52 protein-coding genes and 2 tRNA genes (1 of these 54 only partly in view) are annotated in these 57,067 nt (G+C 69.0%); 35 read left to right on the top strand and 19 right to left on the bottom strand.

What is annotated here, in order from left to right; translation table 11 throughout:
- The 3 genes in view from PBV52_RS15530 to PBV52_RS15520 are tightly spaced (at most 12 nt apart) and all read left to right on the top strand, a layout consistent with a single transcriptional unit that may run on beyond the window.
- Window positions 1-1,259 carry the 3' portion of an FGGY-family carbohydrate kinase gene (locus tag PBV52_RS15530; protein WP_274238950.1) on the top strand. 202 nt of this gene lie to the left of the window's left edge, so only the last 1,259 of its 1,461 coding nucleotides appear in the window; its start codon lies off the left edge, out of view; the stop codon is at window positions 1,257-1,259.
- Window positions 1,256-1,894: a histidine phosphatase family protein gene (locus PBV52_RS15525; protein WP_274238949.1), complete on the top strand. Its 639-nt coding sequence runs from the start codon at window positions 1,256-1,258 to the stop codon at window positions 1,892-1,894. The genes PBV52_RS15530 and PBV52_RS15525 overlap by 4 nt, the downstream gene beginning before the upstream one ends.
- Window positions 1,895-1,906: 12 nt before the next feature.
- Window positions 1,907-2,686 (top strand): SAM-dependent methyltransferase, encoded by a 780-nt coding sequence (locus PBV52_RS15520; protein ID WP_274238948.1) that lies wholly within the window; start codon window positions 1,907-1,909, stop codon window positions 2,684-2,686.
- A gap of 104 nt (window positions 2,687-2,790) precedes the next feature.
- Here the strand turns inward: PBV52_RS15520 and iscB are convergent, their stop codons facing one another.
- Window positions 2,791-3,600: an RNA-guided endonuclease IscB gene (gene iscB / locus PBV52_RS15515; protein WP_274249400.1), complete on the bottom strand. Its 810-nt coding sequence runs from the start codon at window positions 3,598-3,600 to the stop codon at window positions 2,791-2,793.
- Between the two features lie 8 nt (window positions 3,601-3,608).
- Here iscB and PBV52_RS15510 point away from each other — a divergent pair, with 8 nt between their 5' ends.
- The gene (locus PBV52_RS15510) at window positions 3,609-4,091 is read left to right on the top strand and encodes a MarR family winged helix-turn-helix transcriptional regulator (RefSeq protein ID WP_274238947.1); all 483 of its coding nucleotides are present in this window, start codon (window positions 3,609-3,611) and stop codon (window positions 4,089-4,091) included.
- 141 nt (window positions 4,092-4,232) lie between these two features.
- Here PBV52_RS15510 and PBV52_RS15505 read toward each other — a convergent pair whose 3' ends face one another.
- The 8 genes from PBV52_RS15505 to PBV52_RS15470 form a co-directional block, all read right to left on the bottom strand.
- A complete protein-coding gene (locus PBV52_RS15505; RefSeq protein ID WP_274238946.1) occupies window positions 4,233-4,874 on the bottom strand; it encodes a superoxide dismutase in 642 nt (213 codons plus the stop codon).
- Between the two features lie 108 nt (window positions 4,875-4,982).
- On the bottom strand, window positions 4,983-6,377 hold the full coding sequence (locus PBV52_RS15500) for an amino acid permease (RefSeq protein ID WP_274238945.1): 1,395 nt from the start codon (window positions 6,375-6,377) through the stop codon (window positions 4,983-4,985).
- 120 nt (window positions 6,378-6,497) lie between these two features.
- Window positions 6,498-7,409, bottom strand: coding sequence for a TauD/TfdA family dioxygenase (locus PBV52_RS15495; RefSeq protein WP_274238944.1), 912 nt, complete (start codon window positions 7,407-7,409; stop codon window positions 6,498-6,500).
- An 11-nt stretch (window positions 7,410-7,420) separates the two neighbouring features.
- Window positions 7,421-8,764 (bottom strand): LLM class flavin-dependent oxidoreductase, encoded by a 1,344-nt coding sequence (locus PBV52_RS15490; RefSeq protein WP_274238943.1) that lies wholly within the window; start codon window positions 8,762-8,764, stop codon window positions 7,421-7,423.
- Between the two features lie 166 nt (window positions 8,765-8,930).
- The gene (locus PBV52_RS15485; protein ID WP_274238942.1) at window positions 8,931-9,665 is read right to left on the bottom strand and encodes an ABC transporter ATP-binding protein; all 735 of its coding nucleotides are present in this window, start codon (window positions 9,663-9,665) and stop codon (window positions 8,931-8,933) included.
- A complete protein-coding gene (locus PBV52_RS15480) occupies window positions 9,641-10,492 on the bottom strand; it encodes an ABC transporter permease (RefSeq protein ID WP_373921871.1) in 852 nt (283 codons plus the stop codon). The genes PBV52_RS15485 and PBV52_RS15480 overlap by 25 nt, the downstream gene beginning before the upstream one ends.
- Window positions 10,493-10,497: 5 nt before the next feature.
- Window positions 10,498-11,565, bottom strand: coding sequence for an ABC transporter substrate-binding protein (locus tag PBV52_RS15475; RefSeq protein WP_274238940.1), 1,068 nt, complete (start codon window positions 11,563-11,565; stop codon window positions 10,498-10,500).
- Between the two features lie 238 nt (window positions 11,566-11,803).
- On the bottom strand, window positions 11,804-13,078 hold the full coding sequence (locus PBV52_RS15470) for an ROK family transcriptional regulator (protein WP_274238939.1): 1,275 nt from the start codon (window positions 13,076-13,078) through the stop codon (window positions 11,804-11,806).
- A gap of 437 nt (window positions 13,079-13,515) precedes the next feature.
- On the opposite strand from PBV52_RS15470, the gene PBV52_RS15465 reads away from it, so the two are divergent.
- On the top strand, window positions 13,516-14,094 hold the full coding sequence (locus PBV52_RS15465; protein ID WP_274238938.1) for a biotin transporter BioY: 579 nt from the start codon (window positions 13,516-13,518) through the stop codon (window positions 14,092-14,094).
- 160 nt (window positions 14,095-14,254) lie between these two features.
- Here PBV52_RS15465 and PBV52_RS15460 read toward each other — a convergent pair whose 3' ends face one another.
- Window positions 14,255-14,980, bottom strand: a complete 726-nt coding sequence (locus PBV52_RS15460) for a hypothetical protein (RefSeq protein ID WP_274238937.1) — start codon at window positions 14,978-14,980, stop codon at window positions 14,255-14,257.
- 294 nt (window positions 14,981-15,274) lie between these two features.
- Between PBV52_RS15460 and PBV52_RS15455 the strand changes: the two genes are divergently transcribed.
- Window positions 15,275-17,386 carry a serine/threonine-protein kinase gene (locus tag PBV52_RS15455; RefSeq protein ID WP_274238936.1) on the top strand — a complete coding sequence of 704 codons (2,112 nt, stop codon included), beginning with the start codon at window positions 15,275-15,277 and terminating at the stop codon, window positions 17,384-17,386.
- 170 nt (window positions 17,387-17,556) lie between these two features.
- Here the strand turns inward: PBV52_RS15455 and PBV52_RS15450 are convergent, their stop codons facing one another.
- Entirely contained in the window at window positions 17,557-19,023 is a 1,467-nt protein-coding gene (locus PBV52_RS15450) for an amino acid permease (protein WP_274238935.1), read from the bottom strand.
- Window positions 19,024-19,240: 217 nt separating this feature from the next.
- Between PBV52_RS15450 and PBV52_RS15445 the strand changes: the two genes are divergently transcribed.
- Together PBV52_RS15445 and PBV52_RS15440 are read left to right on the top strand one after the other, a co-directional pair.
- The gene (locus PBV52_RS15445; protein ID WP_274238934.1) at window positions 19,241-19,726 is read left to right on the top strand and encodes a ribose-5-phosphate isomerase; all 486 of its coding nucleotides are present in this window, start codon (window positions 19,241-19,243) and stop codon (window positions 19,724-19,726) included.
- 276 nt (window positions 19,727-20,002) lie between these two features.
- The gene (locus PBV52_RS15440; protein WP_274238933.1) at window positions 20,003-20,812 is read left to right on the top strand and encodes an Fpg/Nei family DNA glycosylase; all 810 of its coding nucleotides are present in this window, start codon (window positions 20,003-20,005) and stop codon (window positions 20,810-20,812) included.
- 111 nt (window positions 20,813-20,923) lie between these two features.
- On the opposite strand, the gene PBV52_RS15435 is transcribed toward PBV52_RS15440, so the two are convergent.
- Window positions 20,924-22,189: a GNAT family N-acetyltransferase gene (locus tag PBV52_RS15435; protein WP_274238932.1), complete on the bottom strand. Its 1,266-nt coding sequence runs from the start codon at window positions 22,187-22,189 to the stop codon at window positions 20,924-20,926.
- A 162-nt stretch (window positions 22,190-22,351) separates the two neighbouring features.
- Between PBV52_RS15435 and PBV52_RS15430 the strand changes: the two genes are divergently transcribed.
- Both PBV52_RS15430 and PBV52_RS15425 read left to right on the top strand, forming a co-directional pair.
- Window positions 22,352-23,533, top strand: coding sequence for a PP2C family protein-serine/threonine phosphatase (locus PBV52_RS15430; protein WP_274238931.1), 1,182 nt, complete (start codon window positions 22,352-22,354; stop codon window positions 23,531-23,533).
- A 268-nt stretch (window positions 23,534-23,801) separates the two neighbouring features.
- Window positions 23,802-24,266: an HD domain-containing protein gene (locus PBV52_RS15425; protein WP_274238930.1), complete on the top strand. Its 465-nt coding sequence runs from the start codon at window positions 23,802-23,804 to the stop codon at window positions 24,264-24,266.
- A 43-nt stretch (window positions 24,267-24,309) separates the two neighbouring features.
- On the opposite strand, the gene PBV52_RS15420 is transcribed toward PBV52_RS15425, so the two are convergent.
- Window positions 24,310-25,512, bottom strand: a complete 1,203-nt coding sequence (locus PBV52_RS15420) for an acyltransferase family protein (RefSeq protein ID WP_274249398.1) — start codon at window positions 25,510-25,512, stop codon at window positions 24,310-24,312.
- A gap of 539 nt (window positions 25,513-26,051) precedes the next feature.
- On the opposite strand from PBV52_RS15420, the gene PBV52_RS15415 reads away from it, so the two are divergent.
- Window positions 26,052-26,246: a hypothetical protein gene (locus tag PBV52_RS15415; RefSeq protein ID WP_030044846.1), complete on the top strand. Its 195-nt coding sequence runs from the start codon at window positions 26,052-26,054 to the stop codon at window positions 26,244-26,246.
- Window positions 26,247-26,325: 79 nt separating this feature from the next.
- A complete protein-coding gene (locus PBV52_RS15410) occupies window positions 26,326-28,470 on the top strand; it encodes a PQQ-binding-like beta-propeller repeat protein (RefSeq protein WP_274238929.1) in 2,145 nt (714 codons plus the stop codon).
- A 119-nt stretch (window positions 28,471-28,589) separates the two neighbouring features.
- Here the strand turns inward: PBV52_RS15410 and PBV52_RS15405 are convergent, their stop codons facing one another.
- Window positions 28,590-28,910, bottom strand: a complete 321-nt coding sequence (locus PBV52_RS15405) for a DUF6083 domain-containing protein (RefSeq protein WP_274249396.1) — start codon at window positions 28,908-28,910, stop codon at window positions 28,590-28,592.
- Window positions 28,911-29,216: 306 nt separating this feature from the next.
- Here PBV52_RS15405 and PBV52_RS15400 point away from each other — a divergent pair, with 306 nt between their 5' ends.
- A complete protein-coding gene (locus PBV52_RS15400; protein WP_274238928.1) occupies window positions 29,217-29,624 on the top strand; it encodes an SseB family protein in 408 nt (135 codons plus the stop codon).
- Between the two features lie 126 nt (window positions 29,625-29,750).
- On the opposite strand, the gene PBV52_RS15395 is transcribed toward PBV52_RS15400, so the two are convergent.
- The gene (locus PBV52_RS15395) at window positions 29,751-30,047 is read right to left on the bottom strand and encodes a hypothetical protein (protein ID WP_274238927.1); all 297 of its coding nucleotides are present in this window, start codon (window positions 30,045-30,047) and stop codon (window positions 29,751-29,753) included.
- Window positions 30,048-30,419: 372 nt separating this feature from the next.
- On the opposite strand from PBV52_RS15395, the gene PBV52_RS15390 reads away from it, so the two are divergent.
- Window positions 30,420-30,848 carry a tyrosine-type recombinase/integrase gene (locus PBV52_RS15390; protein ID WP_274238926.1) on the top strand — a complete coding sequence of 143 codons (429 nt, stop codon included), beginning with the start codon at window positions 30,420-30,422 and terminating at the stop codon, window positions 30,846-30,848.
- 9 nt (window positions 30,849-30,857) lie between these two features.
- Here PBV52_RS15390 and PBV52_RS15385 read toward each other — a convergent pair.
- Window positions 30,858-30,928: transfer RNA gene (locus PBV52_RS15385), tRNA-Gly, on the bottom strand.
- A 165-nt stretch (window positions 30,929-31,093) separates the two neighbouring features.
- Here PBV52_RS15385 and PBV52_RS15380 point away from each other — a divergent pair.
- The 5 genes from PBV52_RS15380 (at window position 31,094) to clpX (ending at window position 35,870) form a co-directional block, all read left to right on the top strand.
- A tRNA-Pro gene (locus PBV52_RS15380) sits at window positions 31,094-31,170 on the top strand.
- Window positions 31,171-31,379: 209 nt separating this feature from the next.
- Window positions 31,380-32,774, top strand: coding sequence for a trigger factor (gene tig, locus PBV52_RS15375; protein WP_274238925.1), 1,395 nt, complete (start codon window positions 31,380-31,382; stop codon window positions 32,772-32,774).
- A gap of 293 nt (window positions 32,775-33,067) precedes the next feature.
- Window positions 33,068-33,673, top strand: a complete 606-nt coding sequence (locus PBV52_RS15370; RefSeq protein ID WP_128428974.1) for an ATP-dependent Clp protease proteolytic subunit — start codon at window positions 33,068-33,070, stop codon at window positions 33,671-33,673.
- A gap of 50 nt (window positions 33,674-33,723) precedes the next feature.
- Window positions 33,724-34,404, top strand: a complete 681-nt coding sequence (locus PBV52_RS15365; RefSeq protein WP_274238924.1) for an ATP-dependent Clp protease proteolytic subunit — start codon at window positions 33,724-33,726, stop codon at window positions 34,402-34,404.
- A 179-nt stretch (window positions 34,405-34,583) separates the two neighbouring features.
- Window positions 34,584-35,870: an ATP-dependent Clp protease ATP-binding subunit ClpX gene (gene clpX, locus PBV52_RS15360; protein ID WP_274238923.1), complete on the top strand. Its 1,287-nt coding sequence runs from the start codon at window positions 34,584-34,586 to the stop codon at window positions 35,868-35,870.
- Between the two features lie 90 nt (window positions 35,871-35,960).
- Here the strand turns inward: clpX and PBV52_RS15355 are convergent, their stop codons facing one another.
- On the bottom strand, window positions 35,961-36,944 hold the full coding sequence (locus PBV52_RS15355; protein ID WP_274238922.1) for a hypothetical protein: 984 nt from the start codon (window positions 36,942-36,944) through the stop codon (window positions 35,961-35,963).
- Between the two features lie 136 nt (window positions 36,945-37,080).
- Here PBV52_RS15355 and PBV52_RS15350 point away from each other — a divergent pair, with 136 nt between their 5' ends.
- The 16 genes from PBV52_RS15350 (at window position 37,081) to PBV52_RS15275 (ending at window position 54,917) form a co-directional block, all read left to right on the top strand.
- The gene (locus tag PBV52_RS15350; RefSeq protein WP_274238921.1) at window positions 37,081-39,705 is read left to right on the top strand and encodes a valine--tRNA ligase; all 2,625 of its coding nucleotides are present in this window, start codon (window positions 37,081-37,083) and stop codon (window positions 39,703-39,705) included.
- A gap of 202 nt (window positions 39,706-39,907) precedes the next feature.
- On the top strand, window positions 39,908-41,392 hold the full coding sequence (locus PBV52_RS15345; protein ID WP_274238920.1) for a folylpolyglutamate synthase/dihydrofolate synthase family protein: 1,485 nt from the start codon (window positions 39,908-39,910) through the stop codon (window positions 41,390-41,392).
- A gap of 9 nt (window positions 41,393-41,401) precedes the next feature.
- The gene (locus tag PBV52_RS15340) at window positions 41,402-41,758 is read left to right on the top strand and encodes a DUF4233 domain-containing protein (RefSeq protein WP_274238919.1); all 357 of its coding nucleotides are present in this window, start codon (window positions 41,402-41,404) and stop codon (window positions 41,756-41,758) included.
- A 66-nt stretch (window positions 41,759-41,824) separates the two neighbouring features.
- The gene (gene ndk, locus PBV52_RS15335; protein ID WP_004001296.1) at window positions 41,825-42,238 is read left to right on the top strand and encodes a nucleoside-diphosphate kinase; all 414 of its coding nucleotides are present in this window, start codon (window positions 41,825-41,827) and stop codon (window positions 42,236-42,238) included.
- 270 nt (window positions 42,239-42,508) lie between these two features.
- Window positions 42,509-43,528 (top strand): rod shape-determining protein, encoded by a 1,020-nt coding sequence (locus PBV52_RS15330; protein WP_004931372.1) that lies wholly within the window; start codon window positions 42,509-42,511, stop codon window positions 43,526-43,528.
- 217 nt (window positions 43,529-43,745) lie between these two features.
- Window positions 43,746-44,699, top strand: coding sequence for a rod shape-determining protein MreC (gene mreC, locus PBV52_RS15325; protein WP_274238918.1), 954 nt, complete (start codon window positions 43,746-43,748; stop codon window positions 44,697-44,699).
- A gap of 13 nt (window positions 44,700-44,712) precedes the next feature.
- Complete coding sequence (gene mreD / locus PBV52_RS15320; RefSeq protein WP_274238917.1) at window positions 44,713-45,405, top strand: rod shape-determining protein MreD; 693 nt, start codon at window positions 44,713-44,715, stop codon at window positions 45,403-45,405.
- A 140-nt stretch (window positions 45,406-45,545) separates the two neighbouring features.
- Window positions 45,546-47,807: a penicillin-binding protein 2 gene (gene mrdA / locus PBV52_RS15315; RefSeq protein ID WP_274238916.1), complete on the top strand. Its 2,262-nt coding sequence runs from the start codon at window positions 45,546-45,548 to the stop codon at window positions 47,805-47,807.
- A complete protein-coding gene (rodA, locus tag PBV52_RS15310; protein WP_274238915.1) occupies window positions 47,804-49,003 on the top strand; it encodes a rod shape-determining protein RodA in 1,200 nt (399 codons plus the stop codon). Before mrdA ends, rodA begins: the two co-directional genes overlap by 4 nt.
- A gap of 189 nt (window positions 49,004-49,192) precedes the next feature.
- A complete protein-coding gene (locus PBV52_RS15305) occupies window positions 49,193-50,698 on the top strand; it encodes a CYTH and CHAD domain-containing protein (protein ID WP_274238914.1) in 1,506 nt (501 codons plus the stop codon).
- 87 nt (window positions 50,699-50,785) lie between these two features.
- A complete protein-coding gene (locus tag PBV52_RS15300) occupies window positions 50,786-52,720 on the top strand; it encodes a TIGR03960 family B12-binding radical SAM protein (protein WP_274238913.1) in 1,935 nt (644 codons plus the stop codon).
- Between the two features lie 29 nt (window positions 52,721-52,749).
- Window positions 52,750-52,911: a hypothetical protein gene (locus PBV52_RS15295; protein WP_274238912.1), complete on the top strand. Its 162-nt coding sequence runs from the start codon at window positions 52,750-52,752 to the stop codon at window positions 52,909-52,911.
- Window positions 52,912-53,080: 169 nt separating this feature from the next.
- Window positions 53,081-53,287 (top strand): hypothetical protein, encoded by a 207-nt coding sequence (locus tag PBV52_RS15290; RefSeq protein ID WP_274238911.1) that lies wholly within the window; start codon window positions 53,081-53,083, stop codon window positions 53,285-53,287.
- Window positions 53,271-53,795, top strand: a complete 525-nt coding sequence (locus PBV52_RS15285; RefSeq protein ID WP_274238910.1) for a DUF6879 family protein — start codon at window positions 53,271-53,273, stop codon at window positions 53,793-53,795. Before PBV52_RS15290 ends, PBV52_RS15285 begins: the two co-directional genes overlap by 17 nt.
- Window positions 53,792-54,625 carry a helix-turn-helix transcriptional regulator gene (locus PBV52_RS15280; RefSeq protein WP_274238909.1) on the top strand — a complete coding sequence of 278 codons (834 nt, stop codon included), beginning with the start codon at window positions 53,792-53,794 and terminating at the stop codon, window positions 54,623-54,625. The genes PBV52_RS15285 and PBV52_RS15280 overlap by 4 nt, the downstream gene beginning before the upstream one ends.
- An 88-nt stretch (window positions 54,626-54,713) precedes the next feature.
- Complete coding sequence (locus tag PBV52_RS15275) at window positions 54,714-54,917, top strand: hypothetical protein (protein ID WP_274238908.1); 204 nt, start codon at window positions 54,714-54,716, stop codon at window positions 54,915-54,917.
- A gap of 296 nt (window positions 54,918-55,213) precedes the next feature.
- Here the strand turns inward: PBV52_RS15275 and PBV52_RS15270 are convergent, their stop codons facing one another.
- Together PBV52_RS15270 and PBV52_RS15265 are read right to left on the bottom strand one after the other, a co-directional pair.
- Window positions 55,214-55,798, bottom strand: a complete 585-nt coding sequence (locus tag PBV52_RS15270; RefSeq protein ID WP_274238907.1) for a recombinase family protein — start codon at window positions 55,796-55,798, stop codon at window positions 55,214-55,216.
- A 277-nt stretch (window positions 55,799-56,075) separates the two neighbouring features.
- Window positions 56,076-56,510 carry a hypothetical protein gene (locus tag PBV52_RS15265; protein WP_274238906.1) on the bottom strand — a complete coding sequence of 145 codons (435 nt, stop codon included), beginning with the start codon at window positions 56,508-56,510 and terminating at the stop codon, window positions 56,076-56,078.
- Between the last annotated feature and the right edge of the window lie 557 nt (window positions 56,511-57,067).

Here is a 57,067-nt window from a genome sequence, read left to right as displayed (position 1 = left end):
ACTCCCGGGTACGGGTCGGTGCGCTCGCGGTGTGCGGGACGTCCGGGACCGTACTGCTGACGGACGGGGCGGGGCGGCCGATGAGCCCCGCGCTGATGTACGACGACCGGCGCGCGGCGCAGGAGGCGGCGCGGGCGCGGGCGACGGGGCTCGCGGTGCAGGACACCTGGGCGCTGCCGAAGGCGCTGTGGCTGACCGAGGCCTACGGCCAGGGCCGGATCACCCACCAGCCGGACCTGATCGTCGCCCTCCTCACCGGCGAACTCCCCCCGGCCGACTCCAGCCACGCCCTCAAGACCGGCTACGACCTGGAGCGCGACGCCTGGCCGACCGCACTGCCCCGACTCAGCCTCCCCGACCGGGCGTTCCCCGACGTCGTCCGCCCCGGCAGCCCCCTCGGCGAGGTCTCCCCGACCGCCGCCGAGGCCACCGGCATCCCCGCCGGCACCCCCGTGATCGCCGGGATGACCGACGGCTGCGCGGCCCAGATCGCCTCCGCCGCCCTGCGCCCCGGCTCCTGGAACTCGGTGCTCGGCACCACGCTGGTCCTCAAGGGCGCGTCCGCGACGCCGGTCCGGGACGCGACCGGCGTGGTCTACAACCACCGTGCGCCGGACGGGAGTTGGCTGCCCGGCGGTGCCTCAAGCGTGGGCGCGGGCGTGCTCACGGCGGCGTTCCCCGGCGCCGACCCGGCGGCAATGGACAAGCTGGCCGCCGCATACGAGCCGTCCGGCGCGATCACCTACCCCCTGGTCTCCCCCGGCGAGCGCTTCCCCTTCCTCGCCCCGGACGCCTGCGCGCTCGTCCTGGGCGAACCGGAGTCCGACGCCGACCTGTGGGCCTCGCTCCTCCAAGGCGTCGCCTTCACGGAACGCCTGTGCCTGGACTACCTGCACCACCTGGGCGCCCCCGTCGACGGCCCCCTCACCTTCACGGGCGGCGCCGCCCGCAGCCCGTACTGGAACCAACTGCGCGCCGACATCCTGGGCCGCCCGGCCCGGGTCCCGCAGCAGACGGAACCGGCCCTGGGCATGGCGGCGCTGGCGGCGTACGGCGCGGGCGCGACACCCCACCTCCAGGAGGCCGCGGAAGGCATGGTCCGCATCGGCACGACCGTCGAACCCCGCCCCGACCGCACCACCCGCTACGCCGAACCGTACGCCCGCCTGGTCGACGCCCTGACGGCCCGAGGCTGGCTCCCACCCCCGGTCGCGGCGCACGCACACGCCCGCCTGGACATGGATACTTCGGCTTCATGACCACGAGTACGCCGAGTGCGACGCTGCTGCTGGCCCGGCACGGACAGACCATCTGGCACGCCGAGAACCGCTACGCCGGCGTGAGCGACGTGCCCCTCACCGACACGGGCCGTGCCCAGGCCGAGGCCCTCGGCCGCTGGGCCGCCGCCCACCCGGTCGACGCGATCTGGACGTCCCCGCTCTCCCGCGCCGTGGCCACCGCCGACCCCGCCTGCCGGGCCCTCGGTCTCACTCCGCACCGCGAACCAGGCCTGCGCGAATGCGACTTCGGTGTGCTGGAGGGCCGTACGCTCGCGGAGTTCGCGGCCGAGGACCCGGCGGCCGCGGAGGCCTTCCGCACCGACCCGGTGGCCCACCCGTTCCCGGCGGCGGAGAACCCCGTCGCCGCCGCCGACCGCGGAACCGCCGCCCTGCGCCGCATCGCCGCAGCCCACCCCGGCGAACGCGTCCTCGTCGTCGCCCACAACACCCTGTTCCGCCTGGTGCTGTGCACCCTGCTGTCGATCCCGGCCGGGGAGTACCGCAGGGTGTTCCCGCGGTTGCGCAACACGGCGATCAGTGAACTCCTCGTAAAAACCGACGGATCCGCCGCACTTCTCTCCCTCAATGTGCCCTGCGAGCCGGACGTCCCGTAGCACCATGTGCCCATGACGGAGATCGACACCTCGGTACCGCACTCGGCCCGCATCTGGAACTACTGGCTGGGCGGCAAGGACAACTACCCCGTGGACGAGGCGGCCGGCGACGCCTACACCGCCGTCTTCCCCGGCATCGTCACCATCGCCCGCAGCAGCCGCGCGTTCCTGGGCCGCAGCATCCGGTATCTGGTCACGGAGGCGGGCGTACGCCAGTTCCTCGACGTCGGCACCGGGCTCCCCACCGTCGACAACACCCACGAGGTCGCCCAGCGCCTCGCCCCCGAGTCGAAGATCGTCTACGTCGACAACGACCCGTTGGTGCTGGCCCACGCCCGCGCCCTGCTCACCTCGACGCCCGAGGGGGTGACGGCGTACGAGGACCTGAGCCTCTACGAGCCGGACAAGATCCTCCAGGCGGCCTCCCGGACCCTCGACCTCACCCGCCCCACGGCCCTGATCCTCAGCGGCATCCTCGGCCACGTCGCCGACCACGACCAGGCCCGCGACCTCGTCCGCGACCTCCTGGCCGGCCTCCCCTCCGGCAGCTACCTCTCCCTCAACGAGGGCTCCCGGGGCACCGACCCGGCCTACGAGTACGCCCAGGACGCCTACAACGAGACCGGCGCCGTCCCGTACTTCCTCCGCCCGGTCGACCAGATCGCGGCCTTCTTCGAGGGCCTGGACCTGGTCGACCCCGGCATCGTCTCCGTCCCGCTGTGGCACCCGGAGCCGGGCGACCAGGACGCCCAGCCGATCGGCCAGCACGGCGGACTGGGCCGCAAGCCCTGACAGTGAGTCCTGCCCGACGGCCGTAGGGCTCAAATCACGACCACCTACGGCCGCTGCAACAATCCCGTTGCTCCAGGCGCACCATCGCCGCATCGCCAGTTCGATCAGCGGCAGGGCTTCGAGTTCCAGGTCATATCCGGACTCGCCGTAGCGTCATCGCTCGTTCTCCCCGTCTGCTGCTCGGGTCGGCGCCCATAGCCGTAGCCGTCGGCGCGCTGCAGTAGGCGGACATGGCGGTGATGGACTCCTTGGACGAGACCGTGGTCGGTGCGGATGTTGAATCTGCCGGTGGAGCGCACGGCGACCCGTCCCTTGTGCGTTCCGGAGTTCTTTCCCGTGGGGAGCCGTGGCGGCTGCGGTTGTATTTCGTGCGCCCGCCAGACCAACTGTGTACCGAGTTCCTGAAGTCTTCGCCACAGGGACCATCGTGTGGAGTTCATCGCCGCAGCATCCCGCAGCGGTGCCTTGGCATGGGCGAGGATCCTCGCGACAAGCCGAGGCTTGTCCTTCAGGAACTTCTCCACCGAGAGGCTGCCCTTGGCGTGGTTGCACGGGCGGCAAGCCAGCGTCAGGTTGGACACCCGGTCCGATCCACCGCGTGAGCGAGGTCTGATGTGCTCCACCTGAAGGGGCACCCCGGACGCGCCGCAGTATGCGCATGCGCGCCCCCAGTGCTCAAGGAGGTACTGGCGCACTTCATAGCCCGCGAGCGTGCCTTGCTGATACTCGATCCCCTGCAAGGACACTCCCACGCTCATAGCGTGCACATCGAAGGCGGTTCGCTCGATGTGGACCTCTGTCACTGGCGCCCAATTCTGCAAGCGCCGGACCCAAGAGCAAGTGGTATCCACTCGGTGCTTCAAGGACGGAGGCAGCCAGCCTTCCGGGCGGCGACGGTTGTAAATTAGATACATCAAGTTCGATGGATCTGATCCGAAGTACGTTGGTGGGCGTGAACGGAGTCGAGCTGTTCCTGCTGGGGCGTGCACTCATGAAGATCGGTGAAGAGGCGTTGCCGGAGCCTCCCGGCGGTGTCGGCCGATATGCGGGCAGTACTCGCCTGGTGCTGGTCGTGGCCAGCGACATCGCAGGGCATCCGGACAGTGCCGTCGGCGAGATCGCTGCCCGCACCGGTCTGCCGCAGAGTCAGGTGTCCGCGGCCGTCGCCCGGCTGAAGGAGGCCGGATCGGTGCACACTGTGCCGGACCCCACTGATCGGCGGCGCGTGCTTGTGCGTCCGGCGGGCGAGGTGTCCGAGCGAGTGGCGCAGGTTCGCGCCACTGGCATTGAGAAGGCACTCGCCGCGGCGCTCGGTTCTGATGACCGGCAGCGGCTGAGGGAAGTCACGGAAGCGCTGAACGTACTCGCCCGTAACCTCGCACCGACGATAGGTGCCCACCCTTGAAGTTGCGTCATGTCGTCTCTGGGTGTGCATGACGCACAAGGAAGGCCCTCGCGAGTCACGTCCTCGCGAGGGCCTTCCCCCTATCTGCCTGCCACGTGAAAGGTGAGAAGACGATCACGAGCAGGACACTTCAGGCGTGCCTCACGGCGCCAGCAGCAATACGTCGGCGCGGGACTTCGCGGCCTCGTAACGCCGCGCAACGTCCTGCCAGTTGACGACCCGCCACATCGCCTCGATGAAGTCCACCTTCTGGTTCTTGTACTGCAGGTAGAAGGCGTGCTCCCAGGCATCGAAGACGAGGATCGGCACCGAGCCCTGACCCACGTTGCCCTGGTGGTCATAGACCTGCTCGATGACGAGGCGGCCGCTCAGGGGCTCGTATGCGAGCACGCCCCACCCGGACCCCTGGGTGGTTGCGGATGCCTTGGTCAGCTGGGCCTTGAACCCGGCGAAGGAGCCGAATGATTCGGTGATGGCGTCCGCGAGGTCACCCACGCCGTCCGCAGCGAGGGGCTCACCGCCCCCGTCTCCGCTCATGTTCGTCCAATAGATGCTGTGCAGGATGTGCCCGGACAGGTGGAACGCCAGGTTCTTCTCCAGCCCGTTGACCGAGCCCCACGACTCCTTGTCGCGCGCCTCCGCAAGCTGCTCCAGGGTGTCGTTCGCACCTTTCACATAGGCCGCGTGGTGCTTGTCGTGGTGCAGCTCGATGATCTCGGGGCTGATCACGGGCGCGAGCGCGGCGTAGTCGTAGGGCAGTTCCGGGAGTGTGTAGACGGGCATGAAGGGTCCCCTCAGATGCTCTTGTTGCAAGTAGCTTGCAATAACAAGCTAACAGCAAAAAGCCCCCGTGTGGATCACACGGGGGCTTCGGCGCCGTAGAAGGGGGTGTCAGCTCTTCGCGCGGGCCCGCTGCCACGCGTACCCGACCACCGCAAGGAACACCGTCATCCCCCCGGTCGAGTACAGCTGCACCCGCGTATCCGGCTCCCTGGCCATCAGCACGAAGATCGCCGTCATCCCCGCCAGCGCGACCCACGTCAGCACCGGGAACGCCCACATCCGCACGACCAGCTTCTCCGGTGTCTCGCGCTCCAGCCGGCCGCGCAGCCGCAGCTGGGAGACGGCGATGAAGATCCAGACGACGAGGATGACCGCGCCGATCATGTTCAGCAGCCAGGGGAAGACGTCGTCCGGCCGCCAGTAGCTCAGCGCCACGCACACGAAGCCGAACACGGAGGAGGCGAGGACGGCGATCCGCGGGACGCCGCCCGAAACGCGGCCCAGCGCCGCAGGCCCCTGCCCGCGCTGGACGAGGGAGTAGGCGATGCGCGAGGAGCCGTAGATGTTGGCGTTCATGGCGCTCAGCAGCGCGACCAGGACCACGACGTTCATCACCTGGCCGGCGCCGGGGATGCCGAGGTGGTCGAGGGCGGCGACGTAGGGGCCCTTGGCGACGATCTCCTTGGAGTCCCAGGGGACGAGGGTGACGACGACCGCCATCGAGCCGATGTAGAAGAGGGCGATGCGCCACATGGCCGTCCGGACGGCGCTGGCCACGCCGCTGACCGGGTTCTCCGACTCGGCGGCGGCGATGGTGACCGTCTCCATGCCGCCGTAGGCGAAGACGGAGGCGAGCAGGCCGATGATCAGGCCCTCGCTGCCGTTCGGGAAGAAGCCGCCCTCACCGGTGAGGTGCGCGGTCCCCGGCGCGTCCGTGCCCGGCAGGACGCCGGCGATCGCCAGCCCGCCCAGCACCAGGAACAGCGTGATCGCGCCGACCTTCAGTGCCGCGAACCAGAACTCGAACTCGCCGAAGTTCTTCACGGCGGCCAGGTTCGCGCCGCAGAAGACGACCATGAACAGGGCCACCCACGCCCACTCGGGCGTATGCGGCAGCCAGGTCGTGACGATCTTCGCGGCGCCGATGCCCTCCAGGCCGACGGCCGTGCAGAGCAGGACCCAGAAGGACCAGCCGGCCGTGAAACCGGCCCACGGGCCGATCGCCCGCTCGGCGTGCGCGGAGAAGGAGCCGGAGGAGGGGTATGCGGCCGACATCTCGCCGAGCATCCGCATCACCAGCATCACGAGGAGGCCGGAGAGGACGTAGGCGATGACGATCGACGGGCCGGCGGCGGCGATACCGGCGCCGGAGCCGACGAACAGGCCCGCCCCGATGACACCGCCGAGGGCGATCATCGACAGGTGGCGCTGCTTGAGGCCGTGGTTGAGTCCGGGGGAGACGCCGTCCGCCTTCGGGGGCGTCTCCGTGGAGGTGCTGGGCATGGGCGCGGCTCGTCCAATGCGTGAGAGGGCAAAAACGCCCACAGTCTGGGCAGCCTCTCCGGCCAGAAGGAGAGGCTGCCCACTATGCGGACACTCGCCGCACTGTGCGTGAAGTGACGGCTACGCCGCGACGGGTGGGGCGGCCGGCGTGTAGTGCGACGCGTCCCCCTCGATCGAGTGGCTCTCCTTGCCCTCGATGCCGACCGGCACGTCACCGGCGACGGTCACCCGGTGCAGACGGCGCGGCAGGCCGTCGTAGTTGTCGATGGCGTAGTGCTGGGTGATGCGGTTGTCGAAGACGACCAGCTGGTTCTCGGACCAGCGGTGGCGAAGGATGTTCTCCGGCCGGGTGACGTACGCCTGGAGCAGGTCCAGGATCTTGCGGGACTCGCCCGGGGAGAGGCCCACGATCCGCTGGGCGAACCCGCCGATGAACAGGCCGCGCTCACCGGTCAGCGGATGGACGCGGACGACCGGGTGGACCGTGCGGTACTTGATCGACGTGAACTCGGCGCGCTGGGCGGCCTGCTGGTCGTCGACCTCCTCGTCCGGTACGGCGTAGTCGTAGTCGTTGGTGTGCTCCGCCCATAGCGTGTCGGCCAGCCTCCGCAGTGGCTCGGGCAGCTGGCGGTAGGCGGCCGCCGAGCTGGCGATCAGGGTCTCGCCGCCGTAGGGCGGGATCGTGATGCTGCGCAGGGTGGTGGCCTGCGGCGGGTTGAGGACGAAGGTGACGTCGGTGTGCCAGTGGTTGGCCCGGCCTCGCTCGCTGTCCACGGGCAGCACGTTCGCGGCGCCGTCGACGGCGGACACCGTCGGGTGGGCGGTGGTGATGTCGCCGAAGTGGCGGGCGAAGGCCTGGTGACCGGCGTCGTCCAGGTTCACGTCGTCGAAGACGAGGGCCTTGTGGACGTTGAGGGCCTCGCGCAGAGCGGCGACCTGCTCCTCGGCGAGGGGCTTGGAGATGTCGACGCCAAAGACGCGGGCGCCGATGTTGGCGGTGACCTTCTGGATGTCGAGGGAGTCGAGAGACATGTGCGGTCCTTTCAGACGAGGGCGGGTGCGGACGGGCTGACGTACTGGTTGGCGGGGCGCGGGAGGCCGTAGCGCTCGCGCAGGGTCCGGCGCGGGCCGTACTCGCCGCGGAGCAGGCCACGGGCGCGGAGGATCGGGACGACGTGGTCGACGAAGGCGTCGAGACCGGAGGGCAGGACCGGCGGCATGATGTTGAAGCCGTCGGCGGCGCCCTGCGTGAACCAGGTCTCGATGGCGTCGGCGACCTGCTCGGGCGTACCGGCGAAGGTGAGGTGGCCGCGCCCGCCGCCGAGCCGGCCGATGAGCTGCCGCACGGTGAGCCGCTCGCGCCGGGCCAGCTCCACCACGAGCGTGTAGCGGCTCTTGGCGCCCTCGATGGCGTCCTCGGAGGGCAGTGAAGCGGGCAGCTCGGCGTCCAACTCCAAGGATCCGGACGCCAGTTGCAGCAGGCTCTCCAGCCGGCCCACCCCGTGCGCGTACACGATGTGGTCCTCCAGCTCCTGCTCGGCCGCCCGCGCCTCGGCCTCCGTCGAGCCGATCACCGGGACGATCCCGGGCAGCACCTTGATGTGGTCCGGGTCGCGGCCCACTTGCGAGGTACGTGCCTTGAGGTCGGCGTAGAAGGCCCGCGCGTCCTCGATCGTCTGCTGCGCGGTGAACACCGCCTCCGCGTACCGGGCGGCGAAGGCCTTTCCGTCCTCGCTCGACCCCGCCTGCACGAGCAGCGGGTAACCCTGCGGTGAGCGGGGGACGTTGAGGGCGCCCTCGACGCTGAAGTACGTTCCGCTGTGCCGAGGCGGATGGATCTTGGCGTCGTCGCCCCACACGCCGGCCGCCTTGTCGGCGACGATCGCGTCGTCCTCCCAGCTGTCCCAGAGCTTCAGGGCGACGTCCAGGAACTCGGCGGCACGGGCGTACCGCTCGGCGTGCGCGGGCTCGGCGTCCAGGCCGAAGTTCCGGGCGGCCTCGGCACCGGCGGTCGTGACGATGTTCCAGCCCGCCCGGCCGCCGCTGATGATGTCGAGGGAGGCGAACTTGCGGGCCAGGTTGTAGGGGGAGTTGTAGGAGGTGGAGGCGGTGGCGATGAGGCCGATGTGCTCGGTGGCCGTCGCCAGCGCGGTGAGCAGGGTGAGCGGCTCCAGGGCACCGGCCGGGCGCTGGGCGAGGTTGTTCCACAGCTGGGGGCCGTCGGCGAGGAAGAGGGAGTCGAAGGTGCCGCGTTCGGCGATGCGGGCGAGATTCACGTAGTGGGCCAGGTCCACGTGCGCGTACGGGTCGCTCTCGGGCAGGCGCCAGGAGGCCTCGTGGTGGCCGGTGTTCATCAGGAAGGCGTTGAGGTGGAGCTGTCTGGTCATGGGGTCCTTAGGTTTGGGCAGGTGGCTGCATCCAGCCCGTCTGGGGGTGCCCCCTCTGGGGGAGTTTGAGGACGAGGCCCGTTCAGGGCCGAAGCGGGGGTCTGGGGGGCGCAGCCCCCAGGGATGGGACGGGTAGGGGCGGCGGGGGCGAAACCCCACCCGGCGGTCACCCGACGTCCTCGGTCACACCCAGCGCGCCGAGCAGCCGCTCTCGGTACTCCCCGAGCAGCGGATCCCGGTACGAGCGCGGGTGCGGCCGGTCGATGGGCAGGTCGAGCCCGATACGGCCCTCCTCCAGCACGAGCACCCGGTCGGCGAGCACGATCGCCTCGTCGACGTCGTGGGTGACCAGCAGCACCGAGGGCCGATGCCGCTCCCACAGCTCCCGCAGCAGGGCATGCATCTTGATCCGGGTGAGGGCGTCCAGCGCCCCGAACGGCTCGTCGGCGAGGAGCAGTTCGGGCTCCCGAACCAGCGACCGGGCCAGTGCCGCACGCTGCGCCTCGCCCCCGGACAGCTCGCTGGGCCAGGCGCGCTCGCGGCCCTTCAGCCCCACCTCTTCGAGGGCCTCCCGCCCCTTCCTGTCGGCGTCCTTGCCGTCCAGACCGAGCAGTACGTTGTCCAGCACCCGGCGCCAGGGCAGCAGCCGCGAGTCCTGGAAGACCACGGACACCCGGCCCGGCGCGGTGAGCTGCCCGCTCCCGGCCACCTCGTGGTCGAGGCCCGCGACGGCCCGCAGCAGGGTGCTCTTGCCGGAGCCGCTGTGCCCGAGCAGCGCGGTGAACTGGCCGGCGGGAATGTCCAGGTCGATGCCGTCGAGGACGGTACGTCCGGCGAAGGAGCGGGTCAGTCCCCGGAGCTGGACGGCGGGGCGGGTCAGCTGCTCAGTGTGCGGCGCCACGACAGCACCCTCCGTTCGACGATGCGGACCGCGCTGTCGGAGACGAGGCCGAAGATGCCGTAGACGACGAGGCCGACGAGGATGACGTCCGTCTGGCCGTAGTTCTGCGCCTGGAACATCAGGTAGCCGAGTCCGCTGGTGGCGTTGATCTGCTCCAGCACCACCAGGCCCAGCCAGGACCCGGTCACCCCGAGCCGCAGCCCGACGAAGAAGCCGGGCAGTGCGCCGGGGATGACGATCTGCCGGATGAACCGCAGCCGGTTCAGCCCCTGCACCTCGGCGAGTTCGACGAAACGGCTGTCGATGCCGGACAGCGCGGCGTGCGTGTTGAGGTAGATCGGGATGTAGACGACGATCGCGATGATGGCGACCTTGAAGGTCTCGCCGATGCCCAGCCAGAGGATGAACAGCGGGATCAGACCGAGGGTCGGGATCGCCCGGTTGAGGTTCACCGTCCCGTCGATCAGTGCTTCCCCGGTCCGGCTGAGCCCGGAGGCCAGCGCGAGGGCGACCCCGGCGGCGAGACCGAGGGCGAACCCGGTCCCGGCGCGTTGCAGCGAGGTCAGGATGTCGTCGGGCAGGGTCCCGGCGGTCCACAGGTGGGCGCCGGTCTCGACGACGGTCCAGGGCGCCGGGATCGCGCCGGGATCCAGTGCCCCGGCGGCGGAGGCCGCGGCCCACAGGACGACGAGGAGGGCGGGGCCGGCGAGTCGGGCGGCGGGGACGCGTTTGCCGGGGGCCAGGGAGCGGCGCCGGCGGACGCGGTGGTCCGGCGCCGGCTCCGGCTTCGCCGGTGGCGCCGCGGTACTCACACTCGTCGTGGTCATGGCCGTCACCTCCGGTACTGCGCGGGTACGGACTTCGCGGCGATGCCCTCGAAGCGGTGGTCGAAGAGGCCGCCGACGTCGAACTTCTTCACGAAGCCGCCCTCGGCGAGCAGATCCGCGGTCTGCTGCTCCCACTTGATGGCCTCGTCCCAACTCGGCGGGAACAGCGGCTTGTTGGCGAGTTCCGAGATGGACCGCGCCTGCGCGAGGCTCAGGTTCTGGGTCTTGACGTAGAACTCCTCGTTCCAGATGTCGGGGTTCTCGTACGTCCACACCTGGCCCTTGGCCCAGTACGGGATGTAGGCGGCGACCGCGGCCGCCTTCGCGGGGTCGTTCAGCACGGAGACCGGCGCCCACAGCAGGTTGAGCAGGTCGACGACGTCGGTGGTGATGGCGCGGGCGCCCTTGGCTTCGTACTGCTTCAGGTACGCCGGTGCCTGCTGGTTGGCGAGCGGCGCGATGTCGACCTGGCCGGACTGCAGGGCGGTGAGGAACTGGTTGCTGGTCAGCGGGACCAGCTCCACCTCGTCGTACTCCAGACCGGCCTTCTTCAGCGCCCGCAGCAGCACCACGCCCTGCGCCTGGCCCTGCGAGAAGGCGAGCCGCTTGCCCCTGAAGTCCTCGACCGTCCGGATGTCGCTGCCGGGCTTGGTGGCGAAGAGGTAGTTGGGCTTGCGGGTGATGTTGATCGCGACGATCTTCGCGTCGAAGCCCTGGTAGTACGCCTGGATCGGCGGGATGCCCGCGTTGTTGGCGAGGTCCAGGGACCCGGCGCGGAAGGCGTTGATGACATCGGGCCCGGCGCCGATGTTCACCCAGCTGCCGACCTTGAAGGGCGGATCACCCAACTCGGCAAGTCTGAACTGGAGTTGCTGGGTGTTCTGGTACGAGGCGATCTTCAGGCTGGTTCCGGCGGGGACCTTGGCGGCGAGCGGGGCGGTGGAGGCACCCTCGGCCGCGTCGGCGGCGCTGCTCTCGGCGCAGCCGGTGAGGCCGGCGGCAGCGGCGGTGACGCCGAGCAGCGAGGTCAGGAAGAGACGGCGGTCGACGCCCGGGGCAGGCAGAGACGGCATGGCAGGACTCCGTAAGCCAAAGTGATGGGAATGCCAAAGTGATGGAGATGCGTGCGGAATTCCGGGCAGGGAAAAGCCAGGGTGGGGAAAATTCACGCAGGACGAAATGAGCGCTTCACACGCGGCAACGTGTCAGCAACACGCGTCAGCAACAAAGGGTGCGACAGCTCACGAACAGGCTCATGACCAGCATGTTCCTGGCCATCGATGGCCCCTGTCAATATTCCGAGTTTCTGAATTAAATAGCCTCAGGTGACGCGGCCAGCGGATCCCGGTAGAGCACGTCGAGCGCCACCGAACCACCGGCCACGGCGAGCACGGAATGCGGGAAACCCGTCGGCACGACGGCCGCCGCGCGTTCGTCCCCGACTCCCGCGCGCAACGCGGCGAGGCAGTCCTCCCGGTGCACGACCCCCATCTCGGTCACCACCACCGTCTCCGGATTGAGCACGTCGAGCAGCAGCCGCGCCGCCCGCCCGACCGCACCCGCCCGCTCCACCAGCAGCCGTACGGCCGCCCGGTCGCCCGCGGCCGCCGCCGCGACCACGTGCATGGGGTTGACCCCCTCGATGACGCCCGCGTCCCGCGCCCGCCGGCACAACGTCCGCTCGCTCAGCTCGGCCTGGAGGCAGCCGACCCGCCCGCAGTCGCAGGTCTCCGTACCGCCCGGCACCGGTAGATGGGCGATGGTTCCGGCCTGGGAGCGGGGGCCGTGGTGCACCTCGTCGTTGGTCGCGAACGCCGCGTCGACGACGTTGCCGACGAACAGATGCAGCACGCTCGCGCTGCCGCGCGCCCGCCCGAACAGCCGCTCCGCGTTCACCAACGCCCGCGCGTGCCCGTCCACATGGACCGGCAGCCCGGTGTGTGCGCCGAGCACCTCCCGCACCGGCACCTCGCGCCAGCCCAGCAGCGGATGCTCGACGACGGTCCCGGAGTCCCGGTCCACCCAGCCGCCCGCCGCGAACCCGACGCCGAGCGGCCGGCTGCCCGGCACCTCGTCCAGCAGCGCGCCCAGCCCGTCGGCGGCCCGGGCCAGGACACCGTACGACCCATACGGATCCGTGGCCCCCGAGTGCTTCAACTCCCGCTCGGCGACGACCCGTCCGCGCAGATCGAGCAGTGCCACCGTGGTGTAGGGCACCGCCACATGGACCCCGCCCACAACGAACCGCGAGTTGTCCAGGTCGACGGGCACATGTGGCCGCCCCACACCACCGGACGGCCGGGGCGTGGCGGCCTCGCGGATGAGCCCGCGTTCGGTGAAGCGGGCGCAGTAGTCGGTCACCGAGGCCGGTGACAGCCCGGTCAGCCGGGCGATGGTGCTGCGCGCGACCGGCCCGTGCTCGAGGACGGATCGAAGGACGGCGCTGGCGCTGGTCCGGCGCCGGTCGCGGTCGGCGATACGGGGAACCGGCGATGAAGGGGATGAAGGAGCTGAAGGGGTTGAAGGAGCTGAAGGGGGTGATGGGGTCGAAGAGGACGAAAGGGTGGGTGCCGCGGTACGGGGCATGGGGAACTTCCTCGGGAGCCGGTCCGACACTGCGCCGTCTGAAGCGGGCGAGTCGCGACCGGAACCACCGGAGGCCGACTCACCCCGGATGGCGACAGGCGGCCGCGCCCACGCGCCGCAGGTCGACATGGCGACGCGACGAGAAGTTCCGGGACTGGGCGACCATGGCTCGAAGGGTAGGGCAGAGAAGGTGAATCCGACCAGACCACTAGGATTCGTTTGGTGAGATCCCACAGTCCGGTCGGCAGCCCGTGAAGTGAGCGAAACGTCCCTGCCTCAGTGACCGGTATCACGCCGTACCCGGTGTAACCGGCACCCTTTGTTCAGAGCCCACCAAGCCTTCGCTCCACGCTTTGTCGAGCGCCGACGAGATCGGCGTGAGTCCCCCGGGTTAGCGTCACGGTGTCCCGATCTGCCCACTCACCCGCGGAGTCCCCATGAGCACCGCTGCCGCCACCGCCCGTCCCGGCGAGGTCCTCGCCGACCTGCTCCCCGCCTCCCGCGTCCGGGACGCGGCCCTCGTCCTCGGCGGCGCCGCGCTCACCGGCCTCGCGGCCCAGATCTCCGTTCCCGTGCCCGGCTCCCCGGTGCCGGTGACCGGCCAGACCCTCGCGGTGCTGCTGGTCGGCACGGCCCTCGGCGCCGGCCGCGGCTTCCTCTCCCTCGCGCTGTACGCGCTGGCGGGCATCGCGGGCGTGCCGTGGTTCGCGGACGGCACCTCGGGCGCCGCGGCCCCGTCCTTCGGCTACATCCTCGGCATGATCCTCGCCTCCACCGTCGTCGGCGCCCTGGCCCGCCGCGGCGCCGACCGCACCGCGCTGCGCACGGCGGGCGCGATGCTGCTGGGCGAGGCGATCATCTACGCCGTCGGCGTCCCCTACCTGGCCCTCGCCACCGGCATGTCGGCGTCCGCCGCGATCGCGGCCGGCCTCACCCCGTTCCTGATCGGCGACGCCCTCAAGGCGGCCCTGGCGATGGGCGCGCTGCCCACCACCTGGAAGCTGCTCAACCGCTGACGCCGTAGTTCCTGTGACGCCGTAGTTCCTGTGACGCCGTAGTTCCTGTGACGCTGCAGTTCCTGTGACGCTGCAGTTCCTGCACAAGAGGCTCGCCGGGTCGCGCTGCGACTTCAACCCGGCGAGGCTCTTTGGCGTTTCGCGGTCCGGATACGGCGGCTCAGTTCACCTCTCGCCTCGGCCGCCGCAGCTGCGACCACCACAGCCCGGCCGCCCCCGCCGCGATCAGCGTCGCGCCGACCGCGCCCAGCGGAAGGACGTCACGGCCGAGTCCGGTCTTGGGTAGCTCGTCGGCGCCCGGTGCGACCGGCTTGTTGTCCGTGCCGAGGAGCAGCGGGGTGGCCGGGGCGTCGGGCGACGGGTTCGTCGTACCGAACGGCACCGGACCCTGCTGCCAGTACGTCTTCTTGCCGTCACCGGTCTGGACGGGAAGGCAGATCTTCCCGGCCTTGCTCAGGTCGTACGTCGCGTCGACGGCGTACGACTTCGACTCACCGGCCGGGAGATTGTCGATGGCGCAGCTGAAACCGCTGTTCGAGCCTTCCGGAAGACCGCTCTTCTCGATCGCGGAACAGCCCTCGACATTCTTGACCGTCAGGCCGTCGAAACCGACGACCAAAAGCCTGATCTTTCCGCTGTCCTCGGTCCCTTCGTTCTTCACCGTGGCGGTGATGTCGGTCTCTTGCGAACTGTTGTCCACCGAGATTTTTTCGGGCAGCAGAGTGGTCAACTCGACCCCTGCCGGCGCCTCGTCGATGACCTTTCCCCCCTTGTTGCTTCCGGGTCCCTGGTCGTCCGCGCTGGCAGTGAAGGAAAGGATCATCACTGCCGAGAAAGATGTCGCGACCAGCGATCCCGCGATGGCCGTCGTGCGACGAGAACTCATGTTCGTCCCCCTTGCCTGCGCCTGAATTCGCAGTACTTGAAGAGCTACCACAAGATTTCTCCGCACTATGCTGGTACGGCATGAAGTGTGACCATTGTGTTTCAGTCGGGGATGTCTGAGGCGCGGCAGAGGGGGTGCAGCGGATTGCCGGGTAATGCGGGCAACGCGGGTGACGCGGGTGACGCGGGATATGCGGGAAACACGGGAAGCGCGGGAAATACGAGGAGCGGTGGGCTTCCCGGTTTACTGGTGACGGGGCGCTATCGCCTGGTCGAGAGTATCGGCCAGGGGGGAATGGGGCGCGTGTGGCGAGCGGTCGACGAAATACTCGATCGCCTGGTCGCCGTGAAGGAGATGCGCATCGACGGCCTCGACCCGGAGGACACGCGCACGCGCCGTGAACGCACCCTGCGCGAGGCGAGGGCGACGGCGAGGATCGACCACCCCAACGTCGTACGGGTCTACGACGTGGTCGACGAGGGCGAACGCCTGTGGATCGTCATGGAGTTGGTGGCCGGCCGCTCCCTGGAACGCATCATGGCGGAGGAGGGCCCCCTCGGCCCGTCCGAGGCGGCCCGGATCGGCCTGGGCCTGGTGGCGGCCCTGCGCCAGGTCCACGCCCGAGGCGTACTCCACCGGGACATCAAGCCGGGCAACGTCCTGGTGGAGTCGGAAGTGGCGCGCGGGCGGGGCCGGGTGGTCCTGACCGACTTCGGCATCGCGGCGATCCAGGACGCGAAGGCCCTCACCATGGTCGGCATGCTGGTCGGCTCCCCCGACTACATGGCCCCCGAACGCATATCCGGCCGCCCCCAGGGCCCCCCGTCCGACATCTGGTCCCTGGGCGCCACCCTGAGCGCGGCCCTCGCCGGCCGCTCCCCCTTCTCCCGCGACACGACCCTGGCAACCCTGCACGCGGTCCTGTACGAGGAGCCCGAACTCCCCCCGACCGCAGGCCCGTTGCGGGACATCCTCGCCGCGCTCCTGGAGAAGGACCCGTCGATCCGCCCCGGCCTGGACGACCTGGAGACGGCCCTGCAGCCGGTGGCGTTCCCGGCGCCGACGCCGACGCCGACGATGCCGGTGGTCGGGGGAGGGGTGCCCCGGGAGGGCACAGAAGAACAGGCCGGTGGGGGAGGCGAGCCCGCGCCGGTTACGGGGGAGCAGTGGAGGGCGGCGGCGGAGGCTGGGCCGGTGAGTGGTCTGGTGGGTGGGCTAGTGGGTGCCCAAGGGGCCGAAGCGGTGCCTGAGCCCGAGCCTGCGCCCGAGTCCGAGCCCGAGTCCGAAGCCGTACGTCGGCCCGAACCCGTACACCGCCCCGACCCCGAAGCCGCACACGGACCCGAACCCGGCCGCCCCGAGCCTGCGCCCGCCCCCCGGCAGCCGGAAGCCGTGCACGACGCGATACCGCCACACCCCTCGACGCCGACCGAGGACATACGAACTGAGCGCGTACAAACGGAGCGCGCACAAACCGAGCGAACCCGAAACGCCACCACCGACCCCCGGCGGGACGCCCCCTCCCCGACCCCGGAGATCCCGGAGACCCCAAGACTCCCCAACGCCTCCACCGAACTCGCCTCCGAGGCCCGTTCCGAGGTGCGCTCACCCACCCCGACAAGCAATTCCACGGGCCCCGCACCCCGCCGCACCGGCATCTCCCTGGCCCGCGCCGAAGCGGTGACCGAGCGACGGCCGGCCCCGGAACCGGAACTCGTGCCCGGCGCCGCCCGGTCGTACCACGCCATGCCGCCCGGCGAGCTCCCCGGCCCCGCAGTCCCGGCCCACCCCCGACCCCGCCGCGGGCGTCGTCGTACCGGCCTCATAGCCGCCGTCGGAATCGTCGCGGCGGGCGTCGTCGTGGCGGTCGTCCTGGCGACCGACTCCGGTTCACCCAAGGACAATCAGGCAGGGCCCGCGTCATCGCCGTCCTCCCCGGGCGGCACCCCGTCCGCCACGGTCGAGGGCACATCGAGGCCGCAGAGCTTGCCGCCCGGAGCGCGCCGGGAGGCGGGCGGGTTCGCGTGGGCGCCGCCCGAGGGCTGGCGGCGGGACGTCAAGACGGGTTCGGAGGTGCACTACACCTCACCGGACGCGAAACAGGAACTCGCCGCCAAGTCGTCCTTGGCCCGCGACGACCTGATGGACTCCTGGACGAAGTCGGAGGAGAACGCCCAGCAGGGTCAGTACCGCAAGATCCGCCTGGAACGGACGACGTTCCGCGGGTACCCGGCGGTCGTCTGGGAGTACACCTTCACCCTCCAGGGCGACCCCTGGCACGCCCAGCTGCTGGGCTTCACCGTGGACGGCACGTCGTACCAGATCAACACGTGGTACCAGCCGGACATCGAGGCACAGGCCCTCAATACCTACGAGAAGGTGAGGGACAGCTTCACGGTGCTGTGACAGCACAGGGGTCGGGACATCAGATCGGACATGGGCCGGGAATGGGCCGGGAATGGGTAGGGCCCTGAGGCGCGCGCGTACACACGCCACGCACCTCAGGGCCCACCAGGCCAGAACAGCGGCCCAGAGCAGAACGACTACGGCGATCAGGCCATGAAACTCTCAGGCACTCAGCCGGTCTTGACCTCGTCGCGCGCCGCGTCCGAGGCAGCCGCCCCGGCAACCGCCGCGCGCTCGTGGCCGACCTTCTGCTTCACGAAGGCGACGACCAGTACGACGGCGGCCACCAGCAGCGACAGCAGCACGGTCTTCCGGCCGTCGTGCTCGGTGTCGGTCAGCATGTAGCCGAGCACGAACACGATCAGGGCGGCCGTCGCCCAGGTCAGATACGGGTACAGCCACATCTTCACGACCAGCTTCTCCGGCGCCTCGGCCTGGATGATCTTCCGCATGCGCAGCTGCGAGAAGCAGATCACCAGCCAGACGAACAGCGCGACCGCACCGGAGGAGTTGACCAGGAAGAGGAAGACGGAGTCCGGGAACTTGTAGTTGAAGAAGACCGCCACGAAGCCGAACACGACGGACACGAGGATCGCCGTCCGCGGCACGCCGTTGCCGGTCGTGCGGGAGAAGGCCTTCGGCGCGTCCCCGCGCTGGCCGAGCGAGAAGGCCATGCGGGAGGCGGTGTAGAGGCCGGAGTTGAGACAGGACAGCACCGAGGTCAGCACGATGAAGTTCATGATCTGACCGGCATGCGGGATGCCGAGCGAGTCCAGCGCGGCGACGTAACTGCCCTTGTCGGCGATGGCCTTGCTGTCCCAGGGCAGCAGGGCCACCACGACGAAGATCGAGCCGAGGTAGAAGACGGCGACCCGCCAGATGATGCTGTTGGTGGCCTTGGTGACGGCACGCTGCGGGTTCTCGGACTCACCGGCGGCGAGGGTGGCGATCTCGCTGCCCATGAAGGAGAAGACGACGAGCAGCACACCGGTGAGGATGGCGCCGGCGCCGTTGGGCAGGAAGCCCCCGTGGTCGGTCAGATTCGCCAGCCCGGCCTGGTCGCTGTCGACGCCCGGCAGCAGCCCGAACACGGCCAGTCCGCCGACGACGATGAACGCGGCGATCGCGACGACCTTGATGCCCGCGAACCAGAACTCGAACTCGCCGTACGACCCGACGGAGACGAGGTTGGTGGCCGTCAGCACCACCATCACTATCAGGGCCCAGCCCCACTGCGGGACGGACGGGATCCAGCCCTCCAGGATCTCCGCACCTGCGGTCGCCTCGACGGCCAGCACGACCACCCAGAAGAACCAGTACAGCCAGCCGATGGAGAAACCGGCCCAGGGCCCGAGCGCCCGGTCCGCGTGGGCGGAGAACGACCCGGACGTCGGGTTGGCGGCGGACATCTCACCGAGCATCCGCATCACCAGCACCACGAGCGTGCCGACGAGGGCGTAGGACAGGAGGATGCCGGGGCCGGCGGTGGCGATACCGGAGCTGGACCCGACGAAGAGTCCGGCGCCGATGACACCACCGATGGCGATCATGGACAGATGGCGGTTCTTGAGTCCGGCCTGTAGGCCGTGGCCGCCGGCGGCCGGTCCGGCCGTCTTCTGAGTCGGCTGCGAAGTCATGGAACGGATTTCCTTTGAGCCGTGGGGAGCGGTTCTCGTACGAGCGGTAGTGGAGCGGCGTACGAGTCGGACCAGTGAATCGGAGGAGAACGGATTCGGGAACCTTTGATTCGGGATTGTTACTTGAGGTTTCCTTGAGCTTCCATGGCCTACGTCACTATTAACCCGGTCGACACCCGGCGCTGCTGCCCCGAAACAGCCGTGTCACACTCGTTCCATGCGCGTGTATCTCGGCTCCGACCATGCGGGCTTCGAACTCAAGAACCACCTCGTCGAGTGGCTCAGGGCGGCGGGCCACGACCCGGTCGACTGCGGCCCCCACATCTACGACGCCCAGGACGACTACCCGCCCTTCTGCCTCCGTGCGGCGGAGAAGACGGCCGCGGACCCCGACTCCCTCGGCATCGTGATCGGCGGCTCGGGCAACGGCGAGCAGATCGCCGCGAACAAGGTGAAGGGCGTGCGCGCGGCGCTGGCCTGGAGCGAGGAGACGGCGTCGCTGGGCCGCCAGCACAACAACGCGAACGTCGTCGCGGTGGGTGCGCGCATGCACACGCCGGACGAGGCGACGAAGTTCGTGGAGACGTTCCTCAGCACCCCCTACTCGGGTGACGAGCGCCACACCCGCCGCATCAACATGCTCGCGGACTACGAAACGACGGGCGACCTCCCCCCGATCCCCCCGCACCACCCCCAGCAGTAGCCTCCAGAGAAACCCCGCCCCGAGCCCCCACCCACCCCTGGGGGCTTCGCTTCACGGCACTGCCATTCGCTTCCCAGCACCGGTCCGTGTATCTCAGCCCGTCCGGCGTTTGAGGACGAGGCCCGTTCAGGGCCGAAGCGGGGGTCTGGGGGCCGCAGGCCCCCAGGGACCGGGGTCGAAGGGGCGGAGCCCCTTCAGGATGGGACGGGTAGGGGCGGCGGGGGCGAAAAACCTGCCGCGCAGCCCCACCCACCCGCAGACGAAGAAGGAGCCACCGTGCCCGAGGGCCACACCATCCACCGGCTGGCCCAGGACTACGCCGCCGCATTCCTCGGCACGACCCCCCACGTCACCAGCCCCCAGGGCAAGTTCTCGGACGCCGCACAACTCCTCACCGGCTCAGAACTCACCCACACCGAGGCCCACGGCAAACACCTCTTCCTCGGCTTCCGAGCCGCCGACTGGATCCACATCCACCTCGGCCTCTTCGGCAAGGTCAACTTCGGCGACACCCCCGCACCCCCACCCACGGACACCGTCCGCCTCCGCCTCGCGAACAGCACCGCATACGTAGATCTCCGCGGCCCCACCACCTGCGCCCTGATCACGCACCCCGAGAAGCAGGCGATACACGACCGCCTCGGCCCCGACCCCCTCCGCGCCGGCGCCGACCCGCACCAGGCATACCGACGCATCTCCCGCAGCCGTACGACGATCGCCGCCCTGCTCATGGACCAGAAGGTCATCGCGGGCGTCGGCAACGTCTACCGCGCCGAGGTCCTCTTCCGGCACCGCATCGACCCGTACCGCGCCGGCAAGGACATCACCCCCGCGCAGTGGGACGCCATCTGGACGGACCTCGTCGACCTCATGCGCGAGGGCGTCCGCAACAACCGCATCGACACCGTCCGCCCGGAGCACACCCCGGAGGCGATGGGCCGCCCACCGCGCGTCGACGACCACGGCGGCGAGGTCTACGTCTACCGCCGGGCCAACCGGCCCTGCCACATCTGCAGCGGCGAGATCCGCACCGCCGACCTCGCCGCCCGCAACCTCTTCTGGTGCCCGAACTGCCAGACACCGTAGGCAGGCCGCCCCCTCAGACCGGCCCCCCTCAGACCGGCCCCCCTAGACCGGCCACCCCACAGCCCCCCCCGACCTCTGAGGCACCTCACCCCCCAGCCGTTCACCCCCGCCTCAGAACCCGTGCGGCAACCACGGCGCCACAGTCGACGCGAACCCGACCGACGCCTCCGCCAGCGCCCCCTGCCGCAGCTCCCGCACCCGCCCGGCAGAGCCCAGCGCGCCCAGGCTCACGCCGCCGAGGTAGGCCGAGCCCAACTCCCGTACGGACAAAGAGAGATCGGCCGAGTCCGTCGTACGCTCGCACGACGCACCCTTGCCGTCCCCGGACAGCCGCCAACGCCCCGAGTTCCAGGGACAGAAGGCGTCCTCGACCTCGAACACCACGTCCACCGGCGCCTGATACGTCCGCGCCTGAAGCGCCGCCCCGACATCCACCAGCCGTACGTGCAACGAGTCCCGCACACGCAGCGCACACCGCCGGATGTCCGACACCTGGTGCAGCCACGCCTCGTCCATCGGCCGCCCGTACGCCTTCACCGTGGACGTCAGGTCGATGCCGAACAGGAACCGCCACAGCGCCGCCTCCGCCGCCGGGTCGAGGGCCTGGGTGTCCCGCAGCTGGACAGCGCCCTTGGGCCCGCCGGCATCCCACTCCGGCCTGACGTGGAAGCGCGCGTACCCGACGACCTCACCGTCCCGTTCCGCGAGCACGCACTGCAGCGGCGACCCGCCGCTCCGCTCGCTCTCCGGGTCGAGCAGCCCGAGCCGCTCCCAGCCGGGCAGTCGCGCGAGCATCCCCGGCCGGGCGGACACCTTGCGCGCGTACACCGCCTCGCACGCATCGAGGACGTCGGCCGGTACGGCGTAGCGCAGACGTACGTCATCGGTGCCGGGCGGCACGGACAGCCGGACGCGGGTCGTGTCGATCTCGACGTTGACCTGCAAGGTGCCGACGCCGTACCCGAACCGGCCGTAGATCTCCGGCTCGGAGGCGGTCAGTACGGCGAGCGGCCAGCCCCACGCACGCACATCCTCCAGCTGTCGGCGCATCATCGACGTCAGGAGACCGCGCCGGCGGTGCGTGGCGGCGACGCCGACCATGGTGACGCCGGCCGCGGGCACCGACGCGCCACCCGGCACGGTCAGCCGGAAGCTGAAGGCCCCCGCCGTGCCCACGCACGCGTCCCCGTCCCAGGCGCCGATGAAACGGTCGGGCTCGGTGAGCGAGTTCCACAACTCCCGCTCCTCGGACGACTCCGGGACCCCGCCGAAGGCGCGGATCAGGGTGTCGTACCAGATGTCCCACTCGTCCTGCCGCAGCACCCGCAGCTCGGGACGGCCGGAGTGCCCGGCGTGGCTCGCACTGTCTTTCGCCATGAACCATGACTACCAGGGCATTGCGGGACGAGCGAGGGAATTTCTCGTTGGTGGCCGCGAGGTGGCTTTCCGTGAAGTTCACTGTGAAGTTGAACCTCGGACGGGGGACAAGTGGGACCTCCCGTGCCAAGCAGCTGGTCCGATGGATAGGGTCCCGAACTAATGGCAGCAGGACGAGAGCGGCGCACGGCGGCCGAGACGTTCACGGCCCGGTTGAAGATGCAGTGGCACCGGGCCCGCGTCGGCGTGCGCAGAAGCGCGGTGGACTACTTCCGCGGCGACGGCTCGGACTGGATCGCACTGGCCGGCCTGCTCCTCACGGTTCCCCTGATCTGTGCCGTGACGATGGCCAACCCGGTGTGGTTCTCCCCGGCCGCGCTGGTCCTCCCCATCGTCGCGGGCGGCCTGCTGCTGCGCCCGGCGAGCCTGCTGGGCCTGTACGCGGCGGCGGCGACGGCGCTGATCGTGGAGTCGGTGCAGCTCGGGCCGTACACGGAGGGCCCGTCCCGCGTCACCCCGGGCGTGGTCCTGGTCGTGGCGGCGTGCGGTTTCTTCGGTCTCCTCATCGCGCAGTTCCGCAGCCGGGTGGGCGTGCCCTGGCGGCGCGGCGGCACGATGCTCTTCGACCTGCGCGAACGCATCCGCGTCCAGAGCAAGCTGCCGAGCCTGCCGCACGGCTGGCATCGCGAGATGGCGCTGCGCCCGGCGGGCGGTCAGTCCTTCTCGGGCGACTTCGTGGTGGCGGCCCGCACCAACGGCGGCCGCACGCTGGAGGTCGTCCTGACGGACGTGTCCGGCAAGGGTATGGACGCCGGCTCACGCGCCCTCCTCCTCTCCGGAGCCTTCGGTGGCCTCCTGGGCAGCCTGCCCCCGCACGCGTTCCTGCCGGCGGCCAACGGCTACCTGCTCCGCCAGGACTGGGACGAGGGCTTCGCCACGTCGATCCACCTGGTCCTGGACCTGGACTCGGGCGACTACGAGCTCTACTCGGCGGGCCATCCACCGGGCCTGCAACTGAGCGCGGGCAGCGGCCGCTGGGAGGAGAAGGCAGCCGAGGGCCCCCTCCTCGGCGTGTACGACGGCGCCCAGTTCGACCCCGTGAAGGGCACGCTCCGTCCCGGCGACGTGCTGATGCTCTTCACGGACGGCCTGGTCGAAACGTCCGACCGCGACATCGTCGAGGGCATCGACCGCCTCACCGGCGAGGCCGACCGCTATGTCGCCGGCGGCTTCCACGGAGCGGCCTGGCACCTCATCGAAGCGGTCGCGAGGGACGTCAACGACGACAGGGCGCTCCTACTGATCTGCCGCGAGGGCCCAACGACAACGACAACAACACGCTGACCCCTCAACCCCGCCCACCCGCTGGGGCTGCGCCTCGCGGCACTGGCGCTCGGCGCTTCGCCTCGCGGCGTCGGCGCTCGCTTCCCGGCGCCGGTCGGCATCATTCAGCCCGCCTGGGGGTGCCCCCTCTGGGGGAGTTTGAGGACGAGGCCCGTTCAGGGCCGAAGCGGGGGTCTGGGGGCCGCAGGCCCCCAGGGACCGGGGTGGAAGGGGCAGCGCCCCTGGGGGATGGGACGGGTAGGGGCGGCGGGGGCGAGACACTGGACGGGTGACCGAGACTGACCGACCCCTGCTGTCCCTCACCGACGTGGAGGCCATCGCCCGCGCCGCCCACGCGACCCAGACCGACAAGGCCGGACGGCCCTACGCCGAGCACCTGAGGGCCGTCGCCGAAGGCGTACGCGCGCGCGGCGGCGACGAAGAGCAGATCGCGGCGGCCTGGCTGCACGACGCCGTGGAGGACGACGCGCTGACCGAACGCCGACTGGAAGAAGCCGCACTGAGCCGTCGCACGAAGGACATCGTGCTGGCGGTCACCAAACGGCCCGGAGAGCCGCCCGAGGCCTACGCCGCACGCATCCTCGCCACCGAGGGCGCACTGCTGGTGAAGGAAGCGGACCTGGCGCACAACGCGAACCCGGCCCGCCTCGCGGTCCTCGACGAGGCCACCCGCAAACGACTGACCGAGAAGTACGCACGGATGCGCGCACTTCTCGGTCTGGTAGGCGAGTGACGTCCCACGAGGGGAACGGGAACGCTCCAAGTCGGCTCAGGCGTCAGGCGTTGACCTTCTCGCGCATGGCCGCACCCTCGCGCTTCTCACGCTCACGGGCCAGCTCCGCCGCGTCCCGCTTGAACGCCCAGTCCATCTTGGGCTCCATCGCGAACCGGAACACCCGCTGCACGGGCTTGGTGCACAGCAGCGTGACACCGACGGCCGCGCAGACGGTGACGAAGATCTCGCCGAGCGGGCGCTGCAGCCAGGCGTGGTCGAACCAGCCCTGGTAGTCCCCGGCCTTCACGACGAAGCCGTGCAGCAGATAGCCGTACAGCGTCCCCGCACCGAGCGCCGTGAACCACATGTGGCGGCGCGGCACCCAGGCGAAGAAGCAGGCCGTCAGCAGCAGCGAGCAGCCGAACATCGCCAGCACCATGACCGGCCCGCTCCACCACGGGGCGTGCAGCTCCTGCGCGGCGTCACGGTGGTAGAACCACGCGGTGTTCATGCGCGGCACCGCCCACCAGCCGAAGGCCAGCGCCACCGCGCCCACCGGCACGGACAGGATCCGCACCGTGCGCGTGCGCACCATGTGGAAGTGCTCGGGCTTCATGATCAGGCCCAGCACGAAGTACGGCAGGAACTGCAGCACCCGCTGCAGGTCCAGGTCGTCGCCGATCTCCGGCGCGACCGTCGCCGCCATGGCGAGGCCGAGCGCGAGCGGCAGCGGCCAGCGCACCATCTTCCAGATGGGGGTGGTCATCCGCCAGATGAACAGCGCGCACAGGAACCACGTCAGGTACCACGGGTCCAGGAGACTGATGTCCTGGCTCGGGTCCTCGTCGATCCAGCGCTTGAAGAGCGGATAGGCCGTCTCGAAGACGATGTACGGCACCGCGACGCCGGTGATCAGGCGCTTCAGCCGGTTCGGGCTGGCGTCGAAACTGCGCGAGAAGAAGCCGGAGATGATGATGAACGCCGGCATGTGGAAGGTGTACACGACGGTGTACACGGCCTCCAGGATCCGGCTGTCGCCCTTGATCGGCTCCCAGGCGTGGCCTATGGCGACGAGCACGATCGCCAGGTACTTGGCGTTGTCGAAGAACGCGTCGCGCTGCTTGGCACCGCTGGACGCTGGTCTGTTGTGCGCCTGAGTCTTCTGGCTCTGCGGTGAGCGCGGACTCGGCACTCCGTCCGCCGGCGACTGTGCCGGGGGGAGTGGCGCTCTGGTGTGGCCGTGCGGTCGCAGCGAGTCCGTCACAGACCCTCCCGCCGGAAGCCGGGGGAGTCGGTCCAGGACCTTGCTGCGCATGCGGGGGACGAGGCAGCGTGGAACATCTGAGGCACCCTAGCGTTGTCTGTGTGATTTCGTAAAACCCGCCAGGTCATTCCTGGTTATTGCGCTCGACCGCACGTGTACGACGAACATGCACCTGCAGGACACCTGTTGGACACCCGTCTTGTCCGGATTCATCCGGACTAAGAGGTGCATATATGCAGGAGCTGACTCCGGTGGAATGATCAGGGTGCGCAGAATTCGAAATACCCGCGAACACGTTGTGTGCCAATGGAAACGATCCCGCCGAATTCCCTGCGCGGGTGTCTCCTCGAAATGCTGTACGGGCACGACGTGAGAGGTCGGTGGGGGCGGAGGGTCCGCACAGATCCGGCACAGGTGTGGCGAACGAAACGTCACGTGCCGCATAGCGGGGCCCGGTTGGTGGCACGATGGTTCTGGCGGGGGTGCGAGGGGTGCATCCCCGGGCCGGGAGAGCGGACCGACCGAGGGTGTGATCTGTTGTGGCCATTTCGCTGTCAGTGGTGTTGCTGTTGGCGATCATTTTGGTGGTGTTGATCCGTGGCGGATCCCTGAAGGCCGGCCCCGCCGTCGTCGCCGTGCTGTTCGGCTTCTTCCTCGCCTCGACCGGCATGGCCGACGACATCCAGCGGTTCCTCAACTCGATAGCCGAGACGATCAACTCGATCCAGTTCTAGGGTCCGCGGGGCGGCTCGGAAGGTTACGGATACCCTCGTTCGTGATCGTCGAACGGTACGGAACGGGGGAACGTACGGAATGGCGCTGCGCGAGACCGACCCGTCGGAGGTGGGCGGCTACCGGATCGAGGACCGCCTCGGCTCCGGTGGCATGGGCGTGGTCTACCTGGCGCGCTCCGCCTCCGGGCGTCGCCTCGCCCTCAAGGTCGTGCACGCCCAGTACGCCGACGACGACGAGTTCCGCACCCGTTTCCGTCGCGAGGTGGCCGCCGCCCGCCAGGTCAGCGGCGCCTTCACGGCCCCCGTCGTGGACGCGGACGCCGACGCGCCGCGCCCCTGGATGGCCACGCTCTACATCCCGGGCGAGGACCTCGGCAGCCACGTCCGCCGCCACGGCCCCCTGCCGCTGCCGAGGTTGCGTGAACTCGCCGCCGGCCTCGCCGAGGCCCTGCGGGACATCCACCGCGCCGGCATGGTCCACCGTGACCTGAAACCGGCCAATGTGATGCTCGCCGAGGACGGCCCCCGCGTCATCGACTTCGGCATCTCCCGCGCCGCCGAGTTCGCGGCCCAGGACGTTCTCACCCAGACCGGCCGCGTGATGGGCACCCCGCCCTACATGTCCCCGGAACAGTTCTCCTCCCCTCAGGACGTGGGCCCGGCCGCCGACGTCTTCTCCCTCGGCTCGGTCGTCGCGTACGCCGCCACCGGCCACGGCCCGTTCGACAGCCCGAGCCCCTACGAGACGGCCGTACGCGTCGTCGACGGCACCCCGGAACTCGACGACGTCCCGCCCGATTTCCTCCCCTTCGTCCGCCTCTGCCTGGAAAAGCACCCCAAGTCCCGCCCGACGCCGGACGAGTTGCTGGGGCTGCTGCGCGACGGCCATGTCCCCGAGCCGAGGCCGGAGCCGGCGCCCGCGGAGACCCCTCCCGCACAACGGCCGAAGCGTCGCAGGCGCCTGTGGCTGGCCACCGCGCTGGGCGCCGCCCTCCTCACCGCCGTCACCGCGACCACGTTCGCCGTCACAGGCGGTGACGACACCGCCCCGGGCGACCTGCCGACCGGCTGGCAGAACTGGCGCAAGAAGTCGAAGGACCCCAGCGTCGACAAGGAGCCGGTGGGCGCCAGCAACCCGTTCAACCGCTGCGCCGCCACCGGCAGGTCCCTGGTGTGTGCCGGCGACGACGTCATGGCGACCCGCTTCGCCCTCGCCGACGGCCGCAACACCTGGGCCCGGCCCATCGACGAGACGGCGGACGACCTCGGCGGCAGCTCCGGGGGCACGATCATCACCGCCCGCAGCGGCCGGGTGTACGTCTACGGCGCCGACGACCGGCCCGTCGGCGATGAAGGGCTGTCCCGGACCCGCTACACGGTCCAGGCCCTCGACGCCGAATCCGGCAAGGTGATCTGGAAGACCGTCACCGGCGACGGCGACGCGGCCACGGAACCGAACAGCGAACGGGGCGCCTCCACCGCCGTACCCGCCGGCATCATCACCACCTACGGCAACGAGTCGAAGCTCTACGCCCTGCTCGACGCCGAGGACGGCAAGGTCCGCTGGAAGCGCCCGCTGCCCAACCCGGGGGAGCAGCCCTGCCTGCTGCGCAGCGCTGCCCGGCACCCGTACCTGGTCTGCGCGCACTTCACCGGCACCGAAATCACCTCGACGAGCATCGCGCAACTCGACCCGACCACCGGACGGCCCAACTGGACCGTGAAGGCAAAGGGCGATCAGGATCTCGCCGGACAGGTGGACGGACGCCTCGTGCTGGTGAGCGCGCTCGGCATCCACCGCACCGTGACCCTGGTCAACGCCAAGTCACACGTCCTGACGACCGTACGGCTCTCTCCAGCCCAGCCCGAGCAATCGGCCGTCTACCTCGTGGGCGGCACCCTGTACTTCACCCTCCCCGGCGGCAGCGTCCGCGCGGTCGACCCGGGCACGGGGCGCCAGCTCTGGAAGACCGACTCCACGGTGGAGAAGTCGGGCGCCCCGGCCGCGTCCGCCACCCGCCTGTACCTGGCGTCCCCCAGCGGCCGCCTCGCCGCCATCGACCGGCGCACCGGCAGCGTCGTCGCGACCAGCCCGGGCCGCGACGACAGCGGCCTCCTCGACTTCGTGGGCGCCACCAGCGCCCCCCTCGTCCTCGTCGGCGACGCCCTCTACATCCCGTACGGCATCCGCTCCGTCTACACCGTGGACGTACGCACCCTGTGAAACGACGGGAATCGAACCCGCGTAGCTGGTCTGGAAGATCGCGTATGTGGATGCCGGCTCACCTGGAGGAACATTGACCTGGGCATTCCTGATGCGCTCCGGGGCCGCTTGGGCTCGCTTCAGTCGGGCACGCACATCATGCTGTGTGCCGGCACGACGGGTTCACTCGGTAGTGGATCGACTCCACGGACCCGTACAGCCACGATATCGGTGGTGATGGAGGATCGGCCCGGGAGCTTCGTCAAACGCCAGCGGAAGGGCTCTGGGACGTCTTTGGCGGGCAACTCCACCATGGCGAGGCTCACCCACCGGTCGTAATTGGTTGGGTAGACACGAACCGGGGCGCTGCACTTGGGGCAGGTTGGCGGCTCGATCCATGACACGTCGTCGGGATCAGGTTCGGGCCTTGGTGCGGCTGCGGCTCCATCGAGTTCGGCCATCTCGTTCGCGAGGGTGTTCCAGCACGACTCGCAGAGTCTCGCCATGAGGTCGATTCGGCCTCGATCGCACACAGTTGGGCGTGCCTCACCGCAGTGATGGCATAACCACTCTTGATCCCTCAATGCCCCCATGTGTTCGAGTGTGCGTGAATCTGGCCGGATCGCAGTAGGTGGCGATTCGGCCTCGTTCGGTGATCACGTAGGTTGCTCGTGCGTGGACTCACCGCATGATCGGACCGATCGCGGGTAGTCGGACCTTGACAATCCGTCGTTGGGGACTGGCTCTGTGTAAAAGGGTGCGGCGCTATGACTGAGATCCCGGCAGAGGTCTTCGAATCGGTGGCGCGGAAGGCTCTGCAAGACCTGTCCACCGCGGTGGACCTGCCGGCGCTGGAAGCGCTGGCCGGCTGTGACGTGCTGATCCCTGCGATCGGCGGGATCCGATACACGCGTGACCACAGTGAACTTGTCCGGCTTGTGCTGCCGGTGATCGAAAGTGCCCATGACGCCGCCGCGGTCATGGTCTTCACCTCGGAGGAACGGCTACGCAGAGCCTTTCCTCAGGTGCCTTGCTACAGGCCTGTCACCCTGCGGGACCTGGCCTCTCGCTGGCCGAGTGATGAGGTGCTGCTGGTGATCGACGCCGGGGACGAGGACGAGCTGACCCTGCCCGCGCATAGGGCGCGGTGGCTGCTCGGTCGCTGCCTCGTGTGATCGCCAAGTCCGTACGGCTGCTTCGAACTCCGCGAGCCAGGCTCCAGCACTCCCATTCAGGAACCGGGCGGATTGGGTGAACGGCTGGCTTCACGGCGCGGTCGGTGGAGTCCCATCAGAAACGCCCTAAGTGATGACGAGCAGGACGATCCACATCACTGCGGCCAGCGCAGGCAGGCTGTAGACGATGAACGGCAACGTGGTGGGCCCTGGCCTGCGACAGACCGCCTCAGTGGCCTCGACATCGGGGAGCCTCGCCCGGATACGTTGATAGATCGCTTGGCAGAATTTGAGGTGCCGGTCACCAACGAAGAGCCACACCATGGTCAACCCGATGCCGAACGCGGCCATGACTCGTGCCGGCCCGCGCCCTTCACCGCCTGCTGCAATGGTGCTGTACGCGACAGTGGGGAAGGTCGTCATGAGGGAGGGCTCTGCCCGCGGGCACGGGGGAACAGTCAGCTCCGGCCCGCTCCCGAGACCTTCCGCACCAAGACGGACGCGGACAACTGGCTTGCCGACAAGCAGACAGAGCTGCGGCGCGGAGACTGGCACGACCCTGACGCCGGGAAGCTGCCGTTCGGCCCATACGCCGCCGCCTGGATCACAGAGCGCGAACTGACCCCCTCACGTCCGGCACCGGCCCGACGACCGTCGCCAAGGCCTACGCCTTGCTGCGCGCGATCATGGGCACGGCCGTCGCCGACCGGATGATCAGGTGCAACCCGTGCACGATCAAGGGCGCGAGCACCGTGCACACACCCGAGCGGCCTACTGCAACCGTGCAGGAGGTGTATGACCTCGCCGACGCGATACAGCCCCGTCGGCGCCAAGGGTGCGACTCCGCGCCGGAATCACTTCAACCGGCCGTGGCGCAAGCCCTGCGAGGACGCCGGGATCAAGGGCTTGCACTTCCATGATCTTCGGCATACAGGCAACACCCTCGCCGCGTCGACGGGGGCCAGTACGCGAGAGCTGATGTCGCGGATGGGCCATAGCACCGCTCGGGCCGGGCTGATTTACCAGCACGCCGGCGCCGACCGCGATCGGCTGATCGCCAAGGCGTTGAGCAACCTGGTCGACAAGGGACGCAAGAAGAAGCGCAAGCCCAAGAAGAAGCAAGATCGAAAGCCGAAGGGGCACGCAGGGGACACGGCGGAGCGATCGGAGCCCCCGAAAACGATCAGGGCCAGGTCGAGGAATCACCCTCTGACCTGGCCCTGAGCTGTACAGAGCGGGCGACGGGAATCGAACCCGCGTAGCTAGTTTGGAAGACTAGGGCTCTACCATTGAGCTACGCCCGCACAGGACGCGCCGCAGGTCAGGTGACCGCGGCACTGCAGGCATCGTAGCGGGTCACGCCCCCTCGACGCACACCCCATTGCCACCCGCCCGGGACCGCGACCGGTGCCGGCGAAATGCGGCGGCCCCACTGCCTGCGGGCATGTACCCTACGTGTCGCACCAACACGGGGTGTGGCGCAGCTTGGTAGCGCGTCCGCTTTGGGAGCGGAAGGCCGTGGGTTCAAATCCCGCCACCCCGACCACGACCGGTCCACACCGGCCACACGCGCGACGACCTCGGGTGATCGCGTCCCTTGATCGCCTTTGGGGCGTGTCCCCGCTGCCGTTACTATGCAAGCTGCACGCCCGTGTGTCTCTCCGTACGAAGTCACGAGGTCCTCCGGGCGGCGAATCCGCCGGACCAGTCTGGCTCCGGCAGAACCCAAGAAGTCAGCCACAAGGAGACCGAACCGTGAAGAGCGCCGTGGAGACCCTGAACCCGACCCGGGTTCGGCTCACTGTCGAGGTGCCCTTCGAGGAGCTCAAGGACAGCCTCGACGCGGCGTACAAGAAGATCAACCAGCAGGTCACGGTGAAGGGCTTCCGCAAGGGCAAGATCCCGGCCCGCGTCATCGACCAGCGGTTCGGCCGCGGTGCGGTCCTGGAGGAGGCGGTCAACGACGCGCTTCCGAAGTTCTACACCGAGGCGGTCAACGAGGCCGAGCTCAACGTCCTGGGCCAGCCCGAGGTCGACATCACCGAGCTGAAGGACGGCGAGACGCTGAACTTCACCGCCGAGGTCGACGTCCGCCCGACCATCGAGATCCCGGACTACTCCGGCATCGAGGTCGAGGTCGACGCCGTCGAGGTCACCGACGAGGACATCGAGAAGTCGGTCGAGCAGCTGCGCGAGCGCTTCGCGTCGACCTCCCCGGTCGAGCGCGCCGCCGAGGACGGCGACGTCGTCACCCTCGACCTGCAGGCCAAGGTCGAGGGCGAGGTTCTGGAGGACGGCGTCGCCGAGGGCATCTCCTACACCATCGGCTCCGGCGAGCTGCTGGACGGCATCGACGACGCCGTGAAGGGCCTGGAGGCCGGGGCCGAGGCCACGTTCACCTCCGAGCTCAAGGGCGGCTCGGCGGCCGGCAAGGAGGCCGAGGTCACCGTCAAGGTCACCCAGGTCGCCGCGCGCGAACTGCCCGAGCTGGACGACGAGTTCGCGCAGCTCGCCTCCGAGTTCGACACCCTCGACGAGCTCAAGGCCGACAGCCGCAAGCGCCTCGAGAACATGAAGCAGTACGACCAGGCCACGCAGGCCCAGGAGCGCGTCCTGGAGAAGCTGCTGGAGCTGGTCGAGGTGCCCGTCCCCGAGAAGCTGCTCGAGGACGAGATCAACACCCGTAAGCACAACCTCGAGCACCACCAGCTCGGCCAGATGGGCCTCGACCTCGAGAAGTACCTCGAGATCCAGGGCAAGACGGTCGAGGAGTTCGACGCCGAGACCAAGGAAGCCGCGGTCAAGGGCATCAAGACGCAGTTCGTCCTCGACGAGCTCGTCAAGCAGGAGAAGCTGAACGTCAACCAGGAGGAGCTCACCGAGCACCTCATGCGCCGCGCCGCTTCCTCCGGCATGTCCCCCGACCAGTTCGCCCAGGCGGTCGTCGAGGGCGGCCAGGTTCCGCTCCTGGTCGGCGAGGTCGCCCGCGGCAAGGCCCTGGCCGTCGTGGTCGAGAAGGCCACGGTCAAGGACACCAACGGCGAGGTCATCGACCTGGACGACGAGGACGAGGTCGAGCAGGCCACGGAGACGGTGGAGGCCGCCGAGGGCACCGCCGACGAGGCCGCCGAGGAGAAGACCGAGGGCTGAGCCCACGGCGCCTTGTAGCTCGTAGGAAGGGCCCTGGGATGCACAATCCCGGGGCCCTTCTGTCGTACGGCTGTGCATCGCCGCTGAAGGGGCGCGGGGCCGTATCGATATGCGGCGGCCGCCCGCCGGAGGCTCTACGCCCCCGGCGAACACTCACGGAACCGGGATGGCACTGCCCGGCCTGCGCGTTAGGGTCCATGAATATGAGGGCAGGGGAGCCCCCGTTGCCCGCAGAAGACGTAAGACGGCCCGGCGCCGTCGTAAGACGAGCAGGTGGATACGTGACGAATCTGATGCCCTCCGCCGCCGGCGAGCCTTCCATCGGTGGTGGCCTCGGCGACCAGGTCTACAACCGGCTGCTCAACGAGCGGATCATCTTCCTCGGCCAGCCGGTCGACGACGACATCGCGAACAAGATCACCGCGCAGCTGCTGCTCCTTGCCGCTGACCCGGAAAAGGACATCTACCTCTACATCAACAGCCCCGGCGGCTCGATCACGGCCGGCATGGCGATCTACGACACCATGCAGTACATCAAGAACGACGTGGTGACCATCGCCATGGGCCTCGCCGCCTCGATGGGCCAGTTCCTGCTCAGCGCGGGCACCCCCGGCAAGCGCTTCGCGCTGCCGAACGCCGAGATCCTGATCCACCAGCCCTCCGCGGGCCTGGCCGGCTCGGCCTCCGACATCAAGATCCACGCCGAGCGGCTGCTGCACACCAAGAAGCGCATGGCCGAGCTCACAGCGCAGCACACCGGTCAGACGATCGAGCAGATCACCCGGGACTCGGACCGCGACCGCTGGTTCGACGCCCACGAGGCCAAGGAGTACGGCCTCATCGACGACGTGATGGAAACGGCCGCCGGTATGCCGGGTGGCGGCGGCACCGGGGCCTGAGGCCCCAGGACAGCCCCCAGCCGACCGCCTCAGCCCCTAGGAGACAGACAGTGAACGACTTCCCCGGCAACGGCCTGTACGACCGCACGCGCGCCGAGTACGCGGGCCCCGTGGCCGAGTCCCGGTACGTCATCCCGCGCTTCGTCGAGCGCACCTCGCAGGGCATTCGCGAGTACGACCCGTACGCGAAGCTCTTCGAGGAGCGCGTGATCTTCCTCGGCGTGCAGATCGACGACGCCTCCGCCAACGACGTCATGGCGCAGCTGCTGTGCCTGGAGTCGATGGACCCCGACCGTGACATCTCGGTCTACATCAACAGCCCGGGCGGCTCCTTCACCGCGCTCACGGCCATCTACGACACGATGCAGTTCGTGAAGCCGGACATCCAGACGGTCTGCATGGGCCAGGCGGCGTCCGCCGCGGCCATCCTGCTGGCCGCCGGCACGCCCGGCAAGCGCATGGCGCTGCCCAACGCGCGTGTGCTGATCCACCAGCCGTACAGTGAGACCGGCCGCGGTCAGGTCTCCGACCTGGAGATCGCCGCCAACGAGATCCTCCGGATGCGCGCGCAGCTGGAGGAGATGCTGGCCAAGCACTCCACCACGCCGATCGAGAAGATCCGCGAGGACATCGAGCGCGACAAGATCCTCACGGCCGAGGACGCGCTGTCGTACGGGCTGATCGACCAGATCATCTCCACCCGGAAGATGAACAACGCCGACGTTCGCTGACGCGGACGGGTAATGTCTGCTGCCCCTTGGCACGGTTTGGGACGGTGCACGTCAAAGTGAACCGCGCCAAGGGGGGCCCGAACGGGGGGCCAGGCAAGGTACCGTCGACATAAGGCAGCACCAGGAGCCGCTGGATTCGAAAACGTCCAGGCGTCTCCCAGGCGAAGGGGAAGCACACCGTGGCACGCATCGGTGACGGCGGCGATCTGCTCAAGTGCTCGTTCTGCGGCAAGAGCCAGAAGCAGGTCAAGAAGCTCATCGCAGGCCCTGGTGTGTACATCTGCGACGAGTGCATCGATCTCTGCAACGAGATCATCGAGGAAGAGCTCGCGGAGACCAGTGAGGTCCGCTGGGAGGAACTGCCCAAGCCGCGCGAGATCTACGAGTTCCTCGAGGGCTACGTGGTCGGCCAGGAGGCGGCGAAGAAGGCCCTCTCCGTCGCCGTCTACAACCACTACAAGCGCGTTCAGGCCGGCGAGAACGGCGGCGGTCAAAGCCGCGAGGACGCCATCGAGTTGGCGAAGTCCAACATCCTGCTGCTGGGCCCCACGGGCTCCGGCAAGACGCTGCTCGCGCAGACCCTGGCGCGCATGCTGAACGTCCCGTTCGCCATCGCCGACGCGACGGCGCTGACAGAGGCGGGCTACGTCGGCGAGGACGTCGAGAACATCCTGCTGAAGCTGATCCAGGCGGCCGACTACGACGTCAAGAAGGCCGAGACCGGGATCATCTACATCGACGAGATCGACAAGGTCGCGCGGAAGAGTGAAAATCCGTCGATCACGCGGGACGTCAGCGGTGAGGGCGTCCAGCAGGCCCTGCTGAAGATCCTGGAAGGCACGACGGCCTCGGTCCCGCCCCAGGGCGGCCGCAAGCACCCGCACCAGGAGTTCATCCAGATCGACACGACGAACGTCCTGTTCATCGTGGGCGGTGCCTTCGCGGGCCTGGAGAAGCTCATCGAGTCCCGGGCAGGCGCCAAGGGCATCGGCTTCGGCGCGACGATCCGCTCCAAGCGCGAGCTGGAGGCCAAGGACCAGTTCGAGGACGTCATGCCCGAGGACCTGGTCAAGTTCGGCATGATCCCCGAGTTCATCGGCCGCCTCCCCGTCATCACCTCGGTCCACAACCTCGACCGCGAGGCCCTGCTCCAGATCCTCGTCGAGCCGCGCAACGCGCTGGTGAAGCAGTACCAGCGCCTCTTCGAACTGGACGGCGTGGAGCTCGACTTCGAGCGCGAGGCCCTGGAGGCCATCGCCGACCAGGCCATCCTCCGCCAGACCGGCGCGCGCGGCCTGCGCGCCATCATGGAGGAGGTCCTGATGTCGGTGATGTACGAGGTACCGTCCCGCAAGGACGTCGCCCGGGTCGTCATCACGGCGGACGTCGTTCACTCGAACGTGAACCCGACGCTGATCCCGCGGGATGCGCGGGGGCGCGGGCCTGGCGAGCAGAAGACGGCGTAGCCGCGCGGCTGACGTATCGCGACAGACGCACGAAGGGGCCCCGGTCGACCGACCGGGGCCCCTTCGCATTCGCAGTTGACGAGCCGGGCGTCAGGCCTTGACGCGGACCTCCGCGCGCACCTTCGTGGTGATGTCGATGGCTACGTCCTTGGTGATGCCCGTCGTGGCGTCAGTCGGCGACACCAGGGCGATGGTGCTGTAGTCGGCCCAGGCGCAGAACCAGTTGGTCTGCTCCTGCTTGGTCATCAGGTTCTGGCCCTTGGTCGACTGGCACTTCATGACCGCGCCGTCGAGGTCGGCGGACTCGGGCTCGCCGACCAGTTCGGTCTTCGGGGCGCTGCTGCTGCCGGAGGAGGAGTCCTCCTCGGCGGACTTCTTGAAGGACGCGAAGAACGCGTCCAGAGCCTTCTCCGGGTCGGCGATCTCGCCGTAGGCGCCCGCGAAATAGATGTTCTTGGCCTTCGCCAACTCGCCCAGATCGGGCGTGGTGCTGTTCGGGTCGCTGGGGTCGTAACTCGAGAGGTCCGCGGTCGAATAGGCACCGGTCACGTCGGTGCCGTTCTTGACGCCGCTCTTCTCCAGCTCCGACGCCGAGTCGCCGCTGGACGACTGCCCCTCGTTGCCGATTCGCGTGTAGTCGCTGAGCAGCTTCTGAGGCGTCGCCAGCTTGTGCGCGCCGTCGTCCTCAAGGCTGCCCGCGCCGCCGCCCCCACCGATCACGAAGTATGCCCCGACGCCGATCGCCGCCACGACGGCCACCGCGCCGATGATCAGGCCGGTCTTCTTGTTGCCGCCACCCGGCGCCGGCGGCTGCGGCATCCCGTACGGGGCCTGGCCGTAGGGCGGCTGCTGACCGTACGGGGGCTGCTGGCCGTAGGGCTGCTGGGGCGGGACGCCCTGTGGCGGCTGCTGCGGGTAGCCGTATCCGGGCTGGGGCTGGGCCGGAGGGGCCTGCTGGGGGTAGCCGTAGCCGGGCTGGGGCGCCTGCGGCTGCTGGCCGTACGGACCTGGCTGGCCGTACGGACCGGGCTGCTGGGGCTGCCCGCCGTACGGGCCCGGCTGGTTGTAGCTCATTTCTGGGTTCCCCTCCAGATGCTTATGCGTTCACGACATCCTGGCGCAAACACAGGGGACGCACGGCACCGGGGTGCCCACCGTTACAGAACAAACGCGTTTCGGGACACGCCCGGGACACCCCTAAACTGAGCGGGTGACCGAGAACGCTCAGCAGCAGCCACCAGCGCCCGACACCGAACTGCCGACCCAGTACGCGCCGGCCGATGTAGAGGGGCCGCTGTACGAGCGCTGGGTAGAGCGGGGTTACTTCGAGGCGGACGAGAAGAGCGACAAGCCGCCGTACACCATCGTCATCCCGCCGCCGAACGTCACGGGCAGCCTGCACCTCGGGCACGCCTTCGAGCACACCCTCATCGACGCCCTCACGCGCCGTAAGCGCATGCAGGGTTATGAGACGCTGTGGCAGCCCGGCATGGACCACGCCGGTATCGCCACGCAGAACGTCGTCGAGCGCGAGCTCGGCAAGGAGGGCAAGTCCCGGCACGACCTGGGCCGTGAGGCCTTCGTCGAGCGGGTCTGGCAGTGGAAGGCCGAGTCCGGCGGGCAGATCAGCGGGCAGATGCGCCGCCTCGGTGACGGCGTCGCGTGGTCGCGTGAGCGCTTCACCATGGACGAGGGGCTGTCCCAGGCAGTCCAGACCATCTTCAAGCGGCTCTACGACGACGAGCTGATCTATCGCGCCGAGCGCATCATCAACTGGTGCCCGCGCTGCCTGACCGCCATCTCGGACATCGAGGTGGAGTACCAGGACGACGACGGCGAGCTCGTCTCCATCCGCTACGGCGAGGGCGACGACTCCATCGTCGTGGCGACGACCCGCGCGGAGACGATGCTCGGCGACACCGCCATCGCCGTCCACCCGGAGGACGAGCGGTACCTCCACCTCGTCGGCCGTGACATCGAGCTGCCGCTCACCGGCCGCCGTATCCCCGTCGTCGCCGACGAGCACGTCGACCCCGAGTTCGGCACCGGCGCCGTCAAGGTCACCCCGGCGCACGACCCGAACGACTTCGAGATCGGCCAGCGGCACAGCCTGCCGTCCCTCACCGTCATGGACGAGCACGCCGTCATCACCGCGCACGGGCCCTTCCAGGGCCTGGACCGTCTCGAGGCCCGCTCGGCCATCGTCGCCGCGCTGCGCGCCGAGGGCCGGATCGTCGCGGAGAAGCGGCCGTACGTCCACTCGGTCGGCCACTGCTCGCGCTGCAAGACCACCATCGAGCCGCGCCTGTCGATGCAGTGGTGGGTCAAGGTCGGCCCGCTCGCGAAGGCCGCCGGTGACGCGGTCCGCGACGGCAAGGTCAAGATCCATCCGCAGGAGATGGAGAAGCGGTACTTCGACTGGGTCGACAACCTCCACGACTGGTGTATTTCGCGGCAGTTGTGGTGGGGTCACCGCATTCCGGTCTGGTATGGCCCGGAGGGTGAGGTCGTCTGCGTCGGCCCCGACGAACAGCCGCCGAGCGGTGAGGGCTGGCGTCAGGACACAGACGTCCTCGACACCTGGTTCTCCTCCGGCCTCTGGCCGTTCTCCACGCTCGGTTGGCCCGAACAGACCGAGTCGCTCGCGAAGTTCTACCCGAACTCCGTCCTGGTCACCGGCTACGACATCCTCTTCTTCTGGGTCGCCCGGATGATGATGTTCGGCCTGTACGCGATGGACGGGACCCCGCCGTTCCACACCATCGCCCTGCACGGCATGGTCCGCGACCAGTTCGGCAAGAAGATGTCGAAGTCCTTCGGCAACGCGGTCAACCCGCTGGACTGGATGGACAAGTACGGCAGCGATGCGCTGAGGTTCACCCTCGCCCGTGGTGCGAACCCCGGCGTCGACGTCCCGATCGGCGAGGACTGGGTCCAGGGCTCGCGGAACTTCGCCAACAAGATCTGGAACGCGACGCGCTTCGCGCTGATGAACGGCGCGACGGTCGAGGGCCCGCTGCCGGAGCCGGCGGCGATGTCGTCGACGGACCGCTGGATTCTGTCGAGGCTGAACTCGGTCGTCGCCGAAGTCGACGCGTTCTACGACGACTTCCAGTTCGCCAAGCTGTCCGACGCGCTCTTCCACTTCGCATGGGACGAGGTCTTCGACTGGTACGTCGAGCTGTCCAAGACGACGTTCCAGGCGGGCGGCGAGGCGGCCGAGGTCAGCAAGCGCGTCCTGGGCGAGGTCCTCGACGTCACCCTGAAGCTGCTGCACCCGGTGGTCCCGTTCGTCACGGAGACCCTGTGGACCACCCTCACGGGCGGCGAGTCGGTCGTGATCGCCGAGTGGCCGAAGGACAGTGGCTTCCGGGACGCGGCGGCCGAGCAGGAGATCGCCGTTCTGCAACAGGTCATCACCGAGGTCCGCCGCTTCCGCGCCGACCAGGGCCTGCAGCCGGGCCAGCGCGTCCCGGCCCGCCTGACCCTGGACAGCACGGCGCTCGCCCCGCACGAGCCGGCCATCCGCCAGCTGCTGCGCCTCCAGCCGGAGGGCGACGCCTTCACGGCCACGGCGACGCTGCCGGTGGCGGGAGCCGAGGTCGCGCTCGACCTGTCCGGCGCGATCGACGTCGCGGCCGAGCGCAAGCGCCTCGCGAAGGACCTGGCGGCGGCCGAGAAGGAGAAGGCCCAGGCCACGGCCAAGCTCGGCAACGAGGCGTTCCTCGCGAAGGCCCCCGACAATGTCGTGGAGAAGATCCGCGGCCGCCTGGCAAAGGCGGACGAGGACATCGCACGGATTGCCGCACAGCTGGACCGCCTGCCGCAGGCGTAGGTGTTCGTACGTCGATGAAGGCCCCCGGAGCTTCTTGGTTCCGGGGGCCTTCGCCGACCCGCTTGGGGGCGCGGGGCCGTGTCGACAGGCGGCGGCTCCGCCGCGTGGGCGCGACCAGCCACGACGCAGCCGCAGACGCCGGACGACACCACGCACCCCACGCCGTGGGCGCACTGTCGGTCGGCCTCCGTAGACTGACCCCGTGAGTGAGAGCGACCCCTTCGACGAGATCATCGCGGAAGAAACCGACCGTGACCCCGATCTCGCGGTCATCGAGGCCGGCAGCCGCACCCTGCGCACCCAGGGCGGCCTGCCGCAGGCAGACGTGCCCGCGCGTCCCGAGGACCCCGAGGTCGACAAGGCCCTGCGCGAGGTCGAGGCGGAGCTCGCGACGCGCTGGGGCGAGACCAAGCTGGAGCCGTCCGTCAGCCGCATCGCCGCGCTCATGGACGTCCTGGGTGAGCCGCAGCGGTCGTACCCCTCGATCCACATCACCGGTACCAACGGCAAGACGTCGACCGCCCGCATGATCGAGGCCCTCCTCGGCGCCTTCGAGCTGCGCACCGGCCGCTACACCTCGCCGCACGTCCAGTCGATCACCGAGCGGATCAGCCTGGACGGCGCCGCGATCTCCGCCGAGCGCTTCATCGAGACGTACCACGACATCAAGCCGTACATCGAGATGGTCGACGCCTCGCAGGAGTACCGACTGTCCTTCTTCGAGGTGCTCACGGGCATGGCGTACGCCGCCTTCGCCGACGCGCCCGTCGATGTCGCCGTCGTGGAAGTGGGGATGGGCGGCTCCTGGGACGCCACGAACGTCATCGACGGTGATGTCGCCGTCGTGACGCCCATAGACCTCGACCACACCGACCGCCTCGGCACCACTGCGGGCGAGATCGCCGGTGAGAAGGCCGGCATCATCAAGCAGGACGCCACCGTGATCATGGCCCAGCAGCCGGTGGACGCGGCTCAGGTGCTGCTGAAGAAGGCCGTCGAGGTCGACGCGACCGTGGCCCGTGAGGGGCTGGAGTTCGGGGTCGTGTCGCGGCAGGTCGCCGTCGGCGGGCAGCTGGCGACCCTGCGCGGGCTGGGCGGTGAGTACACCGAGGTGTATCTGCCGTTGCACGGCGCGCACCAGGCGCACAACGCCGCCGTCGCCCTCGCCGCCGTGGAGGCGTTCTTCGGCGTCGGCGCCGCGCGGGCCGAGCCGCTCGACGTCGACACCGTCCGCAAGGCCTTCGCCGCCGTCGCCTCGCCGGGGCGGATGGAGGTCGTACGGCGGTCGCCGACCGTCGTGCTGGACGCGGCCCACAACCCGGCCGGTGCGCGGGTCACCGCCGAGGCGATCGGGGAGGCCTTCGACTTCAGCCGGCTGATCGGGGTCGTGGGCGCGAGCGGCGACAAGAACGTGCGCGGACTGCTGGAGGCCTTCGAGCCGATCTTCGCCGAGGTCGTCGTCACGCAGAACTCCTCGCACCGCGCCATGGACGCCGACGAACTCGCCGCCATCGCCGTCGAGATCTTCGGTGACGAACGCGTGCAGGTCGAGCCGCGGTTGCCGGACGCCCTGGAGGCCGCGATCACGCTGGCCGAGGAGGAGGGCGAGTTCGCGGGCGGCGGCGTGCTGGTCACCGGGTCCGTCATCACGGTCGGCGAAGCCCGGCTGCTGCTCGGGAAGGGCTGAGTCCGGAAGATGCGTACGCTCTGTTCCTCGACCCTGATCGGCGAGTTCTTCGTCATCGGCTTCGCCGGTCTGGTCGCCATGAAGGATCCCGACCTGTCCATGTCGACGGTGTGGACGGTCAGCGGCATCGCGATGTTCCTGTGCGTGCTGCTGTGCGGCCTGGTGACCCGGCCCGGCGGCGTGGCCCTCGGCTGGGCCCTGCAGATCGCGCTGATCGCCTCCGGCTTCATCGTGCCGACGATGTTCTTCCTGGGCGTGGTCTTCGCGGCGCTGTGGTGGGCGTCGGTCCACTTCGGCAGGAAGGTCGACGAGGCGAAGGCGAGATTCGCCGCCCAGGGCGACTCCTCTACCCCTGACGCTGCGTAACAAGGGCCCGGACACGCCCTGTAACCTCATCCCACCGCACCACCGGCAGTAAGAAGGAGCCCTTCCGTGACCCAGCGCACCCTCGTCCTCCTCAAGCCCGACGCCGTCCGTCGAGGCCTGACAGGCGAGATCATCAGCCGTATCGAGCGCAAGGCCGGCTGGCAGATCACCGCGCTGGAACTGCGCACGCTGGACCAGGAGACGCTGGAGCAGCACTACGGCGAGCACAAGGGCAAGCCCTTCTACGAGCCGCTGGTGGAGTTCATGGCCTCGGGCCCGGTCGTCGCGCTGATCGTCGAGGGCGAGCGGGTCATCGAGGGGCTGCGTCAGCTCGCCGGCCCGACCGATCCGATCGCCGCCGCGCCGGGCTCCATCCGCGGTGACTACGGTGTGATCGTCCGCGAGAACCTCATCCACGCCTCCGACTCCGAGGAGTCCGCCGAGCGCGAGGTGAAGATCTTCTTTCCGGGTCGCGCGTAGCGCCTGCGGCGGTTGACCAAAAAGGGTGTGGGGACTGAAGTCTCCACACCCGAGTGCATATGCGCGGCGATCGAGGGAACGAGTGCCCCCGATGGCCCGTCTCCACAAGCGGGGCGACTCGCCATCTGATGACAATGGCGAAGACCCTCCCGCAGTGTTCGCGAAGGCGCGTCTACGATGGAAGCCTTCACGTCACAGCACCCACTTCGCCGACCTGAAAAGCCATCAAAAGCTCCCAGGAAGGCCAGACGAATCCTGATGGGGAACTCAATGTCGTTCATCGGCCGTGACATGGCTGTCGACCTCGGGACCGCCAACACGCTGGTGTACGTCAGGGGTCGCGGGATCGTACTCAACGAGCCGTCCGTCGTCGCGATCAACACCAACACCGGTGGCATCCTCGCGGTCGGTGCCGAAGCGAAGAAGATGATCGGGCGCACGCCCGGCAACATCGTTGCCGTACGTCCGTTGAAGGACGGCGTGATCGCCGACTTCGAGATCACCGAGCGGATGCTCCGCTACTTCATCCTGAAGATCCACAAGCGGCGGTATCTGGCTCGCCCGCGGGTCGTCGTCTGTGTGCCCTCGGGCATCACCGGCGTCGAGCGCCGCGCCGTCATCGAGGCGTCGTCCCAGGCCGGCGCCCGCCAGGTGCACATCATCGAGGAGCCGATGGCCGCGGCCATCGGCTCCGGCCTGCCGGTCCACGAGGCCACGGGCAACATGGTGGTCGACATCGGCGGCGGCACCACGGAGGTCGCGGTCATCTCCCTCGGCGGCATCGTCACCGCCCAGTCCATCCGCGTCGCGGGCGACGAACTGGACAACGCGATCATCCAGCACATCAAGAAGGAGTACTCCCTTCTGCTGGGTGAGCGCACGGCCGAGCAGATCAAGATCACGATCGGTTCGGCGTACGACCTCGACGCTGACGAGCACACCGAAATCCGCGGCCGGGACCTCGTCTCCGGGCTGCCGAAGACCGTCGTCATCTCCGCGGCCGAAGTGCGCAAGGCCATCGAGGAACCGGTCAACGCGATCGTGGACGCGGTGAAGACGACCCTCGACAAGTGCCCGCCGGAGCTGTCCGGCGACATCATGGACCGAGGAATCGTTCTGACCGGCGGCGGCGCCCTGCTGCGCGGCCTCGACGAGCGCCTGCGCCGCGAGACCGGCATGCCGATCCACATCGCCGAGGACCCGCTGGACAGCGTGGCGCTCGGCTCCGGCAAGTGCGTCGAGGAGTTCGAGGCGTTGCAGCAGGTGCTGGACGCCCAGCCGCGCAGATGACGTAACTCTTCGATTCCGCCGTACGGGATGATCTCCTCTCGTACGGCGGATCGTTGATATAGAGGCATAAGCTCCCCGAAGAGCCTCGAAACCTCCGCATACAAGCTCTGCATACAACCTCTGCAGACAAGCTCCGCAGACAAACTCCGTATACAGAACCCTTCGGGTTTCCCAGGGGTTTCCGCAATTCCTATGAGGAAGGGCACGGCCGCCGCACGTGAGGGACACACGAGAGAGCCGGCTGCTCCTGGTGCTGCTGATCGCCATCGCGTTCGCGTTGATCACGGTGGACATCCGCGGCGGTGAGGATTCCCCTGTCGACGGCGCCCGATCCGCCGCCGCCACGGTTTTCGGCCCGATCGAGAACAGCGTGTCCGCGGCGGTCGACCCGGTCGGCAACGCGGTCGCCGCGATCCGCGACTCCGGCGAGCGCCACGACCGACTCGCCCGGCTGGAGCAGGAGAACGCCGCCCTCAAGGCGAAGCTCGGCAGCGACGACCGCGACCGCAGCCGGCTGCGGCAGCTGGACAAGATGCTGAAGATCGCGGGGCAGGGCCAGTACGGCATCAAGGGCGCCGAGGTCATCGCCATAGGAGCGGCTCAGGGCTTCTCCTGGACGATCACCATCGACGCCGGCGCGAACGACGGCATCCAGCGCGACATGACCGTCCTGAACGGGGACGGGCTGGTCGGGCGGGTCACCACCGTCGGCCCGAACACCGCGACCGTGCTCCTCGCCAACGACCCCGACTTCACCGTCGGCACCCGCATGGAGGCCAGCGACGAGCTCGGCTTCGCCTCCGGCCAGGGCGACCGACCGCTGCGCGTCGAACTCCTCAACGGCAAGGCCGAGGTGAAGAAGGGCGACCGGCTCGTCACCTTCGGCTCCCAGGCCGACAAGCCCTTCGTGCCCGGCGTCCCCGTCGGAGTCGTCTCCCGTGTCGACCCGTCCGGCGGCAACCTGACCCGCACCCTGTACGTCACGCCGTACGTCGGCTTCAGCAAGCTCGACATCGTCGGTGTCGTCGTCCAGGCCCCCGCGAAGGACCCACGCGACACTGTGCTCCCCGACAAACCCGAGCCGACCCCCACGCCCACCGTGACGGTGACCGTCACGCCGTCCGGCGTGCCCCCGGTCGACGGCCAATACCAGTACGAGCAAGAGCAGTAGGAGCTGAAGCCACATGCGCGTCAACCGGATCCTGCTCTCCTCCGCCCTGGTCGTCGTCGCCCTGGTGGTCCAGGTGAGCGTCCTTGCCCGCCTCCACCTCCCGGGCGCCGTCCCCGACCTGCTGCTCCTCACCGTTCTGGGCCTCGCCATGGTCTACGGCCATGTCGGCGGCGCCCTCGTCGGCTTCGGCGCCGGGCTGCTCGCCGACCTCGCCCCGCCCGCCGACCACGCCGCCGGCCGCTATGCGCTGGTGCTGTGCGTGATCGGCTACCTCGCCGGGCTCGCCAAGCCGGAGAACGGCCGGCTCAAGTCGGCCACCGGGCCGATGGTGGTCGTGGTGGTCGCCGCGATCGGATCGACTCTGCTGTACGCCGGTGTCGGTGCCCTCGTCGGCGACACCGCCGCTCGCCATGTCGGGCTCGGCAGCCTGCTGTTCACGGCCGCGCTGTACGACCTGCTGCTGGCGCCGTTCGTGGTGCCCGGCATCATGGCGCTGGCCCGGCGCGCGGAGAACGACCCGCTCGCGGAGACCAACTCCCAGGCGAAGAAGCCCAGCATCTCCTCCGGCTGGCTCTCCGGCGGCACCGGCCTGCGCATCGGCGGCCAGCGCGGCGGGCTCGGCGGGGTGAAGAGCGGCCTGAAGGTGAAGGCCGGGCGGGCGCGGACGGCGCGTGCCGGGCGCATCAAGGGGGTCAAGCGGCTGTGAGGGCAGCGGAGTTCACCGAAACGAGTGAGCCCGGCCGGAACCCGGCCTCGCGGGCCCTTCGTTCATCACTCGTACACACACAGCCGTATGCGCACTGGTACTCGCACCGGTACTCGCACTGAGAGGGGGAGGCAGCCGCAGTGACCAACATCCCCGAGACCGGCCGGACGCCACGCGTCCAGATCCGGCTCATCGTCATCCAAGTCCTCGTCCTCTCCCTCCTCGGCACCCTCGGCGGGCGCCTGTGGTACCTGCAGATCCGCGAGGGCGACGCCTACGCCAAGGAGGCGTCCGGCAACCACGTCCAGCAGGTCGTCCAGCCCGCCGTCCGCGGCTCGATCCTGGACGCGCGCGGAGTGCCCCTCGCCGACAACGAGACACGGCTCGTGGTCTCCGCCTCCCGTACCGACCTGCTGAAGATGAAGGACGACGGCAAGGACGTCCTCACCAAGCTGGCCGGTGTGCTGGGCATGACGCCCAAGGAGGTCATGGAGAAGGTCCGGCTCTGCGACGCCGAGACGCCGCAGCCGTGCTGGAACGGCTCGCCGTACCAGCCGATCCCCATCACCGACGAGGCCACCCCCAAGCAGGCCCTGCAGATCCGTGAGCGCGCCGAGGACTTCCCCGGCATCAGCGCCGAGCCACAGGCCCTGCGCCGCTACCCGAGCCCCGGCGAGGCCAACACCGCCCAGGTCCTCGGCTATCTCTCCCCGGTCACCGACGAGGAGCTCCAGCAGGCCCAGGACACCGACTCGCCCTACCTGCGCTCCGACCAGGTCGGCCGCTCCGGCCTGGAGCGCGAGTACGACAAGGAGCTGCGCGGCAAGGCCGGCGTCACCCGCTACGAGGTCGACAACCTCGGCCGGGTCATCGGCCAGGCCGAGGCCGACGCCGCTCAGGCCGGCTCCAACCTCGTCACCAGCATCGACGCCCGCGTGCAGCGGGTCGCCGAGTACGAGCTGAACGACGCGATGAAGAAGGCCCGCGAGGGGTGGGACCGCAACACCAACGAGCGGTACAAGGCCGACTCGGGCGCGGTCGTCGTGATGGAGGCCAAGACCGGCCGCATCGTCGCCATGGCGTCCAACCCGACGTACGACCCGAACGCCTGGGTGGGCGGCATCTCCGCCAAGGACTACAAGAAGCTCACCGGCAAAGCCTCCAACTACCCGCTGCTCAACCGCGCGATCCAGGGCCAGTCGGCGCCCGGCTCCATCTTCAAGGTCGTCCCGACGGCCGCCGCCGTGAACGCGGGCTACTCCTTCGAAGGCCCGTACCAGTGCTCCAGCTCGTACTCGATCGGCGGCCAGGTCTTCAAGAACTTCGAGGTCAAGGGGTACGGTCCGATCAGCCTGGGTCGCGCCCTGGAGGTCTCCTGCGACACCGTCTTCTACCGCCTCGCGCACGAGGAGTGGAAGCGGGACGGCGGCACCAAGCCGAAGAAGAACGCCAAGGACTGGTTCTACAAGACCGCCCACCAGTTCGGCCTCGGCGCGGAGACCGGCATCGACCTCCCCAACGAGGTCACCGGCCGCATCCCCGACCGCAAGTGGAAGCAGGACTACTGGAAGGCCAACAAGGACGCCTGGTGCAAGTACGGCAAGAAGGGCGGCTCGTACGCCGAGCAGATCGCCTACGAGAACTGCCTCGAAGGCAACCGGATGCGCGCCGGTGACTCGGTCAACTACTCCATCGGACAGGGCGACACCCTCGTCACCCCCATCCAGATGGCCACCATCTACGCGGCCATCTCCAACGGCGGCACCCTGTACGACCCCACTGTCGGCAAGGCCGTCCTGAGCGCCGACGGCAAGAGCGTGCAGGAGATCAAGCCCAAGTCGCACGGCAAGCTGCCCATAAGCCGGCAGACGCTGGCCGAGATGGACGACGCCCTCGCCGGTGTCGCCACCCGCGGTACCGCAGCCTGGCGGTTCGCCGATGTCGGCTGGCCGCAGGACAAGATCCCGATGCACGCCAAGACCGGTACCGCGGAGGTCTACGGCAAGCAGACGACCTCGTGGTTCGCGACGTACACCAAGGACTACACGGTCGTCATGACGATCTCCCAGGGTGGTACGGGTTCCGGCGCCTCGGGTCCGGCCGTGCGCAACATCTACGACGCGCTGTACGGCGTCTCCGACGACGGCACGATCAACAAGAAGAACGCGCTGCTGCCGACGCCGCAGAAGAGCCTGCCGAAGGTCCGCACGGACGGGACCATCACCTCGCCGAAGGTCTCCAAGGACCCGGCGAAGGAGCAGCGGGCCACTCAGAAGAACGAGGCCGCGCCGGACGAGCAGCAGCTCGCCGGGACGGTCGCGACGCCCACGGCCGAGAACCGGGACACCCGGCGCAGGCGTAGCAGGAGCCGCAGGCGGGGAAGCCGGAGGTTGCTCACATGACCGGCGTCAACAGCTTCCAGGTCTCCGGGTACGGGCCCGAACGGGCGGGCTGGACCCGCCTGTTCGCCCGCGACTCGCTCGCCCGTCGGCTCGACTGGCCGATACTGCTGGCGGCGACGGCCCTGTCGCTGATCGGCTCGCTGCTCGTCTTCTCGGCGACCCGCAACCGCACCGAGCTCAACCAGGGCGACCAGTACTACTTCCTGGTCCGGCATCTGCTGAACACCGGCATCGGCCTCGCCCTGATGGTCGGCACGGTCTGGCTCGGCCACCGCACCCTGCGCACCGCGGTGCCGATCCTGTACGGCCTCTCGGTCTTCCTGATCCTGCTGGTGCTCACCCCGCTCGGCTCCACGATCAACGGCGCCCACTCCTGGATCAAGCTCCCCGGCGGCTTCTCCCTCCAGCCCTCGGAGTTCGTGAAGGTCACGATCATCCTGGGCATGGCGATGCTGCTGGCGACGAGAGTGGACGCGGGGGACAGGCAGTACCCCGACCACCGCACGGTGGTGCAGGCGCTGGGCCTGGCCGCCGTACCGATGCTGATCGTGATGCTCATGCCCGACCTCGGCTCGGTCATGGTGATGGTGGTGATCGTGCTGGGCGTGCTGCTCGCGTCCGGGGCCTCCAACCGCTGGGTCTTCGGGCTGATCGGCGCGGGGACGATGGGCGCCATCGCGGTCTGGCAGCTGGGCGTCCTGGACGACTACCAGATCGCCCGCTTCGCGGCCTTCGCGAACCCCAGCCTCGACCCCGCGGGCGTTGGCTACAACACCAACCAGGCGCGCATCGCGATCGGTTCGGGCGGGCTGTCGGGCTCCGGGCTGTTCCACGGTTCGCAGACGACCGGCCAGTTCGTGCCGGAGCAGCAGACCGACTTCGTCTTCACGGTGGCGGGGGAGGAGCTGGGCTTCGTCGGTGGCGGGCTGATCATCCTGCTCCTCGGCGTGATCCTGTGGCGGGCCTGCCGTATCGCGCGCGAGACGACCGAGCTGTACGGGACGATCGTCGCGGCGGGCATCGTGGCGTGGTTCGCCTTCCAGGCGTTCGAGAACATCGGGATGACGCTGGGGATCATGCCGGTGACCGGCCTGCCGCTGCCGTTCGTGTCGTACGGCGGGTCGTCGATGTTCGCGGTGTGGGTGGCGGTGGGGTTGCTGCAGTCGATCCGGGTGCAGCGTCCGATGTCCGCGTAGGCCTCCGGCGGCGGGGCCGTTGGGCGGTGACCGTTGGCCAGGGCGGCGTCCTTGAGGGGGCCGCCCGCCAGGCCCCGCTCAGGCCTGCACGGCCTCGGCTTCCATCGCCGGACGGGATGAGTGGGTTTACCTGGGGTTCACGGCCGGTAAGCCCTGTCACCACGTCGTGACTCCCACTAGATTCGGGTCATGGCGGACACAAAGCGCGAGATCGAGCGGAAGTACGAATCCGACCACAGTGGCTTGCCCGACCTGACCGGTGTCGCCGGGGTCGAGACCGTCGTCGACAAGGGTGTGGTCCACCTGGACGCCACCTATTACGACACCGTGGACGAACGCCTCACCGCGTCCTCGATCACCCTGCGCCGCCGCACCGGCGGATCGGACGCGGGCTGGCACCTGAAGTTCCCCGTCTCCGAGGGCGTCCGCGACGAGATCCGCGCACCGCTCTCCGACACCCTTCCCGACGAACTCGCCGCTCTGGTCCGCTCCCGGGTCAGGGACGTCGACCTGCTGCCCGTGGTCCGGCTGCGCTCGGACCGTGACGTGCGCGACCTCCTCGACGCGGAGGGACGGCTGCTGGCGGAGGTCAGTGTGGACGCCGTGCACGCCGAGCGGCTCAGTGGCGGCGTCGGTGACGTCCAGTGGACCGAGATCGAGGTGGAGCTCGCCGACGGCGGCGACCCGGCCTTCCTCGACAAGGTGGAGAAGCGGCTGCGCAAGGCGGGTGTACGGCCGTCCGCGTCCTCCTCGAAGCTGGGCCGGGCCCTCGCGGAGACCGCCCCCAAGAAGAAGCGTTCCTCCGCCTCGTTCGACGCCCCCGTGACCGCCGGCGACCACGTGCTCGCGTACGTCCGTGCCCAGCGGGACGCGATCGTCGAGCTCGACCCGGCCGTACGCCAGGACGTCGAGGACTCCGTGCACAGCATGCGCGTCGCCACCCGCCGGATGCGCGGCACCTTCAAGTCGTACGGCAAAGTCCTGGACCGGGCCGTCACCGATCCGATCGGCGACGAGCTGAAGTGGCTGGCCGGCGAGCTGGGCGTGGACCGGGACCGCGAGGTGCTGACCGAGCGGCTGACGGCGGCCCTCGACGAGGTGCCCGGCACCCTGGTCTCCGGCCCGGTCTCGGAGCGCCTGGACACCTGGGCGAGCGCCAAGCACGGCGGGGCCCGCGGCAAGCTGATCGGCGTCCTGGACTCCCAGCGCTATCTCGCCCTGCTCGACACCCTGGACGCGCTGATCGCGGACCCGCCGCTGCTGAAGGCGGCCGGGAAGAAGCCCCACACGGTGATCGCCAAGGCCGTGCGGAAGGACTTCCGGAAGGTCACCGGGCTCGTCGGGCAGGCGCTGGAGCTGGAGCCCGGCACCGACCGGGACGTCGCGATCCACGAGGCCCGCAAGAAGACCAAGCGCACCCGTTACGCGGCCGAGGCGGCCTGCCCGGTCCTCGGCAAGCCCGCCAAGGCCATGGTCAAGTCCATGAAGTCCCTGCAGAACCTGCTCGGGGAGCACCAGGACAGCGTGATGGCCCGGCAGACTCTGCGCGAGCTGTCCGCGGTTGCCCACGCAGCGGGGGAGAGCGCCTTCACGTACGGGCTGCTCTACGGCCGTGAGGAGCAGCGGGCGCAGGCCGTGGAGGCCGAGCTGCCCGGGTTCTGGGACGGGATCAAGGGCGAGGCGGACACCCTCTGACCTTCCGGGCGTACGGGGGGTGGTCGCGGCCGCGTTAGGCTAGATGGTCACCCCTGTCAGTTCTGTCCCGCTCACGAAGGTCGCGAGATGCCTGCCGAAGTCGCTGCGTCGGTGTTCCCGCAGCTCGAAGCTCTGCTCCCGCATGTGCAGAAGCCGATCCAGTACGTCGGCGGAGAGCTCAACTCCACGGTCAAGCCGTGGGAGTCCTGTGACGTCCGCTGGGCGCTCATGTACCCGGACGCGTACGAGGTCGGTCTGCCCAACCAGGGCGTCATGATCCTTTACGAGGTCCTGAACGAGCAGGAGGGCGTCCTCGCCGAGCGCACGTACAGCGTGTGGCCGGACCTGGAGGCGCTCATGCGCGAGCAGGGCGTCCCGCAGTTCACGGTGGACAGCCACCGGCCGGTGCGCGCGTTCGACGTGTTCGGGCTGAGCTTCTCCACCGAGCTGGGCTACACGAACATGCTGACGGCCCTGGACCTGGCGGGCATCCCGCTGGAGTCGAAGGACCGGACGATCGACGACCCGATCGTGCTGGCCGGCGGCCATGCTGCGTTCAACCCCGAGCCGATCGCGGACTTCATCGACGCGGCGATCATCGGCGACGGTGAGCAGGCCGTGCTGGACATGACGAAGATCATCCGCGAGTGGAAGGCGGAGGGGCAGCCGGGCGGCCGCGAGGAGGTCCTCCTCCGCCTCGCGAAGACGGGCTCGGTGTACATCCCGGCGTTCTACGACGTCGAGTACCTCTCCGACGGCCGTATCGCCCGCGTCGTACCGAACAAGTCGGGTGTCCCGTGGCGCGTGTCGAAGCACACCGTCATGGACCTCGACGAGTGGCCGTACCCCAAGCAGCCCCTCGTCCCCCTCGCCGAGACGGTCCACGAGCGCATGTCGGTGGAGATCTTCCGCGGCTGCACCCGGGGCTGCCGCTTCTGCCAGGCGGGCATGATCACGCGCCCGGTGCGCGAGCGCTCGATCACGGGCATCGGCGACATGGTCGACAAGGGCCTGAAGGCGACGGGCTTCGAAGAGGTCGGGCTCCTGTCCCTCTCGTCGGCCGACCACAGCGAGATCGGCGACATCGCGAAGGGCCTGGCGGACAGGTACGAGGAGGACAAGATCGGCCTGTCCCTCCCCTCCACCCGCGTGGACGCGTTCAACGTGGACCTGGCGAACGAGCTCACGAGGAACGGTCGCAGGTCGGGCCTGACCTTCGCCCCCGAGGGCGGCTCCGAGCGCATGCGCAAGGTCATCAACAAGATGGTCTCGGAAGAGGACCTGATCCGTACGGTCGCGACGGCGTACGGCAACGGCTGGCGCCAGGTGAAGCTGTACTTCATGTGCGGCCTGCCGACGGAGACCGACGACGACGTCCTGCAGATCGCGGACATGGCGATGAACGTGATCGCCAAGGGCCGTGAGGTCTCCAGGTCCAACGACATCCGCTGCACGGTCTCGATCGGCGGCTTCGTCCCCAAGCCCCACACGCCGTTCCAGTGGGCGCCGCAGCTGAGCGCGGAGGAGACGGACGCCCGTCTGGAGAAACTCCGCGACAAGATCCGCGGCGACAAGAAGTACGGCCGCTCGATCGGCTTCCGCTACCACGACGGCAAGCCCGGCATCGTCGAGGGCCTCCTGTCCCGGGGCGACCGCCGCATCGGCTCGGTCATCCGCGCGGTCTACGAGGACGGCGGCCGCTTCGACGGCTGGCGCGAGCACTTCTCCTACGACCGCTGGATGAGTTGCGCCGACAAGGCGCTGGCCCCCTTCGGTGTCGACGTCGACTGGTACACGACGCGCGAGCGCACGTACGAGGAGGTCCTGCCCTGGGACCACCTCGACTCCGGCCTCGACAAGGACTGGCTCTGGGAGGACTGGCAGGACGCCCTCGACGAGACCGAGGTGGAGGACTGCCGGTGGACGCCGTGCTTCGACTGTGGGGTGTGCCCGCAGATGGACACGGCTATACAAATTGGCCCCACCGGCAAGAAGCTGCTCCCGCTCACGGTCAAGAAGTAGCCGTGACCAGCGGCGATGCCATCCATCGGATGGCTGAGGCGCTTGCCGACGTACCCGAGGCGGACCGCGCCGAAGCCCTGCGAGGACTCGGCGCGAAGGAGCGCGAGCAGGCTCCCCGCCCCGAGCGGCGCACGCCGCTCCCCGCCCCTCGGCAGGACTCGGGCATCGTCTCGGCGGTCGAGTGGGTGTAGGCGTAGAGAGGCGTTCGGACGATCCTGTCCGGGCGCCTCTCGGCGTTCCTGGGGTCCCGTTTATGCGACTACGTGCATGAGTCACGTCCGTGCATGGACGGCCGCGAGCGACCCCCGTACGGTCGTCTCAGGCGGCCCGCCCGGGCCGGACAAGTCAAGGGGGTTCCGCATGGCACGCGAAGAACTGACTCGGCTCACCGGCAACGGCAACGGCACGTGTGGAGAGGACGACTGCCCGAACGTCTACCGCACCGCTTCCGGCTCCATCGTGGTTCAGGGCGACGTGTCCGACATCTTCACGCCCCCGCAGGGCGAAGGGCTCGTGGAGATCCCCGAGAGTGTTCTTCGGGAGGCCGTTCGTGCTCTTGGATGGTGACGAGTGGCGGGCGAAGCTCCGAGGCTTCCAGTCGGAAGCGTGGCGACTGGAGACCCTGCCCCAGTACCTCGTACCGCAGGAGGCGGAAGAGCTTGAAGCCTTCCGGGCAGGCAAGCGCGTCGACCCGCACGCCTACTCGTCCGCGTACACGGAAGACCTGAAGCGGTTGCGCGGCGAGGGCAAGAGTAAGGGGCGAGTGCACGTCCTGACTCGATCGCTCTCCGAGTACCTGCGCTTCGAGTTCTCGAGGTACTACGCCCCGCACGTGCTCGCCGGGGAGGACATCCGCATCCTTGACGTGACCGAGCGAGAGAACCCGTTGCCGGAGGTCGGGGACTTCTGGATGTTCGACCGCTCGACGGTCGTCCTGATGCACTACGAGGGCGACGGCACACAGATCAGCCGGGAGCTGTACGAGGGCGACCCTGCGCCTTTCATCGAGTGGCAGCGCATCGCCGTTGCCGAGTCGGTTCCCTTCCTGGAGTACGTGGAGCGCGTGACGGAGTGACGTTCGAGGCTGAGCAGCTTGGCGAGTCTGGTACCGAACTCGCCTCTCTGCTTCGGGACTTGCGCAAGCGAGCCGGCCTCTCAGGGGACCGGCTCGCGGCACGCTGCAACATGTCCCAGTCGAAGGTGTCTCGCATCGAGAACGGCAGGACACGGCCGTCCCTGGTTGACGTCGAGCAGATCTTGCGAGCGCTGGACGCTCCGCCGGAACTCGTTGCCGAGGTCTCCGCCCTCGCCAGGATGGCGAACACCGAGTGGCGGAACGTCCGAGAGCTTCGGCGCAAGGGGCTCGGTACGAGACAGGCCGAGCTGAAGTCGCTCGAAGCGTCCTCCACGCAGATGCGGTACTTCCTGCTCTCGATGGTTACCGGCCTGCTTGCAACACCGGAGTATGTACGGGCGAGCCTGGCTCACTCGACGGCCGACACGAGCAAGGCCGTAGCGGGGAAGCTGGGACGGCAAGCCGTCCTCTACGACGCCTCGAAGCGGTTCACGTTCGTTCTGACTGAGCAGGCGGTTCGCTGGCCGGTCGTCTCCCCACTGGCACTGGCCGAGCAGATGGACCGGCTGGCGTCCCTGTCCTACCTCCCGAACGTTCAGATCGGGGTGATCCCTGTAGGTGCACTGACGCCCCGAACCCCTCTGAGTACGTTCACCATCTACGACACCGCGTTGGTCACCATCGAGACGACGGCGGGAAGTCTCGTGCTCCGCGACGGCCGAGATGTTCAGGCGTACCTGAGGGAGTTCGCCGGGTACGAGGAACACGCCCTCTTCGGCGAAGATGCGCGGGAACGGCTGGCCGAGTGGTCCGCCGCTTGCCGTGCATGACTTCAGTCGACTACGCGACTGAAGCGCCATTCCGTGCGCACCCCGGGGGATCATCCTTCGGCAGGCGAACAGTCGGGAGGTCGTACGGATGAGCACACCCAAGACGACGATGGCAGGGCCGGTGAACCTGACCCTTCCGGAGGGAGACCCGGACCCCGTCGCGGGCTGTCGGCAGTGCCTCGGCGTCGCCGTGATCCGAGCCAACGCCCGATCGGTCGGCGACTACTCGAAGGCGACGGACGCGAACGTCGTGCTCCGCACGCACCTCCGGGAAGACCACGGGGCCGAGTGATGGCTCGCACGGTCCCGCGGTTCGTGACACACCGGATCACGCGGCATCCGGACACGGACGTGATCTTCGAAGCGGAGTGCCTGCACTGCAAATGGAAGGCGGAGCCTTCGACGGACAGCGCGGCGGTCGATGTCGAGTGCATGAGCCATACCGGCCTGAGCAACCATCGCGGCTTTCGGCGGGTCTGTACGTCGTTCGCCATGGTGGTGCGGGCTGAGTAAGGCAGCGTTGTGCGTCCACGTGCGACAACGGCCCCGACGTAGCCGGGGGCCTGTCTGAACAGCTGTGCGCCTGTCTCAGGCGCTCTCTCCCAGGTGTCGGTACAGCGTGGCGCGGGAGACGCCGAGGGCCTTGGCGATGGCGCTGACGCTCTCGCCCTTGGCCTTCCTGGCACGGGCCACGGTGAGTACGTCCTCGTCCACCACAGACGGCCGGCCGCCGGTACGGCCCTGCGCCTTGGCTGCTTCCAGTCCGGCTCGCGTGCGGTCCTTGATGAGCGACCGCTCGAACTCCGCCATGGCCGCGATGATCTGGAAGAAGAGGCGTCCGTCGGCCGACGTGGTGTCGACGGAGGAGAGCGCACCGTCGAGCACGCGGAAACCTATGCCGCGCTCGCGCAGGCCGTCGACGATGGACACAAGGTCGATGAGCGACCGGCCGAGCCGGTCAAGCTTCCACACGCACAGGACGTCGCCCGGTCGGGCGTAGTCCAGTACGGCCGTCAGTTCCGGCCGGTCGGTGCTCTTCCCACTGGCCTTGTCCTCGAAGATGCGGACGCACCCTGCGGCCGTCAGCGCGTCGCGCTGAAGCTGCGCTTCCTGGTCGTCAGTGGAGACGCGGGCGTAACCGATGAGCTGGCCAGTGATCGTGTTCGTCGTCATGGCACGGACCGTCTCAGAACTCGTCTCAAAAGATCAAGTCCGAGACGAGGATTTCGAGACGGGTTTTGAACAGGGCTGTGCCCCTGTGAGGGGCGCTCCGTCTCTCGTCTCACAAACCTTGGTTTTCGAGACGGCCCACGCTTGCCTGTGTGGGGCGACTGTCGCACCCGTCGGGACGCTTGCCCGTCGGTGCGCACTTCTTTTGGGACCAGGGTTCCAAGTTCTACTGGCCCCACTCTGATCGGGTGACTCCACTGGTAGGGGGCAGAGTGTCTCGCTAATCCTCCTTGCCCTGGTCAGCTTCATCGTCCGTCCAGGGGTACAGGGTGGCGAAGTGACGGATTCGCTCCTGCTCGGCGGCTTCGTCGGCGGCGTCGTAGTGCCGTATCTGCTTCCACCAGCGGTCGTAGTCGAAGCCGTCGCAGTGGTTGAAGTCAAGGGCGGTGCTGCGTAGCCGCTGCCACTCACGCACGATCGCAGCCCGCTGCCACGGCTCGGGCCGCTCCACCGTGAGGAGTTGGTGCAGGAAGCCCGCTGAGTCGCTGACCAGGATGAGCAGGGACCGCATCGCGAAAGAGATCTCGCCGGTCTCACAGACATCCTCGGACACTCGCCCCAACTGCGCGTTGAGGAACGTCTCCAGGGCGCGGACGTTCTGGGGGGTCAGATCGACGGCGTAGATGAGGGTGCGTTCAGGCGGTGAGTTCGTCATACGGATGGGTCCTACCTTTCGTGCGGTGCCAACTGGAGCACCCCGGGTGGAGCTGAATCAACCTGGTATTCCGTGGGCCAGAAGACCCTGGTGGGCAGGGACCAAAGAAGTGCGTGCAGACACTTGCCCCTTCGTCCACAGCAAGGCGCTTCGCGCCCGTCTCGCGGCCTGCCCTGGTGTTCGACCGGCAAGGCCAGGCGTGCGCCCCGTCTGGCGCTCACGCCAGCGCACAGCCGTCCGCCTGTCGATGGCAGGCAGACGTGACGGCAGGGGCAGGGGTGGGGTATGACCCCCCCCGAAGGGGGCAAGCCCGACCGCCATGTCATAGCAGCCAAGGTTCCGCCACGGTTCCAGGGTCCGTCTGCCCTGCCCGCAGGCTGCCACGGCGAGAGCGTATGGCCTGGTCACAGGCCTACCCTGCCTTGCTCGCAGCGGCGGAAAGCTGCAAGGAACAGGGCCTAACGGCTGCACCTGCGGGGCGCGGCAGCGCCCCCCTAGGGCTTGCTCCTGTCGGCCCCCTCCGGGGCCGCACTGTCGTTGAGCACTGCGACTGTGGC

The sequence above is a fragment of the Streptomyces sp. T12 genome, assembly GCF_028736035.1.
Lineage (GTDB): Bacteria > Actinomycetota > Actinomycetes > Streptomycetales > Streptomycetaceae > Streptomyces.
The sequence above is the reverse complement of the archived record's forward strand: the minus strand, read 5'-3'. Positions and strand labels throughout refer to the sequence as shown.

Coding starts and splice junctions, on each gene's coding strand:
- PBV52_RS15525 (WP_274238949.1), top strand. CDS start 1,256: ATGACCACGAGTACGCCGAGTGCGACGCTGCTGCTGGCCCGGCACGGA.
- PBV52_RS15520 (WP_274238948.1), top strand. CDS start 1,907: ATGACGGAGATCGACACCTCGGTACCGCACTCGGCCCGCATCTGGAAC.
- iscB (WP_274249400.1), bottom strand. CDS start 3,600: ATGTATCTAATTTACAACCGTCGCCGCCCGGAAGGCTGGCTGCCTCCG.
- PBV52_RS15510 (WP_274238947.1), top strand. CDS start 3,609: ATGGATCTGATCCGAAGTACGTTGGTGGGCGTGAACGGAGTCGAGCTG.
- PBV52_RS15505 (WP_274238946.1), bottom strand. CDS start 4,874: ATGCCCGTCTACACACTCCCGGAACTGCCCTACGACTACGCCGCGCTC.
- PBV52_RS15500 (WP_274238945.1), bottom strand. CDS start 6,377: ATGCCCAGCACCTCCACGGAGACGCCCCCGAAGGCGGACGGCGTCTCC.
- PBV52_RS15495 (WP_274238944.1), bottom strand. CDS start 7,409: ATGTCTCTCGACTCCCTCGACATCCAGAAGGTCACCGCCAACATCGGC.
- PBV52_RS15490 (WP_274238943.1), bottom strand. CDS start 8,764: ATGACCAGACAGCTCCACCTCAACGCCTTCCTGATGAACACCGGCCAC.
- PBV52_RS15480 (WP_373921871.1), bottom strand. CDS start 10,492: ATGACCACGACGAGTGTGAGTACCGCGGCGCCACCGGCGAAGCCGGAG.
- PBV52_RS15475 (WP_274238940.1), bottom strand. CDS start 11,565: ATGCCGTCTCTGCCTGCCCCGGGCGTCGACCGCCGTCTCTTCCTGACC.
- PBV52_RS15470 (WP_274238939.1), bottom strand. CDS start 13,078: ATGCCCCGTACCGCGGCACCCACCCTTTCGTCCTCTTCGACCCCATCA.
- PBV52_RS15465 (WP_274238938.1), top strand. CDS start 13,516: ATGAGCACCGCTGCCGCCACCGCCCGTCCCGGCGAGGTCCTCGCCGAC.
- PBV52_RS15460 (WP_274238937.1), bottom strand. CDS start 14,980: ATGAGTTCTCGTCGCACGACGGCCATCGCGGGATCGCTGGTCGCGACA.
- PBV52_RS15455 (WP_274238936.1), top strand. CDS start 15,275: ATGGGGCGCGTGTGGCGAGCGGTCGACGAAATACTCGATCGCCTGGTC.
- PBV52_RS15450 (WP_274238935.1), bottom strand. CDS start 19,023: ATGACTTCGCAGCCGACTCAGAAGACGGCCGGACCGGCCGCCGGCGGC.
- PBV52_RS15445 (WP_274238934.1), top strand. CDS start 19,241: ATGCGCGTGTATCTCGGCTCCGACCATGCGGGCTTCGAACTCAAGAAC.
- PBV52_RS15435 (WP_274238932.1), bottom strand. CDS start 22,189: ATGGCGAAAGACAGTGCGAGCCACGCCGGGCACTCCGGCCGTCCCGAG.
- PBV52_RS15430 (WP_274238931.1), top strand. CDS start 22,352: ATGGCAGCAGGACGAGAGCGGCGCACGGCGGCCGAGACGTTCACGGCC.
- PBV52_RS15410 (WP_274238929.1), top strand. CDS start 26,326: ATGGCGCTGCGCGAGACCGACCCGTCGGAGGTGGGCGGCTACCGGATC.
- PBV52_RS15405 (WP_274249396.1), bottom strand. CDS start 28,910: ATGGCCGAACTCGATGGAGCCGCAGCCGCACCAAGGCCCGAACCTGAT.
- PBV52_RS15400 (WP_274238928.1), top strand. CDS start 29,217: ATGACTGAGATCCCGGCAGAGGTCTTCGAATCGGTGGCGCGGAAGGCT.
- PBV52_RS15395 (WP_274238927.1), bottom strand. CDS start 30,047: ATGACGACCTTCCCCACTGTCGCGTACAGCACCATTGCAGCAGGCGGT.
- PBV52_RS15390 (WP_274238926.1), top strand. CDS start 30,420: ATGACCTCGCCGACGCGATACAGCCCCGTCGGCGCCAAGGGTGCGACT.
- PBV52_RS15370 (WP_128428974.1), top strand. CDS start 33,068: ATGCCCTCCGCCGCCGGCGAGCCTTCCATCGGTGGTGGCCTCGGCGAC.
- PBV52_RS15355 (WP_274238922.1), bottom strand. CDS start 36,944: ATGAGCTACAACCAGCCGGGCCCGTACGGCGGGCAGCCCCAGCAGCCC.
- PBV52_RS15340 (WP_274238919.1), top strand. CDS start 41,402: ATGCGTACGCTCTGTTCCTCGACCCTGATCGGCGAGTTCTTCGTCATC.
- PBV52_RS15330 (WP_004931372.1), top strand. CDS start 42,509: ATGTCGTTCATCGGCCGTGACATGGCTGTCGACCTCGGGACCGCCAAC.
- mreD (WP_274238917.1), top strand. CDS start 44,713: ATGCGCGTCAACCGGATCCTGCTCTCCTCCGCCCTGGTCGTCGTCGCC.
- rodA (WP_274238915.1), top strand. CDS start 47,804: ATGACCGGCGTCAACAGCTTCCAGGTCTCCGGGTACGGGCCCGAACGG.
- PBV52_RS15305 (WP_274238914.1), top strand. CDS start 49,193: ATGGCGGACACAAAGCGCGAGATCGAGCGGAAGTACGAATCCGACCAC.
- PBV52_RS15300 (WP_274238913.1), top strand. CDS start 50,786: ATGCCTGCCGAAGTCGCTGCGTCGGTGTTCCCGCAGCTCGAAGCTCTG.
- PBV52_RS15295 (WP_274238912.1), top strand. CDS start 52,750: ATGGCTGAGGCGCTTGCCGACGTACCCGAGGCGGACCGCGCCGAAGCC.
- PBV52_RS15290 (WP_274238911.1), top strand. CDS start 53,081: ATGGCACGCGAAGAACTGACTCGGCTCACCGGCAACGGCAACGGCACG.
- PBV52_RS15275 (WP_274238908.1), top strand. CDS start 54,714: ATGAGCACACCCAAGACGACGATGGCAGGGCCGGTGAACCTGACCCTT.
- PBV52_RS15270 (WP_274238907.1), bottom strand. CDS start 55,798: ATGACGACGAACACGATCACTGGCCAGCTCATCGGTTACGCCCGCGTC.
- PBV52_RS15265 (WP_274238906.1), bottom strand. CDS start 56,510: ATGACGAACTCACCGCCTGAACGCACCCTCATCTACGCCGTCGATCTG.